Origin of the sequence: Oceanobacillus sp. FSL K6-0251 (genome assembly GCF_038004725.1) — a bacterium.
Taxonomy (GTDB): Bacteria; Bacillota; Bacilli; order Bacillales; family Amphibacillaceae; genus Oceanobacillus; species Oceanobacillus oncorhynchi.
This window is the reverse complement of record NZ_JBBORS010000001.1, coordinates 776373-834043: the sequence shown is the minus strand read 5'-3', so window position 1 is coordinate 834043 and position 57671 is coordinate 776373. Positions and strand designations below refer to the sequence as shown.

The 57671-nt window shown below is 38.6% G+C and carries 60 protein-coding genes and 1 riboswitch (2 of these 61 cut by a window edge); of the genes, 22 read left to right on the top strand and 38 right to left on the bottom strand.

What is annotated here, in order from left to right; genetic code table 11:
* Positions 1–1089: the 5' portion of an ABC transporter permease gene (locus tag MKY45_RS04175; RefSeq protein ID WP_341172560.1), read on the bottom strand. Its footprint begins 504 nt before the window's first position; only the first 1089 of its 1593 coding nucleotides appear in the window; it begins with the start codon at positions 1087–1089; the stop codon falls past the left edge of the window.
* Complete coding sequence (locus tag MKY45_RS04170) at positions 1089–1988, bottom strand: ABC transporter ATP-binding protein (RefSeq protein ID WP_042531953.1); 900 nt, start codon at positions 1986–1988, stop codon at positions 1089–1091. The genes MKY45_RS04175 and MKY45_RS04170 overlap by 1 nt, the downstream gene beginning before the upstream one ends.
* A 273-nt stretch (positions 1989–2261) precedes the next feature.
* Here MKY45_RS04170 and MKY45_RS04165 point away from each other — a divergent pair, with 273 nt between their 5' ends.
* Positions 2262–2849 (top strand): TetR/AcrR family transcriptional regulator, encoded by a 588-nt coding sequence (locus tag MKY45_RS04165; RefSeq protein WP_341172559.1) that lies wholly within the window; start codon positions 2262–2264, stop codon positions 2847–2849.
* A 45-nt stretch (positions 2850–2894) separates the two neighbouring features.
* On the opposite strand, the gene brnQ is transcribed toward MKY45_RS04165, so the two are convergent.
* A complete protein-coding gene (brnQ, locus tag MKY45_RS04160; RefSeq protein ID WP_042531949.1) occupies positions 2895–4232 on the bottom strand; it encodes a branched-chain amino acid transport system II carrier protein in 1338 nt (445 codons plus the stop codon).
* Positions 4233–4489: 257 nt separating this feature from the next.
* On the opposite strand from brnQ, the gene MKY45_RS04155 reads away from it, so the two are divergent.
* The 6 genes from MKY45_RS04155 (at position 4490) to MKY45_RS04130 (ending at position 9914) form a co-directional block, all read left to right on the top strand.
* Positions 4490–5659, top strand: coding sequence for a pyridoxal phosphate-dependent aminotransferase (locus MKY45_RS04155; protein WP_341173469.1), 1170 nt, complete (start codon positions 4490–4492; stop codon positions 5657–5659).
* A 61-nt stretch (positions 5660–5720) separates the two neighbouring features.
* A riboswitch (SAM riboswitch) is annotated at positions 5721–5818 on the top strand.
* A 142-nt stretch (positions 5819–5960) separates the two neighbouring features.
* Positions 5961–6980: a methionine ABC transporter ATP-binding protein gene (locus tag MKY45_RS04150; RefSeq protein WP_193064031.1), complete on the top strand. Its 1020-nt coding sequence runs from the start codon at positions 5961–5963 to the stop codon at positions 6978–6980.
* Positions 6976–7644, top strand: a complete 669-nt coding sequence (locus MKY45_RS04145) for a methionine ABC transporter permease (RefSeq protein ID WP_139089063.1) — start codon at positions 6976–6978, stop codon at positions 7642–7644. Before MKY45_RS04150 ends, MKY45_RS04145 begins: the two co-directional genes overlap by 5 nt.
* Before the next feature lie 14 nt (positions 7645–7658).
* Positions 7659–8804, top strand: a complete 1146-nt coding sequence (locus tag MKY45_RS04140; protein WP_042531940.1) for an alpha-hydroxy-acid oxidizing protein — start codon at positions 7659–7661, stop codon at positions 8802–8804.
* A gap of 92 nt (positions 8805–8896) precedes the next feature.
* Positions 8897–9667: a 2-keto-4-pentenoate hydratase gene (locus MKY45_RS04135; protein ID WP_042531939.1), complete on the top strand. Its 771-nt coding sequence runs from the start codon at positions 8897–8899 to the stop codon at positions 9665–9667.
* Positions 9668–9695: 28 nt separating this feature from the next.
* Positions 9696–9914 (top strand): hypothetical protein, encoded by a 219-nt coding sequence (locus MKY45_RS04130; RefSeq protein ID WP_042531937.1) that lies wholly within the window; start codon positions 9696–9698, stop codon positions 9912–9914.
* A 156-nt stretch (positions 9915–10070) separates the two neighbouring features.
* On the opposite strand, the gene MKY45_RS04125 is transcribed toward MKY45_RS04130, so the two are convergent.
* A complete protein-coding gene (locus MKY45_RS04125; protein ID WP_042531935.1) occupies positions 10071–11195 on the bottom strand; it encodes a tyramine oxidase subunit B in 1125 nt (374 codons plus the stop codon).
* Positions 11192–12538 (bottom strand): sodium/glutamate symporter, encoded by a 1347-nt coding sequence (locus tag MKY45_RS04120; protein ID WP_042531933.1) that lies wholly within the window; start codon positions 12536–12538, stop codon positions 11192–11194. Before MKY45_RS04120 ends, MKY45_RS04125 begins: the two co-directional genes overlap by 4 nt.
* A 147-nt stretch (positions 12539–12685) precedes the next feature.
* Between MKY45_RS04120 and MKY45_RS04115 the strand changes: the two genes are divergently transcribed.
* The 3 genes from MKY45_RS04115 (at position 12686) to MKY45_RS04105 (ending at position 15800) form a co-directional block, all read left to right on the top strand.
* Positions 12686–13531: a MurR/RpiR family transcriptional regulator gene (locus MKY45_RS04115; protein WP_042531931.1), complete on the top strand. Its 846-nt coding sequence runs from the start codon at positions 12686–12688 to the stop codon at positions 13529–13531.
* A 347-nt stretch (positions 13532–13878) separates the two neighbouring features.
* Positions 13879–15135, top strand: a complete 1257-nt coding sequence (locus tag MKY45_RS04110; protein WP_256705703.1) for a phthiocerol/phthiodiolone dimycocerosyl transferase family protein — start codon at positions 13879–13881, stop codon at positions 15133–15135.
* A gap of 5 nt (positions 15136–15140) precedes the next feature.
* Positions 15141–15800 (top strand): DUF6320 domain-containing protein, encoded by a 660-nt coding sequence (locus tag MKY45_RS04105; protein WP_042531926.1) that lies wholly within the window; start codon positions 15141–15143, stop codon positions 15798–15800.
* A 69-nt stretch (positions 15801–15869) separates the two neighbouring features.
* Here the strand turns inward: MKY45_RS04105 and MKY45_RS04100 are convergent, their stop codons facing one another.
* Both MKY45_RS04100 and MKY45_RS04095 read right to left on the bottom strand, forming a co-directional pair.
* Positions 15870–16301: a hypothetical protein gene (locus MKY45_RS04100; protein ID WP_341172558.1), complete on the bottom strand. Its 432-nt coding sequence runs from the start codon at positions 16299–16301 to the stop codon at positions 15870–15872.
* Positions 16302–16349: 48 nt separating this feature from the next.
* Positions 16350–17003, bottom strand: a complete 654-nt coding sequence (locus MKY45_RS04095; protein WP_256705701.1) for an Rpn family recombination-promoting nuclease/putative transposase — start codon at positions 17001–17003, stop codon at positions 16350–16352.
* Positions 17004–17197: 194 nt separating this feature from the next.
* Between MKY45_RS04095 and MKY45_RS04090 the strand changes: the two genes are divergently transcribed.
* The gene (locus MKY45_RS04090) at positions 17198–17563 is read left to right on the top strand and encodes a YugN family protein (RefSeq protein WP_212928643.1); all 366 of its coding nucleotides are present in this window, start codon (positions 17198–17200) and stop codon (positions 17561–17563) included.
* Positions 17564–17621: 58 nt separating this feature from the next.
* Positions 17622–17978: a DnaJ family domain-containing protein gene (locus MKY45_RS04085; RefSeq protein WP_256705700.1), complete on the top strand. Its 357-nt coding sequence runs from the start codon at positions 17622–17624 to the stop codon at positions 17976–17978.
* A 41-nt stretch (positions 17979–18019) separates the two neighbouring features.
* Here the strand turns inward: MKY45_RS04085 and MKY45_RS04080 are convergent, their stop codons facing one another.
* The 7 genes from MKY45_RS04080 to MKY45_RS04050 form a co-directional block, all read right to left on the bottom strand.
* Positions 18020–19042: a serine hydrolase domain-containing protein gene (locus MKY45_RS04080; protein ID WP_256705699.1), complete on the bottom strand. Its 1023-nt coding sequence runs from the start codon at positions 19040–19042 to the stop codon at positions 18020–18022.
* 296 nt (positions 19043–19338) lie between these two features.
* Positions 19339–20190, bottom strand: coding sequence for a DUF72 domain-containing protein (locus MKY45_RS04075; protein ID WP_341172557.1), 852 nt, complete (start codon positions 20188–20190; stop codon positions 19339–19341).
* Positions 20191–20209: 19 nt separating this feature from the next.
* Positions 20210–21247 (bottom strand): AbrB family transcriptional regulator, encoded by a 1038-nt coding sequence (locus tag MKY45_RS04070; protein ID WP_042531916.1) that lies wholly within the window; start codon positions 21245–21247, stop codon positions 20210–20212.
* A 199-nt stretch (positions 21248–21446) separates the two neighbouring features.
* A complete protein-coding gene (locus tag MKY45_RS04065; protein WP_042531914.1) occupies positions 21447–21935 on the bottom strand; it encodes a PTS sugar transporter subunit IIA in 489 nt (162 codons plus the stop codon).
* Positions 21936–21972: 37 nt separating this feature from the next.
* Complete coding sequence (locus tag MKY45_RS04060) at positions 21973–22716, bottom strand: Cof-type HAD-IIB family hydrolase (RefSeq protein ID WP_042531912.1); 744 nt, start codon at positions 22714–22716, stop codon at positions 21973–21975.
* Between the two features lie 42 nt (positions 22717–22758).
* Entirely contained in the window at positions 22759–24141 is a 1383-nt protein-coding gene (locus MKY45_RS04055) for a class-II fumarase/aspartase family protein (protein ID WP_341172556.1), read from the bottom strand.
* A 20-nt stretch (positions 24142–24161) separates the two neighbouring features.
* Positions 24162–25727 carry a PTS transporter subunit EIIC gene (locus MKY45_RS04050; protein WP_042531908.1) on the bottom strand — a complete coding sequence of 522 codons (1566 nt, stop codon included), beginning with the start codon at positions 25725–25727 and terminating at the stop codon, positions 24162–24164.
* A gap of 201 nt (positions 25728–25928) precedes the next feature.
* On the opposite strand from MKY45_RS04050, the gene MKY45_RS04045 reads away from it, so the two are divergent.
* Both MKY45_RS04045 and MKY45_RS04040 read left to right on the top strand, forming a co-directional pair.
* The gene (locus MKY45_RS04045; RefSeq protein ID WP_341172555.1) at positions 25929–27476 is read left to right on the top strand and encodes a helix-turn-helix domain-containing protein; all 1548 of its coding nucleotides are present in this window, start codon (positions 25929–25931) and stop codon (positions 27474–27476) included.
* Positions 27477–27606: 130 nt separating this feature from the next.
* Positions 27607–28269, top strand: coding sequence for a PepSY domain-containing protein (locus tag MKY45_RS04040; protein ID WP_212928648.1), 663 nt, complete (start codon positions 27607–27609; stop codon positions 28267–28269).
* Between the two features lie 89 nt (positions 28270–28358).
* On the opposite strand, the gene MKY45_RS04035 is transcribed toward MKY45_RS04040, so the two are convergent.
* The 13 genes from MKY45_RS04035 to MKY45_RS03975 form a co-directional block, all read right to left on the bottom strand.
* The gene (locus MKY45_RS04035; RefSeq protein ID WP_256705697.1) at positions 28359–28970 is read right to left on the bottom strand and encodes an ABC-2 transporter permease; all 612 of its coding nucleotides are present in this window, start codon (positions 28968–28970) and stop codon (positions 28359–28361) included.
* Positions 28971–29015: 45 nt separating this feature from the next.
* On the bottom strand, positions 29016–29627 hold the full coding sequence (locus MKY45_RS04030; protein ID WP_042531902.1) for an ABC-2 transporter permease: 612 nt from the start codon (positions 29625–29627) through the stop codon (positions 29016–29018).
* The gene (locus MKY45_RS04025; protein WP_341172554.1) at positions 29620–30489 is read right to left on the bottom strand and encodes an ABC transporter ATP-binding protein; all 870 of its coding nucleotides are present in this window, start codon (positions 30487–30489) and stop codon (positions 29620–29622) included. The genes MKY45_RS04030 and MKY45_RS04025 overlap by 8 nt, the downstream gene beginning before the upstream one ends.
* Before the next feature lie 83 nt (positions 30490–30572).
* A complete protein-coding gene (locus MKY45_RS04020) occupies positions 30573–30863 on the bottom strand; it encodes a YfzA family protein (protein WP_256705695.1) in 291 nt (96 codons plus the stop codon).
* Positions 30864–31182: 319 nt separating this feature from the next.
* A complete protein-coding gene (locus MKY45_RS04015; protein WP_256705694.1) occupies positions 31183–31794 on the bottom strand; it encodes an ABC-2 transporter permease in 612 nt (203 codons plus the stop codon).
* Complete coding sequence (locus MKY45_RS04010) at positions 31787–32656, bottom strand: ABC transporter ATP-binding protein (RefSeq protein WP_256705693.1); 870 nt, start codon at positions 32654–32656, stop codon at positions 31787–31789. The genes MKY45_RS04015 and MKY45_RS04010 overlap by 8 nt, the downstream gene beginning before the upstream one ends.
* 5 nt (positions 32657–32661) lie before the next feature.
* Entirely contained in the window at positions 32662–33033 is a 372-nt protein-coding gene (locus tag MKY45_RS04005) for a GntR family transcriptional regulator (RefSeq protein ID WP_042531893.1), read from the bottom strand.
* A 158-nt stretch (positions 33034–33191) separates the two neighbouring features.
* The gene (locus MKY45_RS04000) at positions 33192–33488 is read right to left on the bottom strand and encodes a YfzA family protein (protein WP_042531891.1); all 297 of its coding nucleotides are present in this window, start codon (positions 33486–33488) and stop codon (positions 33192–33194) included.
* Between the two features lie 475 nt (positions 33489–33963).
* Entirely contained in the window at positions 33964–35466 is a 1503-nt protein-coding gene (gene glpK, locus MKY45_RS03995) for a glycerol kinase GlpK (protein ID WP_042531888.1), read from the bottom strand.
* A 103-nt stretch (positions 35467–35569) separates the two neighbouring features.
* Complete coding sequence (locus tag MKY45_RS03990) at positions 35570–36379, bottom strand: MIP/aquaporin family protein (protein WP_212928654.1); 810 nt, start codon at positions 36377–36379, stop codon at positions 35570–35572.
* A 536-nt stretch (positions 36380–36915) separates the two neighbouring features.
* The gene (locus tag MKY45_RS03985) at positions 36916–38106 is read right to left on the bottom strand and encodes an AI-2E family transporter (protein ID WP_341172553.1); all 1191 of its coding nucleotides are present in this window, start codon (positions 38104–38106) and stop codon (positions 36916–36918) included.
* Positions 38107–38318: 212 nt separating this feature from the next.
* Positions 38319–40223, bottom strand: coding sequence for a ribosomal protection-like ABC-F family protein (gene abc-f, locus MKY45_RS03980; RefSeq protein ID WP_341173468.1), 1905 nt, complete (start codon positions 40221–40223; stop codon positions 38319–38321).
* A 107-nt stretch (positions 40224–40330) separates the two neighbouring features.
* Entirely contained in the window at positions 40331–40453 is a 123-nt protein-coding gene (locus MKY45_RS03975) for an RAxF-45 family protein (protein ID WP_281422721.1), read from the bottom strand.
* Between the two features lie 249 nt (positions 40454–40702).
* Between MKY45_RS03975 and MKY45_RS03970 the strand changes: the two genes are divergently transcribed.
* The 6 genes from MKY45_RS03970 (at position 40703) to MKY45_RS03945 (ending at position 44590) form a co-directional block, all read left to right on the top strand.
* Positions 40703–41488, top strand: a complete 786-nt coding sequence (locus MKY45_RS03970) for a helix-turn-helix transcriptional regulator (protein ID WP_042531883.1) — start codon at positions 40703–40705, stop codon at positions 41486–41488.
* A gap of 84 nt (positions 41489–41572) precedes the next feature.
* Positions 41573–41920 (top strand): nuclear transport factor 2 family protein, encoded by a 348-nt coding sequence (locus MKY45_RS03965; RefSeq protein WP_341172552.1) that lies wholly within the window; start codon positions 41573–41575, stop codon positions 41918–41920.
* 12 nt (positions 41921–41932) lie between these two features.
* Positions 41933–42364, top strand: coding sequence for a VOC family protein (locus MKY45_RS03960; protein ID WP_042531879.1), 432 nt, complete (start codon positions 41933–41935; stop codon positions 42362–42364).
* A 202-nt stretch (positions 42365–42566) separates the two neighbouring features.
* Complete coding sequence (locus MKY45_RS03955) at positions 42567–42959, top strand: DUF3592 domain-containing protein (RefSeq protein WP_042531877.1); 393 nt, start codon at positions 42567–42569, stop codon at positions 42957–42959.
* Positions 42960–43075: 116 nt separating this feature from the next.
* Entirely contained in the window at positions 43076–43918 is an 843-nt protein-coding gene (locus MKY45_RS03950) for an aldo/keto reductase (protein ID WP_256705690.1), read from the top strand.
* Positions 43919–44068: 150 nt separating this feature from the next.
* Entirely contained in the window at positions 44069–44590 is a 522-nt protein-coding gene (locus tag MKY45_RS03945; RefSeq protein ID WP_341172551.1) for a VOC family protein, read from the top strand.
* A 205-nt stretch (positions 44591–44795) separates the two neighbouring features.
* Here MKY45_RS03945 and MKY45_RS03940 read toward each other — a convergent pair whose 3' ends face one another.
* From MKY45_RS03940 to MKY45_RS03905, 8 genes are all read right to left on the bottom strand, one after another.
* Entirely contained in the window at positions 44796–45737 is a 942-nt protein-coding gene (locus MKY45_RS03940; protein WP_256705688.1) for an AEC family transporter, read from the bottom strand.
* A gap of 69 nt (positions 45738–45806) precedes the next feature.
* Positions 45807–47318 (bottom strand): xylulokinase, encoded by a 1512-nt coding sequence (gene xylB, locus MKY45_RS03935; protein WP_341173467.1) that lies wholly within the window; start codon positions 47316–47318, stop codon positions 45807–45809.
* A gap of 92 nt (positions 47319–47410) precedes the next feature.
* The gene (gene nadE / locus MKY45_RS03930) at positions 47411–48238 is read right to left on the bottom strand and encodes an ammonia-dependent NAD(+) synthetase (RefSeq protein ID WP_042531870.1); all 828 of its coding nucleotides are present in this window, start codon (positions 48236–48238) and stop codon (positions 47411–47413) included.
* Between the two features lie 135 nt (positions 48239–48373).
* Positions 48374–49825, bottom strand: coding sequence for a nicotinate phosphoribosyltransferase (locus MKY45_RS03925; protein ID WP_042531868.1), 1452 nt, complete (start codon positions 49823–49825; stop codon positions 48374–48376).
* Between the two features lie 146 nt (positions 49826–49971).
* A complete protein-coding gene (locus MKY45_RS03920; RefSeq protein WP_042531866.1) occupies positions 49972–50754 on the bottom strand; it encodes an NUDIX domain-containing protein in 783 nt (260 codons plus the stop codon).
* A gap of 175 nt (positions 50755–50929) precedes the next feature.
* Positions 50930–51577: a hypothetical protein gene (locus MKY45_RS03915; protein ID WP_341172550.1), complete on the bottom strand. Its 648-nt coding sequence runs from the start codon at positions 51575–51577 to the stop codon at positions 50930–50932.
* Positions 51578–51835: 258 nt separating this feature from the next.
* A complete protein-coding gene (locus MKY45_RS03910; protein WP_341172549.1) occupies positions 51836–52597 on the bottom strand; it encodes a MerR family transcriptional regulator in 762 nt (253 codons plus the stop codon).
* Between the two features lie 120 nt (positions 52598–52717).
* Positions 52718–53056, bottom strand: coding sequence for a hypothetical protein (locus MKY45_RS03905; protein ID WP_341172548.1), 339 nt, complete (start codon positions 53054–53056; stop codon positions 52718–52720).
* A 254-nt stretch (positions 53057–53310) separates the two neighbouring features.
* On the opposite strand from MKY45_RS03905, the gene MKY45_RS03900 reads away from it, so the two are divergent.
* The gene (locus MKY45_RS03900) at positions 53311–54627 is read left to right on the top strand and encodes a lysine N(6)-hydroxylase/L-ornithine N(5)-oxygenase family protein (RefSeq protein ID WP_341172547.1); all 1317 of its coding nucleotides are present in this window, start codon (positions 53311–53313) and stop codon (positions 54625–54627) included.
* A 45-nt stretch (positions 54628–54672) separates the two neighbouring features.
* Here MKY45_RS03900 and MKY45_RS03895 read toward each other — a convergent pair whose 3' ends face one another.
* The gene (locus MKY45_RS03895; protein ID WP_212928660.1) at positions 54673–55128 is read right to left on the bottom strand and encodes a GNAT family N-acetyltransferase; all 456 of its coding nucleotides are present in this window, start codon (positions 55126–55128) and stop codon (positions 54673–54675) included.
* 116 nt (positions 55129–55244) lie between these two features.
* On the opposite strand from MKY45_RS03895, the gene MKY45_RS03890 reads away from it, so the two are divergent.
* Positions 55245–56183, top strand: coding sequence for an AEC family transporter (locus tag MKY45_RS03890; protein WP_341172546.1), 939 nt, complete (start codon positions 55245–55247; stop codon positions 56181–56183).
* A gap of 79 nt (positions 56184–56262) precedes the next feature.
* Here the strand turns inward: MKY45_RS03890 and MKY45_RS03885 are convergent, their stop codons facing one another.
* Positions 56263–56628 (bottom strand): hypothetical protein, encoded by a 366-nt coding sequence (locus tag MKY45_RS03885; RefSeq protein WP_052484971.1) that lies wholly within the window; start codon positions 56626–56628, stop codon positions 56263–56265.
* A 177-nt stretch (positions 56629–56805) separates the two neighbouring features.
* Positions 56806–57671: the 3' portion of a cupin domain-containing protein gene (locus tag MKY45_RS03880; protein WP_341172545.1), read on the bottom strand. The gene runs 25 nt beyond the window's last position; the window shows 866 of its 891 coding nt (coding positions 26–891); its start codon lies beyond the right edge, outside the window; it ends in the stop codon at positions 56806–56808.

The following is a 57671-nucleotide window of genomic DNA, read 5'->3' as shown; positions in this document are numbered from 1 at the left end:
AAAACTGATAATTACCGGCGCCGTAATAAATAATGTCATGATAGCCATCAATAAAACAATAAATTGCTCCATGACATTTCCTTCGCCTGTTAAAAAGGCTTGCATCGCTTCATTCTCTAAAAAGAAGGCTTCTAAATCTCCTAATATAAGCGCAAAAACAATATGAAGCAGCAAGATGCCAATCGTCCACATGAAAATCATTGTTTTCTGTAAGCGGATGACCAGCCCGACCTTTGTTTTTAAAAAGGCAGAAGCACGCACTGAACCTGCCCGTTCAGGTAATAACCCATCCCCTATATCACGTTTTGCCTGCAGGATAAATGCTATAATACCTAGTCCCAGACTGCTTACCAGCAATAAACCGATTGGAAAGATGTTATTGTCCACAAAAACATACGCTCTTGATAACCAGCCAAGCGGACTGATCCAAGATAAAAACGCCGCTTCCACATCCCCGACAGCTCGTAAAATATAGAAGAAAAACAACGCACCAAACCCCAAAATACTAGTTCCTCTTGAAGTGACCGAAAAATGAGCAAAGAATGCTGTCATAGTACCAAACAGCAGTCCAAAGCTCCCCAAAAGACTGCTATAAAGGACAACTCCAGAAAATCCAAAGCCGTCTATCTGCATAAAGCCCATTGCTGCCGCAAGCAGGATAACGAATAAAACATTCGCAGACAGCATGACCATAAAGGAAGCCGTTAGATAGCTTAAACGTCCGACAGATCGAGATTGAACAAGCTCTAAGATGCCATTCTCCTCATCATCCCTTGTCAGCTTCGACATGAGTAAAATATTCATAATAGCCACCGCAATGGCAGAAAATAATAGCATCTCCAGCGCAAATAAGCTGCCAATCTTCTGGTAATGATCATACCCTATTCCAAGCATGGCAATCATGGCCGGATTTTCCATCGTCATGGAATAAGCTTCTCTGGATGCCTGATCAGGATACAGGTCTGGGTACGCATAAGCTACAGAGCAGCTTACCAGAACAAGTCCAGACAGCCACAGCAGCAGCCGCAGTCGATGCTGTCTCATTAAAATAGGGAACAATATCCCCGTTCCTTTGATATGTTTTCTCATCACGCATTCTCCTCGCTGCTTCGTCCCTCGTAATGACGCATAAATAAATCTTCCAGCGTCGGCGGAGTGCTTTCTAGTTTCCGTACGCCATATTTATTTAAATAGTTGATAATCTCCTCCATATGATCTGTATCTGCCTGAAAAGTAATTTGTCCTTCTGCTTCTTCTAACTGGTGTACACCGGACAGATTTGCGAATCCTTCTGGAATTTCTCTGGTTTCTACCTGCATCTGCATTCTTGTTAAATGACGCAAATCATCCAGTGTACCTCTTTCAATGATTTTTCCTTTGCGAATAATTGCAACACGATCACAAAGCTTCTCGACCTCCGATAAAATATGACTGGATAAAAGTACTGTCTTCCCTGCTTCTTTCATTTCTCTTACACCCTGCTGAAAAATATGCTCCATCAGAGGGTCAAGTCCCGAGGTCGGCTCATCCAGGATAAATAAATCAGCTTCTGAAGCAAAGGCAGCTATCAGAGCAATTTTTTGCCGGTTTCCCTTCGAATAAGACCTTGCTTTCTTCGTCGGGTCAAACTGAAATCGTTCTACCCATTCATCACGTTTTTTCTCAGAATAGCTCCCGTTCATTTTCAGTAAAACATCAATCACTTCTCCGCCCGTTAAATTGGGCCATACATACACATCTCCCGGTACATAGGCACAGCGTTTATGAATATCTGCAGCGTCCTTCCATGCATCCTTCCCAAATAAGGTTGCGCGCCCCTCTGTTGCCTTTAACATTCCTAATAAAATACGTATCGTTGTTGACTTCCCCGCTCCATTCGGTCCGATAAATCCATAAATTTCTCCTTCTCTTAATTCCATTGACACGTGATCCAGTGCTTGAAAATCACCAAATCGTTTTGATACCCGGTCCAGCTGCAGTACAGTCATAAGAAATCCTCCCCTGAAAGTTTTGAAATATTTAACCTGATATATTTCATAATATAGATAAAATAATTTTACGTCAATAAGTTTTGAAATATTATTATATTTATATTTCATTTCTAAATGTGATATGATAAAGTAAAACCTTATTCAGTGAGGGCTTTTCGACACACAGCTCTATACGATGGGACGAGTAATCGCAATGGTTTTCGGTGGGGCGAGTAACCGCAGTCCCAGTCCCATCCAGTTACACTGTGATAATTACGGGGGTGACAGGCTATGGATGGATTTGAACGCAGAACATCAATCAAAAAAGAAAAGATTTTAAATACAAGCGCAGCATTATTTAAAAAAAATGGCATCAAAAAGGTTTCCATCTCAAAGATTGCAAAGGAAGCAAGTGTGTCGCAGGTAACCATTTATAATTATTTTGATAGCAAGGAAAAATTATTGCATGAAGTGCTTGTCTACTATACGAATCAAATGTGGGAAATATATCATAAACTCATTGAAAAGCCGATATCGTATGAAGAGAAGATGAAGCAGCTTATCTTCTCTGAAGCACAAATCGTAAATGATGTACACGAAGAATTTTCCAATTATATGATGGAGCAATATAAAATACCAGGTAATTTTATCGAGCGTCTCTACCAGGAAAAGGCACTTCCAGCAATGATGCAGCTCGTTCAACAGGGCAGGGATGAAGGTTTTATTGATCCTGCTATCAGCGATACAGCTATCTTCGTCTACCTTCAGATGTTTAGCGATTATTTACAAAAAGGAGATGCCATCGAACAGCTCGTTCCGCTGACAGAAGAATTAATGAAGTTGTTTTTCTACGGAATTGCAGGAAAAAATGATAATTAAAAAACCTGGCTGTTAGATAAAAAAATCCAACAGCCAGGTTTTATTTTATTTTTTTACTTTCGAGACAATAATCATAATGACTGCGACAATAACTGCCGGCAAAAGCCAGCCCAAACCTTCTGCATAAAGCGGAAGAGTATCGCCTAGTGTCTCAATAAGCGTATCTAACCATCCAGGCAGCTCTAATTCTAATGACTGATAAAGCGCTACAAGACCGTCTATGATACTAAATATGAACGTAACTGCAATAGTCGGGATGTAGACAAGACGTGAATGGTTGAAAAACGGTGATACGAACGTCAGCAAAACTAATACCATTGCCAGCGGATATAAGAACATAAGTACCGGCGTAGAAAAAGCAATAATATTTTCTAAACCAAAGTTAGCTATGACAAAAGTTAAAATGGAAAAGAAGAATACCCATGGCTTATAAGCAATCGCCGGAAACAAGGTATGGAAATACTCTGCATTTGCTGTAATCAGACCAATAGCAGTGGTCAAACAAGCTAATATAATAATAGCAGCCAGCAAAATCGTTCCAAATGTACCGAAGTAATACGCTGCAGCACCGCTTAACACAGGCCCTCCATTTTCCAATACACCTAATTCTGTCACACTTGTTGCACCCAGGTAAGAGATTCCTACATAGATGATAACCAGCAGTGCTGTCGAAGTTAAGCCTATCTTCGTCACCGCAGAGAGAATTTGATTATTATCTGTAATTCCAAACCCTTTGATAACATTAATAATAATAATCCCAAATACCAGTGCTGCCAAAGCATCCATCGTATTATAACCTTCTAAAAATCCGATAAAAAAGGCGGAAGTCTGGTATGCTTCCTCTGGAGCCTGAATCGTCCCCATCGGATTAAAGAGGGCAACTGCCAATAAAACAAGCAGTAAAACAACCAACACTGGCGCTAAAAATTTCCCAATATTATCAACAATTTTAGATGGAAATAACGAGACAAGCAGGGCAATTAAGAAAAAGACTCCGGTAAAAATCAAGAGAACCGTTGATTGAGATCCTTCGCTTACATATGGACCAATACCAACCTCATAAGCCACTGTTCCTGTTCTTGGAGCTGCAAAGAATGGTCCGATTGTTAAGTAAAGTAACGCCGTAAACCCAAGACCATAAACAGGATGGACACGGCTGGCAAGCTCCTGCAGATTATTTTTTCCAGAGAAGCCCATTGCCATAATACCCAGAAAAGGCAACCCTACTCCAGTGATTAAAAAGCCAATCGTAGCCGGGGTAATATTATCTCCTGATAATTGTCCGAGCTGTGCCGGGAAAATCAGGTTCCCCGCTCCAAAAAATAAAGCAAATAACATAAATGCAATTGCTAAATAATTTCCTATACGCAGTTTGGTATTCATTTTTATTCCTCCTACCTCCAAACCAAATAATTCTTGGAATTATCTAATTATTTAACATAATTTGACACGATTTCTATCTTACTACTTTCACATATGAAATGCAACGGAAAAAGGGATGAATAAGAGACACGGAAAAAATTCCCATCCTGCCTTGTTTTGCTGTTTTCTCATATTTTTTATAGACAATCGCACTGCAAACTTATACTATTAGATGTAATTATAAAATTCACAAACTAGTATAAAGAGGTCGATAGATGATGAAGTTATCCCGTCGTGTAGAAAAGCTTCCTGCTCAATTTTTTGCATCCCTTGCCGGCAAAGTCGCTGCAGCCCTGGAAGAAGGAAGAGATATTATCAATCTCGGACAAGGCAACCCGGATCAGCCGACACCGCCGCATATTATCCGTACACTTCAGGAAAGCGCCGAAAATCCGGCTGCCCATAAATATTCCCCTTTCCGCGGTACCGATGAATTAAAAGGGGCTGCAGCACAGTTTTATAAAAGAGAATATAATGTCGATTTAGATCCTGCTTCAGAAATTGCTATTTTGTTCGGAAGTAAAATTGGCTTGGTAGAACTCCCTTTAGCTGTTATGGATGAAGGCGAATTAATGCTCTTGCCAGACCCTGGATATCCAGATTATTTGTCCAGTGTTTCATTAGCAGACGTTACTTATGACACGTTTCCATTATTAGAGGAAAACAATTTTTTACCAGATTATGCTGCCCTGACGCCGGAACAAAAGAAACTTGCCAAGCTATTATATCTCAACTATCCAAACAACCCGACCGGAGGTGTCGCAACGAAAGAATTTTTTGAAGATACCGTTGCGTTAGCGAAGGAAAATGATATCGGTGTTGTTCATGATTTCGCTTATGGAGCCATCGGTTTCGACGGCTATCAGCCAATAAGCTTCCTACAGACAAAAGGAGCGAAAGATGTCGGCGTTGAGCTGTACACCCTTTCCAAAACCTATAATATGGCCGGCTGGCGAGTCGGTTTTGCTGCTGGCAACAAAGATATGATCGAAGCGATTAATATTCTGCAGGACCATTTATTTGTCAGTCTTTTCCCAGCTATTCAAAAGGCAGCTGCGGAAGCATTATTAGGGGACCAAAGCTGTGTCACCTCGCTTGTGGAACGCTATGAACAGCGCAGAGATGTTCTCATAGAAGAATGCAGACGTATCGGCTGGGAAGTCACTGCACCGAAAGGCTCTTTCTTTGCCTGGCTCCCTGTACCAGCGGCATTTACAAGTGAAACATTTGCTGATTATTTATTACAAGAGGCGGATGTAGCCGTTGCAGCCGGGAATGGTTTCGGAAAGAATGGAGAAGGTTATATACGCGTCGGATTACTCGTAGAAGAGAATCGTATTCGCGAAGCTATTCGACGTATTGAGAAACTGCAGCTGTTTCAAAAATAAATATTGACGAAACTTGTAAAATAAGATACTTTTAAAGAATACAATTCAATTACTACCACACCTCTTATCCAGAGCAGCTGAGGGACTGGCCCGTTGAAGCTCGGCAACCTTAAAAAAAGGTGCTAATTCCAGCAAGACACCCGTCTTGAAAGATGAGAGCAGAAAATAAGATTACATTTTCGAGCCTCTCTTACCCTAGAGAGGCTCTTTTTTAGAAATTGTATCGATTCTGACAAGACAGCTGCAAACAATATTACCTATCAACTGCAGCATAATGATAGAAAGGCAGGAAAAACAGCAGATGATCAAATTAGAGAATGTCACAAAAGTTTTCCCCTCCAAAAAAGGAAAGGATGTTACTGCACTGGACGATGTGACGATTTCTGTCAATAAAGGAGAAATCCATGGCGTAATCGGCTACAGCGGTGCAGGAAAAAGTACATTAATTCGCTGTGTCAATTTACTGGAGTCTCCTTCGAAAGGAAAGGTTTGGATTGATGGAACCGACTTAACGAAGCTGTCAAAAGAAAAGCTCCGGCAAACAAGACAAAAGGTCGGCATGATTTTTCAGCATTTTAATTTATTAAGGACTGCCAGTGTCTATGATAACATTGCGATTCCATTAAAATTACTCGGCGTACCGAAGGCAGAGGTTAAGGAAAGAGTCATGAAATACTTAGATATTGTCGATTTATCTGAGAAAAAAGATGCTTATCCTTCCCAGCTTTCCGGCGGTCAAAAGCAGCGTGTCGCTATTGCCAGGGCGCTGTCACAGGAGCCACAGGTCCTCCTGAGCGATGAGGCAACCAGCGCACTCGACCCAGAAACGACAAATTCCATTCTCGAACTATTATTAAAAATTAATGCAGAGCTTGGGATCACAATACTATTAATCACGCACGAAATGAACGTTATCCAAAAAATATGCGATTATGTCTATGTTATTGAAAACGGAAACCTCATTGAACAAGGTTCGACGATAGAACTATTTACAAAACCTAAACAGCCGACGACTAAAAAGTTCTTAAATACCATTTCACAACGAAAATTATCGGATCGTTTAATTGATGAATTGAATTTAGAAGGCAAAGTAATTCGTTTAACCTTCCTTGGTGAAAATACAGGTCAGCCGCTGCTGTCTAAGGTAACACAGCAATTTTATGTAGAGCCGAATATTCTGACTGCCAATATTATCGAATTAAAAAATGGCATTGTCGGCAACCTTGTCGTTCATTTGATTGGCAGTGAGCATCAAGTAGAACATTCTCTCTCCTTCTTAAAAGAACAAGGCGTAGAAGTAGAAGAATTGGGGGTGAATTAACATGCAGGCATTTATTGATCAATGGGGTTCAGAGTTTTATGATGCCATAATAGAAACTCTTCAAATGGTTTTAATCTCTTTATTTTTCGCTGTTATTATCGGCGTTATTTTAGCTATTCTATTAGTTTTGACACGTCCGGGACAACCCTTGCAAAATAAGTTTGTTTATCAGTCTTTAAACCTGCTGATTAACGTCATCCGGTCCATTCCATTTATTATTCTTTTATTCTTTATGCTTCCTTTCACCAAATTGATTGTAGGTGTAACCATTGGTGTAAAAGGAGTTATTGTGCCGCTCGTTGTCAATGCAGCTCCTTATATCGCCAGACTGATTGAATCCTCCCTGTTAGAGGTCAACCAAGGTGTTATCGAAGCATATCGAGCGATGGGAGTAAAGACACATCAAATTATTTGGAATGTGATGCTGCGTGAAGCGAGACCAGCCATTGTTCTTGCATTAACCATCGCAACAATCAGCCTTATCGGGGCAACTGCTATGGCCGGATTAGTCGGCGCTGGAGGCCTGGGTGACTTAGCTTACCGATTTGGACACTTGCGTTATGAAACAGACGTCATGTACGTTACGGTTATTATGCTCGTTATTATCGTTCAAGGTCTTCAGTCTCTTGGAAACCGACTCGCCGAACGATTGAAAAAAGATTAATTGGAGGAAAAAATATGACAACCTCATCCAAGAAAGGCTCTTTCTTAGAGCATATAACCATACAAGATTCCTTTCCAATTGGCACTGCACAGCTTGAAGCTGCAGCAAAGCATGCCCTGCCGGCAGAAGTATTTGGCCACATCCGCTCTGGTGCCGGCGGGGAAGAAACGTTAAGAAAAAACAGAGAAGCCTTTGAGAAATATTCGATTATTCCCAGGTTTTTACGTAATGTCTCCGAAGTGGACACATCTATACGTATTTTAGGAAAAGAATATGCTTCCCCATTAATGGTCGCTCCGATAGGACATTTAAAAATGGTTCATGAAGAACCTGACTTTGCCATTGCAAATGTTGCGGCTTCGATGAATATTCCATACATTCAAAGCACTGTTACAGCAAGATCTATCGAAGAAGTCTCGGAAGCTGTTCCTCATGGACCAAAATGGTTTCAATTATACTGGTCCAATAATGATGCTATTTCCTACAGTATGGCAGAACGCGCAGAAAAAGCCGGATATGAAGCGATAGTGGTCACCGTGGATACTATGATTCTCGGGTGGCGTGAAGATGATATGAGGCATCAGTACTCCCCATTGAAAAAAGGGTATGGAAAAGCAAACTATGTCCAGGATCCTGCATTTCAAGAAGGCTTAAAGGATGGACAGGATGAAGTTGAATCAATTATTGAAAACCTTCATCACCCATCCCTTCATTGGGACAATATAACGGCATTACGTCAACGTACGAAGCTGCCAATTTTTCTAAAAGGCATCCTTCATCCTGAAGATGCAAAACAAGCAATAAAAGCCGGAATAGACGGGATTATTGTCTCCAATCATGGCGGCAGACAAATGGACGGAATCATACCAAGTCTGGAAGCATTACCAGCTATACGCGAAGCTGTTGGTCCAGATTTCCCCTTGCTGCTTGATAGCGGCATCCGCCGGGGAGCAGATGTCATCAAAGCCCTGGCGCTTGGCGCAGATGCGATTTTATTTGGGCGTCCGTATACCTACGCGCTTGCACTTCAGGGAGAAGCAGGCGTTCAGAAGATATTCGCTAACCTTGCGCAAGAAGTTGCTGTATCGATGGCATTATCTGGAGCTAAGACAATAGAAGAAGTAAAGCAGCTCACATTGAAAATTGCTGCTGATAACTAAGTATATATACAGAGCGGCCTCTTGACGGAGACGCTCTTTTCTTTCATCATAATCATATAATATTATGAAAAAGCTATAAGGAGATTTTAAGCATGAGCGTTATTCCCGAAATTTTAGCACATATCGAAACAGCTTACGAGGCGCATAAGCCCGTTTCATTTATTCGTGAAAACTATACAATCAGCGAAGACGAAGCATATCAAGTGCAGCATGCGTTTATTAACAAACGTGTTCAGGAGGGTGATTCGGTCGCGGGCTATAAAATCAGTATGACCAGCAAAGAAACACAGGCAATTGCTGATACACACGAGCCTGCCTACGGAACCATTCTGACATCACAAGTGTTACAGGGAGATGCTGAGTATGCCCTATCCCATTTATTCTCTCCCTTGATTGAACCTGAATTGATGTTTTTCATCAATGAAGATATCTCAAACAACGCAGATGTTCAGGAAATCATCGAAAAAACTTCTGTTGCTCCGGGAATTGAAATTCCAGATGCAAGATATATCAACTGGTTCCCGAATTTTTCATTAATGGATTTGCTATCTGACAATACAGCAACAGGCAGAATAGTTACAGGCAGCCCTGTTCCTTCTCCCAGCATAGAAAAGCTCGGTGCAATTGATCTCGATTTAAAATATAATGGAAAAACAACACATACCGGATGCTCTGATGCGGTATTAGATAATCCTGTCAATGCGGTTAAATGGCTTGTGGAGAAATTAGCCAGTCATAACTTGTCTTTGCAAAAAGGCATGGTGGTTTCTTCTGGAACATTTATTTCGCCATTTGAAGCAGAAGCAGGTGAATATCTTGCCAGCTACCGTGATATTGGCAGTGTGAAAATAACCTTGATTTAAGCGTGATATAGAGAATATGGGGTGACTTATGATAAATAGGAAAGAGAATATTATATCAGGGGTTTTATTTATTATTGCAGGGATTTTAATTACTTTTTTCTTAAATACAGCAACTATGATTATTGCACTTTTTTTAATTACTGTACCTGCAATTTACGATTGTTACAAGAAGCCGACACTTGCTAAAATACTTTTTTATATTATTGTATTTGGAGCCTTTTCTGTTTACCTTGTTTTCTATATTTAGAATAAGAAGTAACATCAGGCAGTGGATGGTGTTACTTCTTATTCAAGTCTTAAGTTAAAGATGGGATTGCTATTCATAATCAATCAGAATAGCAATCCATTATTTTTTCTATTATTCAATTTAGCTGCAGAATTCAATGAAAACAGGAAAACTAATTTATTTTGTTAAATAGGAGCTCTCCCATAACGGAAGCGCTGTTCCAATATTGTTCTTTAATGCATTTTGATATACTTTATATGCCCAGGCAACGTCTTCTGTAGGAAGACCTCCAGTCATACAAATAATAACTTCATCTTCTGTATTTCTTCCCGTCTTTTGACCTGAAATAATATCCCCGATATCATCAACCGTGCTGTCATCAAATTCACCGTTATGGATGAGCTCTAATAGTTGACCTGACATCGTCCAATCACGAATGCTGGCTATACCATCAGGATGTGATAATCCATCTTCCAGCCATTTTTTATGCATAGACCATAAATCTGAAACGATTCTTGATTGATTGTAAACTTCTTGAGATAAATCTGCTGCTCCTGTAAGAATGATAAGCGCCCCAGGCTTTATACTTTCCTTCTTTATTTCTGGCTTAATTTTCCCAGATGTAGCAACAGTTACTATATCGGATTGCTGAATACAGTGATCCAAATCATCGACTACTTCAACGAAAAGATTCAATTGCCTTTCCAATTTATCAGCAATTTGTTTTCCTTTTTCTAAATTAATATCAAAAAGGACAATCTTTTCAAGCGTACTAACGGAACTTGCTATTGCTTCGATACAAGACTGATTGATTGCACCGCCTCCAACAGCACCTAAAACTTTTGCGTCTTTCTTAGCAAGATGTTTTGATATAACTCCAGGCACTGCACCCGTTCGCATAGAACTGATTAAGTTCCCCGCCATGATTGCCAGCGGTGCTCCTGTTTCTTTATCATTAAGTGTAAAAGTATGAATGGAACGCGGCAGTTCTTTATCCATATTTTCAACATTAGAGCCATACCATTTATTACCTATTACATCGAATGCTCCTCCGAGATAGGAAATAAGTGACATAAACCTTCGATCTGGACCTGCTTTTGGTATATTTTCAAATGGCTCCTCTTTATTAAACCAAAGCATTAAACCATGATCATTTCTGTTTGGTCCTCCCAGCATATAATCGCCTTTCCCTATAAGATGAAACATTTCCTCAATGGTGCTGACACATTCTTTCATATCAAGAACACCAGCCTCAATTAATTCTTCTTCCTGTAAGTATAAAAATTCTACCTTCTCACTCACTTTGATCTCTCCTTTGAATTTAATATAATCCATTTTTTATAGTAGGATACTGTTAATATCACGAAACTAATAACTATCGTAATCACGACAAAGAGCCAATGATGCCCATTTAATATAAGCAGCGGTGAAAATGTAATAATTGCGATTTCCACTGGTGCTATTGGTATATACGCCAACCCAAATTCATCTAACGTATTGCTTTTTAATTTTGGGTCAACGATTCTTAATAATGCAATTGCTGTTGCAACAGCCCCCGTAATCCACCCGAATGTAAAAATTCCTTTTTCAAACCAATTTTCCTGGAAATAATACCTTGATAAAACTTTATAAAAAATATAGCTGAGAATGATGCCAAATATAATAAGAATGCTAAATGGCACAATATTATCAGCAACTACCGTCAAGTTGATAGATGCAATGCCAAATGCAACTAGAAAATCAGTTGCATTCCCCCCTATACTGCTCATGATTTTATGATCAACATAATCGTCTGCTTTAATCCATTCTAAAAAATATCTCAGTAATAGACCGACTAAAAAAGCAAGAGAAAATGCTGGAATGGATAAACTTGCATAGAGTGATTCGCCCAGTTGGCTTAGATAATACCCAATTGAAGTAGCAATCAAAACAAGAATCAGATGAAATGCAAAAGGATCAATTAAAATACTTGATACTGTATTTTCTCCTAGTGGATCTCGCTTATCTTTCGGTAATAAACCAGATTTCAATTCATTGGGAAGCTTATCAAAACTGCTAATATAATTTGTATTTCCTTTATTTGCATTAGATTTTATTAATAGCAACCCTATTCCAATCGCTAAGATAGCTCCTATGGTTGCTGAAGTCATTGCTAATGTAGTAGCTTCTTCCCATCCCTGACTCTGGAAGGCTTCTCCTATTGCGGCTGCGGTGCCATGCCCTCCGACAAAACCTGCTGCAAGCAGCAAACCAAATCCATTATGCACATCAAATATCGGTACTAATAACGCTAATGCAAATAATAATCCCCCTCCCCACATAAGAAGCATAATAACCTGAGAATAAGACCATAATCTTCCTACTTTATCAAACATATCTGACCATTTAAATTTTGGTGTTGATAAAGGAAGCGCAGCAAATACTACTGCAATCAATAAAGAAGGATACGTGCTGATTAGTTCTGAAAATGGCAATATATTCAATCCATGGCTTCCTAAAAGCAAACCAAGGATTCCGGCAATAATACTTGCAGGCATAAACGACCGTTGAAATATTCCCACTTTTGCTCTCAGAAAAGTTCCAACCAGCAATAGTGCAGAAATGATACCAAAGTCGATTAAAATATCCCAAACATTAAACTCCATATTGTAACCCCTTTCATGTTGTTTTATAACACTATATCATTAATTTAGGAAAAAATAAACCAAAATATTTAAAAAGGAATTATTTTTCCTTAATTATAATATATTCTCCAAACTGGTATAATTATAATTACAAAGGAGGAATGAACTTTGGACTTAAAAGATAGATTAATAGCTATTCAGAATAATTTACCCCGTCAACAGCAAAGTCTGTGTAAATATGTTATTCAGAATATAGATGATGTATCAACAATGACGATTAATGAATTATCAAAAAACAGCCAGGTAGGGACAACAACCATCCTAAGGTTTATTGATAAAATTGGTTATAAAAAATATCCAGATTTTAAAAAGGACATCATCAAATATGCTTTCAATAATAAAAAAAATACATGGTGGCATTTACAAAAATCATTAGAGGAAATAGACGAATCAGAGAACTCCATGATGAAGGTTGGATATAGCAGCATACAAGATATTGAATCCATGTTAAGAGAGCTTGATTTAAAGCAATATACTCAATTTCTAAACATGCTCCTCCAATCAAAAAAGCTGTACTTTCTAGGCATGAGAACCTCGGTATCCATTGCGCTTTATTTTGAATTGATGCTTCGGGGAATCAGGGACAATATAACACAATTAAGCGGCAACAATGATTTCTTATATGATGAATCTTTAAAATTTCACCAAAATGATTTATTAATTGTAATTGCTTTGTCTCCTTACACAAAACAAAGCGTTGATTTTGTTAAATACTGCCGTAACCATAAAGACATCTCTATCGCTCTGATTACCGATATCGAAACATGTCCTATTATTCCTGATAGTGATGCACACTTAGTAGTCGGACAGAGTAAAAATCGCTACAGTATTATTCCTGCTATTGCTTTAATCGAATCACTCATCATTGACTTAGGAAAAAAAGATCCGGATTCTGTTGCTAAAATTTCAGAATTAAATAAGGTGCATCAAGATAATCATATTACTACAATGTAAATGAGCGAGTTGTGAAAACATCTATATAATATTTTTTGTGTTTAAAACTTAACTCCATTTTTTTATATCGATATTTTTCATAGTATAAAAAAAGAGCGTCATCTGTTAAAGTAAAAAATAAAGCTTATAAACACACTTCAAACAGTAGGTATTTTTGTTTTTCTCCCACTGATTGATTAGTTGAGCGGTTCAGGGAGTTAGCGCCTTTATCTCCTGACTAAATAATTTTATTCACTCTCTTTATTTTAAGGCAGAAGTTTTTGGACGCTCTCTGTAATAAAAGAATTGGTTTTTACTCAAATTAACAATATACAAGCAAAGCAGTACGTAACAGGGGTGTGCGTAAGATGAATGAATGGTACAAACTTGATAATGCGGGGAAAATGTTTCACGCTGTGTCTGAACAGACGAATTCTTCCGTCTTTCGGATGGCTGCGGTAATGAAGGAGCCCGTACAACCTGATGAGCTTCAGCACGCACTCGACGATGTTCTTAAGCGTCTGCCTATGTTTGCTGTAAAGCTCAGCAAAGGCGTGTTCTGGGATTTTCTTGTGGAGAATAAAGAAAAGCTTTTTGTGCATTATGAAAATCAATATCCATGCGCTCCCATTGACCCATTGGAAACAAATGGATTTTTAATGCGCGTTACTTATTATAAAAAAAGAATTGCTGTGGAATTTTTTCATTCTGTAACAGATGGCACTGGCGCTTTAGAATTTATTAAAGCACTTGTTTATCAGTATCTCGTTCATTTAGGGAAAGATATAAGCTATGCAAGTACATTAATTGATATTCACGATGAACCCAGCTATTACGAAAGCGATGACAGCTATCAGAATTATGTTACGGATGAAAAACCCGAAAAATTTAAAGAAGCACCTTCCTATCAAATTCGCGGCGGAGCAATTGATCAGACAGTTGCCGTCCACGGAAAAATGAGTGCGGAAAAGGTACACCAGCTTGCTAAAGCGCATGGAACGACTATTACTGCGTTTATTTCAGCACTTCTTATTGCAGCTATTTATAAAGAGAGATTGAAATTCCGTGCTTATCAGGAGGAAATAAAAATCGCCATTCCTGTCAATTTAAGAAATCTTTTTCCTTCAAATACACTTCGTAATTTTTTTGGTGTGGTTAATATCGGGATGGCAGTAACAGAGAAAACAACTTTAGAAGAAATCATTACAGAAATATCAAAGCAATTACGGGAAAAAGTACGGAGAGAAAGCTTACAGCAAAGTATTAATGACCGGGTCAAATGGCAGACTAGACTGACAGCAAGGTTCATTCCGCTTCCGTTAAAATACCATGCCATACGTTATGGATATAGAAGCTTTAGTGAGCGTACCAAAGCAATGACGATGACAAACGTCGGAAAAGTACAGCTTCCAGAATCAATGAAATCACATATTTCACATATGGAACTCATTTTATATCCAACCAAGAAAAGTCCCATTAATGGTGCGATGATTGCAGTTGGCGATGAACTTGTAATCACATTTTCCAGAATGATTAAAGAAGCGGATATTATTCGTACCTTTTTCAGAGAACTTTCTAAGACATATAACCTGGAGATAGAGGTCTATTCCAATGACAGCAGGTGAAAACAATGCAACATTATTGCAATAATTGCAATACCTATACAAAACAGCAATATTGTCCACTCTGCAAGAATAAGCTTTCTCAGAAATCAGGAGACAATGAATATTATCCTATTTATGAAACCAAAGTCAAACGACGCCGTTTTGCGCAGCGGCTTGTCTTATTTGTTGCTATTTTTATTGTCAGTACCAGTATATTAATTAATTTACTGACTAACCCGGATAAATTATGGTTTTTATATGTGTTAAGCCCAGTACTATACAGTCTGTTAACCATAAATCATACCATTCTTTCCAGAGCGCACATTGGGTCCAAGGTGGTTCTTCAAGTTATTGCACTCTCTGTTATGCTATTTATTTTAGATGCAGCTTCCGGAAGCTCTAAATGGTCCATTCACTATGTTATTCCGTTTCTTGTTACGCTGGCAACGTTACTTGTAACAATCATTGTGCTGCGGAAACCTATGAAGTGGCGTGAATACATCGGTTATATGACTACGATGGTTATTCTCGGCTTCCTTCCTGTTATTCTGTTCTTAAGTTCGTGGTCCACTGTATTATGGCCAAGTGCTGCAACAGCTCTCTATGCTTTGATGACACTGATTGGTATGGTACTGTTTTCGGAAAAAACGATGAAAAATGAAATTGTTCGGCGATTTCATTTTTAGCATAAAGGCACATGCTGTCTCTTCATTTATCAGCATGTGCCTTGTTGTTTTATACTAGTACGTTACAATCTATTTATTCTTATTTCCCAATTCCTGCTGAATAACCTCAAATTGCTGTAGAGTTAAACCCGTCACCTGTAAAATAGCCGTTTGGCTTATCCCCTGCTCTAACATTTTGAGTGCCATTTGTTTTGCAGATTCCTTTAGTGCGGACTCCGCTTCAAGCCTTTTGCGTTCTGCTTCTTCTTTCTCCGCTTTCATTGTTTTCCTCTGTTCTTTTATTTCTTCATTCTCTGCTTTCAGCTCTTCTTTCTCCATTTTCATTTCTTCTCTTTGCTCTTTCATTTCTTCCATTTCCTGCTCTAACAACTCTCTATCCCGCTTCTTAGATTGCTCATCTAAAATTTGCTTCAAACGGATTTCATATTCCCGCCGTTCTTCTTCTGTACGGCTTAAATCTTCCCAGACCCGTATCGCAACATTTAACGTTTTATCGACCATCGCAATCTCCTCCAGTGGGAAGATGTCTTAACGCGCTGGCTGCTGCTGTTAGGAACGGTAGACCGACGAAAGAATCACTTCTATAATGATATCTATCAAGAAATGAAATTCAACCATATCGGTTAATGGATATTTCTGTTTCATCTCATATAAACGGAAGATATTATGAAAGGCGTCCGTTTCATTCAGCAGGTTAAAATGCATGATATTAATACTAATAACAGGGTACAATTCTTTATAGCTTTGCCCTTCTTTCAGCTGTTCCGAAAAAAGTCTCGACCAATAATACAGCGATCTTTTAATCATATTATACGCATTATTGATTTGAATTTCTATGTTGACCCATTCTTTATTCTCCGTCCTAATTAAGAGGTCTAAACTGGACTTTTTGTCCTCTTCATATTCGCCGCCGATTTCGATATTTTGAAAGTAAAGCTGCTGAATCGGGCTTCTTCCTGATTTGGCTAAAATGGCATTGAGAAAGACGACAGTGATATCCTTATTCTTTTCGTTTCCAAATAGTTGTTTAAAAGCATAGTCTACTTTTAAATCCATTAATTGAATATCCGGTATTCGATGCAGTGCTTTGTTAGTCCGCTCTTTTCTTCTTTGATATTTGTTGTATGACCTGGATTCTTCCTGTACATGCAGAGAGGGTGTTTCTGATGAGAAGTTTACTTTTCGGAGACATATTCGGGGCATAAAAAACACATCCTTTTATTTTGATAAGGTGAGTTTCTGAGATGGCTATCTAAATAAAGTGTACAGAACAAACGTTCCTCAATCAAGTCCTTATTTATTTAATTTCCACAGATGGAATAGTCTCTTATTAACGTATGTTTCGCTTTCCCAAAGGCAAAACTAGTCATAACAGAATGGAAAAGGAGAAACTAAAAATGATCGCATTGCATACGAATTTGCCGGGTAAGCAAGGAGTTTTCCTAAAATTAAAGCTGTATTTAAAAGAGCTTGGATTTACGATAGCAGAAAATAGTAACTACCACGGATATTTTAATGGGTTGCTTTCCAGTCAGGCAGAGAGAAAACTATATTTGTATCTTCCCTACCGGGTGCTGCAAGAAGAACATAACCAGCCACCTGTTCAAATTGAATTTGGAAATCCTCAAATTATCCATCACGCTGACATTCGGTATTTCGATTCATTTCAAGCTTATCTTCATAAACCAGATTTATATGATTGGAAACTTAAGGGGGAACAGGCTGTGCAGCAGATTATCAACCATATCGATAACAATCTTTAGTTGAACTTTTCTTTTTCATCCAGCATACTTAAAGATAGATTGTATAAGGAGGAGCTTTATGTATCACTTTGTAGAAGAGCAAATTAAAAAGGCAGTGGATGATGGAGAATTCAATAATTTGCCGGGCAAAGGAGAGCGTCTAGATTTGCGGGATGAATTTGCAGGATTGCCCGAAGAAGTGAAACAATCTTTCCGTATTTTAAAACGGGCAGGCTATCTTTCTGACGAGCAGGAAAATCAGAAGCAGTATATATCGCATCACGACTTAATGAAAATAGCAACAGAAGATAAAATGCAGGCGGATTATACAGAGAAGCAGGCTGCATTTCAAACTTTAACCAAAGAACGAAAACTTGATAAAAGCCGTATTTTTCATAGATATGCAAAAATGATCAGAAATAAACTGTTTCGCTAGAAGAGGGATCAACCTGCTGTGGTTAATCCCTCTTTCTTTGTTTATATGATGCGCTCCATCTCTTTTAAAAGCTCATAAGCTCCCTCGGATTCGTTTGAACAAACAATCATCGTCTTCTTCTCATATGGATAATGAACCGCCCGGAAATTGACTCCCGGATCATAGCCCATTTGAATATGCTTTATAATGTTTTTATTGTCGTCTAATTCCATATAACCAACGTAGCCGTAGAAGATGTTTTCTTCTGCATACACACATTCATGCGGCTGACACACCTGCTTCGTCATTTCTTCAGATAACAGCTGAAAGCTCTTCAAAGCCTTCCAGAACTTAGCCATATCAGCTACAGTAACATATGCGCCCCCATCCGGGCCGCCCTTAGCCGGAAGGGAATACATATTTGTTTTCCATTTGCCCTCTGAGTCTTCCATATAACCTAATGCTGTCCGTTCCGGCAAATCATCCATTTCAAAATATCCTGAATCGCTCATGTCTGCCGCTTTAAAAATATGTTCCTCTACAAAAGAAGAAAAACTGCAGCCAGCAACCTGTTCTACAATCAAGCCTAATAAAATATAGCCTGAATTATTATATTGAAAGGAATCACCTGGATGTTTCTGCATCCTTTTATGTTGAAAAAGCGGGAGAAAATCTTTTGGCGACCTGACTTTATACATTGGCAGAGACTCCCACAGCTGCTCATAATCATCCATCTCTTCCTCATCAAAATAATCCGGCACACCAGAAGTATGCGTCAGTAAATGGTGAATGGTAATATTCTTATCAAAATAAGGAAACTCCTCCATTACACAATCATGCAGCTTTGTCGCAAAAGTTATTTTTCCCATTTCCACCAGCTTAGCTACAGCAACTGCAGTAAACAATTTGCACCCCGAGGCAATACCAAATCGTGTATCTGTCTGATTCTTTAGTTTCTCAGCTCGATTTCTATAGCCGCTGCTTCCTGTGATGACTTCAGCCTGTTTTTTAGCATAGAACGCTCCTGAAAAATGATATTTCTTTTGCGCTTCCATCAGTTTGTTCCGCTTATTTTCTATATTCATTTTTTGTCCCTCCTGAAACCTTTGTTTAATTATGATTTTAAAAGAGAGTCCGCTAAGATGTTCATACCATATAACGAATCATATGAGTTTCCTCCGTTCGTCTTAAGGTTAAGGTTATTATATACTTATTTTCTGAAAATTTAAAGAGGCGGCTGATTCTGTTAACTTAACCAGAAGCATTTCTTTCTTGTTAATTCTTGTTTCGTAATAAAGTACAATATGTTGCAGCTCAAAAAATAACCAAATCTATGGTGGTTGAAACCTCATAAATTTGGTTATCTCTTTCATACATGTAATTAAAACAGCCCCAGCTGCTGTGAAGCCAGTCCATCAAATTCAATTCCTAACATCTGCTGCAGCTGCTTCGCGTTTCCAGCAGCATGTCTTCCTGAATTGTTGTTAAACAATACTATAACCTCTTCACATTGCTTTTCTAACCTTTTTACCTCTTCAGCTATCGTTGTTAATTCCTGCTCGTTATATTCATATAAATAACGGACCTTCCGCCAATTCGCATTTCCCGAGTAATTCCAGCCGTGGACGTTTCTTCCGTGCAGCCGGATAATGACTTTATCTTTTACTGTCACAACAGGCACAAAAGGAACCGACTTTTCACCAGCCTGCGGTTCATCTGCAACAGTATGAATCCAGCCTTCTTGTTTCATAAATTGCAAGGTTTGCTGCTGAAATCTTTCCTCATACCAGGATTGCTGTCTGAACTCCAAAGCAACAGGAATATCCTTCATTTCTTTTTTACAATAACGTAAATATTGCACATGTTCTTGTGTACAGTCAAACCACGGCGGGAATTGAAACAGCACAGCTCCCAATTTTCCTGCTTTTTGCAGCGGTACAATCGACTCCCTGAATGCTTGGAACATTTCTGCCTTCGTTTCAAAAGGGTTATCCTTTTCCTCCCGATCATGCCCGGTCATTCCCTGATAGGCTTTCACGATAAATTGAAAATTCTCCGGCGTCTCCCTCGCCCATTTTTCCATATTACGAATCGGCTGTACCGCATAGAAGGAGGAGTCTAATTCTACCGCCGGAAAATGACTGCTGTATTCCTGTAATTTTTCATGCGCTTTTGTATCATCTGCATAAATAGAATCGTGGTCTCCCCATCCCGTTAAGCCAATTTGAATCACTTTAAACACCTCTCTTACATTACTCTCTTACCTTCTTCATTTGATCCCGCCGCACCATATATTTAACAAATGGAATGATGATAATGGATAAAAATAAAATCCGAAACAGCTGAAACGAGGTCACCACCGTTACTTCCGCCTGAATCGAAGCAGCGATAATCCCCATTTGATCTACACCGCCTGGAACTACGCTCAGAAAGCTGGTCGCAAAATCCATAAAATAATGGGCCATCCATTCACTAATTAAAAAAGCCACGCTAATTAATATGACACACGAACCCACCGCATACACAATATGTGATTTCATTTTCCTCAGCTTATCCCGTTCTAATAATAAGCCTACATAAATCCCAATAAACAGCTGGGCAACATGCAGTAAATTTTCAGGCATCCTTGGGACCTGAATAGACAACAGATTGCATATCATGATAAAGAAAACAGGTCCTAATAAGTAGGCGGTAGGTACTTTGATCAGCTTGCAGGCCATTCCCACTATGTAGCATAGAATCAATAAACCAAATAAAATCAATGAATAGCTTTCTGTTGTGTTATCGGGGGCCGCACCACCATTATTACTGGAAACAATAAACGGAACCAATGTAATAATCGCCAGCAGCCGAATGACTTGATAAAATGTCACTACGGTTATATTCAAGGTTTTCTGCTCTTCCGCAAAGACGATTACCTGCTGCAATCCCCCCGGAGCACAACAAGCCATTGCTGTTCCAATATCCAGCCTCGCCCACTTTGAAACTGCAAAACTGACACCAATAAATAAAAGTAAAAAGATAATGTTAATAATAATCATCATTGGAAAATAGTTTACCATATCCTGCAGCGCTTCTAATGTAAAAGCATAACCAATCGTATATCCGGCAATAACCAGTCCGATATTACGAAAAGTTGAATCCCAAACGATTTTCCAGGATGATTTTAATTGGAATAATAGTGTCACGATCATAGATCCAAGCAGCCAAGGCAGGGGCAGGCCAATTACGGTAAAGATAACAGCTCCAAAGAGACCAATTGCAATCGTTCTCAGGAATAAAAATATCATATAATTCCCTTCCTTCTTTCTCTATTATAACGTTTCCACACAAATACGAAAATCGATTATTTCGAATTTGGAAGTAAAATTGAAAAGAAATATAAAAAAGCAGCAGCTTTCCACTTCAAAGCGAAAAGCCGCTACTTTTTCCGGTTATATGCTCTTGTCTTTTTTTGTACTAACAAAATCAACTTATTAGTATATCCGTTTATTTAATAGTAATAACTACATCCTCACTAGCTCGAACTTGCTTCACATCTTGTTTATCTAAAGTTTCGATATCATTCATATTTGTAATTAGCATTGGTGTAACAGTACTTGAAGCTTTTTCGCTTACAACTGCTAAATCTATATCAACAAGGGGATCTCCTTTTTTCACTTTATCTCCTTCCTTCACGCGAACGGTAAATCCTTCTCCATCCAATGCCACTGTTTCTAAGCCAATATGGATTAAAATTTCTGCTCCATTTCCAGCCTTAACTCCTACCGCATGCTTCGTCGGGAATACTTGTACAATGTCTCCGTCAACTGGCGATACCACCTTGCCATTAGATGGTTTAATAGCAATTCCATCGCCCATCATTTGTTCAGAAAACACCGGATCAGGTACTTCCTCTAAAGGAACTATTTCTCCATCAACAGGCGCAAATAATTCTATTTCGTTACTTCCTTTCTTTTTAAAAAGCTTTCCAAGCATAATCTCACCCACCTAAGTTTATATTGATTTTATTTCTTTAAAACAATTTATTATCATGTAAAATATATTTATTCAACGCAAATGCTACACCGTCATTGTTATGATCTTTTGTTACAAAGTCTGCTATTTCTCTAACACTTGGTTGAGCATTCCCCATCGCAATACCCAGCTTAGCCTTTTTAATAAGTTTGACATCATTGAGTGCATCTCCTATTGCCATGACTTCATTCATCTCAATTCCAATTTGTTTACCAACAAATTCAATACCAGTTGCTTTATTTATACCTAAAGGATTTAACTCAATATTCGTTGGCAGTGTATTTGAGACCTCATATAGATTCGTTTCTGTTAAATATTTGCGAAGACGATCGGCTTCTTTCTCTGTGTCCAGCCGAATCCCAAATTTCAACCAGTTTTTATCCATATAATTGACTGGAAACTGATTTTTAAAGAGTTCTTTCGTAGTTAATGCCCAATACCTTAATTTTTTTGTTTCACAAAAGTGAGTAAGTCTTAATAAATGATTGGCAGAAAGAAAGTGCTGGGAAATCACTTCTTTTTCCATATTTAATATTTGTCCCCCATTTGCTGTAACAAAAAAATTATTCAGTTTTAATTCATCCGCGTATGGTTCTACATGGCTAAAAGGCCTGCCTGTGCTCAGAACGATTCTAATTCCCTGGTCTATACAAGCTTTAATAGCGCCTTTATTTGCACTGGATATTTGTTTATTCGTATCTAAAAGTGTTCCATCCATATCAACAGCAACAAGTTTAATCATACTGCATACACTCCTAAAAAGGGACAGTCTTATCTTTCTTCATCAAGCATCCTGTTCTGGTAAATCTTTTTTAATTTTTTCAGAGATACGGAATGCTCTTTTAGCTTGTTCTTCAGCAATAATGTTTCCTGCACCTACATACCTTTCCGGAAGCAGCATACCTTTGATTTCATCCTTAGAAAACATTTGGTTTACATCCTTATCTTCTAATAAAGCATCTACAAATGAACTTCCCTCTGTCTGCACTTGTATCGCTTTGTTGTAAACAACCGTATGTGCTTTATCCTTTCCAAGCTTCTTTGCTAATTCCATCATAATAAATTCACTATTATCTAACCCTTTATTCAGAGAAGCATTTTCCTTCATTTTATTTACATGAACAGAAATCCCTTTCATCAATTCTTCTGTCCGTAAAACCACTTCTGTAATTAATTCTATTGCTTCTTCCAGTGCAGCATCAAACACCATATACTGGCTGCTATCAGCTTCATAGGGCCTTGCAGCAGCATTTAAACAAAGCTGTGGAAGCGTATAGAGTTTTTGGGCGTTAGCGATAATCCCTTTTGACAGCTTGGGATTAATTTTATGCGGCATCGTGCTGGAACCAATCGTACCACTTTCAAAGCTTTCGGAAACTTCTCCGATTTCTTCAATAGATGTAGAATATACTTCTTCAGCAATTTTATGAAAACCATTTGCTAATAAAGCAAGCGCATGAATATACTCCGTTTTATGACTCGTTATATTTCTTGACGGTACCGGCATGGTATTCATATTTAACAGTTTAGCCACTTCTGATTGCAGTGTTATCCCCTTTTCTCCAAAGGTATTAAATGAACCGACAGCTCCACCCATCATTACTTGAAACGTCCGTTTGGCCGCTTCGGATAATCTCTCTATCGAATCAATCGTCTCACTAATCCACACAGAAACTTTGTATCCGTACGTAATGGGAATGGCATGTCTTCCATGTGTACGTCCAGACATTACTGTATTTTTATGTTTTTCTGCCAATTCTCCTAAATGAGATAAAATATCAGCAAGTACGTTCATTACGCGATCATGTATTTTTGATGTAACTAATAGCTGTGCAGTTTGTTGAATATTTTGCGTTGTAACCCCATAATGCACGTACTTCCCGCTTTCTTCATGACATGCTTTAATGAAAACTTTTAAAAAGGGTACAAAGCCATGTCCAACACTTTCTTTTAATCGTTCCATCTCTTCTAAATCTATATTTTCTATTCGCGCTGCTTCATTAATATTTTTTGCTGCTCTTTGAGGAATGATGCCCAATTCTCCTTGAGCAGTTGCTAAAGCTGCTTCAACGTCCAGCCACGATTGATACTTTTGGTTGGAATCTAATAATTCTCTTATCCCGTAATCATACATTGTTTTTGTTTTGGAATCATATAACGCTCTCATACTTCCTGCTCCCTTATGCTTTATTTTGAATATAGTTTTTCATCCACTGCATTTCTGACAAATTCAACGTGTGGTCCAAATACGACATGAATATGATTTTTTTGAGCCATAAAGGAGCCGGATGAACCAGAATCTTTTAATCTTTCCAGGTCAACTTTTTCATCGTCATATAAGTCTACTCTTAATCGGGTAACACAATTGTCTACATTCTTAATATTTTCTTTTCCGCCAAGTCCTTCAATAACAATTCCCGCAATTTCAGGGTATCGTTTTTCTTTTAATAGACTCACATTTTTAATTTCTGCTTCACGTCCAGGTGTTTTTAAATTCCATTTTGTAATCGCAAACCGGAAAACAAAATAGAATACAATAAAGTTTACGATACCTAAAAGAACAAGCTGGTACCAATTCGTTCCTTCATACAATAAGCCAAATATACCAAAGTCAAATATCGTACCCCGGATGTAGCCGATTGAAATATCTAGAAAGTTTAATGGTAACGCCATAATACCACTTAATATGATATAAACAACAAACAACAAAGGAGCAATAAATAAGAATGAGAACTCAAGCGGTTCCGTTACATTCCCTAAGAATGCTGTTAATACGACTGTCAGAATAGTTCCTTTAGCAATTGTTTTATTTGATGCAAAAGAGGTATGATACATTGCTAAACCGATGGCCGGAATCCTAAACAAGGTAATCAACATCTGACCAGACGCCAAATACTTTACTAAATCAGGCATTAAGCGATCCCATGCTTCATGCGATGGACCTAAATCAAATAAAATCTTATTTGTAGCATTTAAAATACCAATATAATTTTGACCGTCAATCAGGTAAACGCCTCCCGCTTCCGAAAAACGAACAACAGAAGCAAGTACGTGATGGAGTCCAAAAGGAATTAATGCACGATGCGCAAACCAATAAGCGCCGACGCCAAAATGCTGGTTCATAAATATAAATGAAATACTTAATAAAAATTGAGTAAATAATCCCCAGATAACAGGGATAATCAATCCGACTGGAATCATCACCAAAAATGTAATGATTGGAACAGATTTTTTTCCGCCAAAGAAAGCAAATGCCAGCGGTAATTCTAATCTATAGAAGCGATCCGCAATTTTGGCAGCTATTAAACCAGCGATTATCCCTCCAAAAGCATCAATTCGCAAGGTTTGAATTCCTAATACGACGCCTTGTCCTACTTGCGACATCGTTTCGGGATCTTCAGCTAGTGTGCCTGTCACTGTCAGATATACATTCATTACAACAAGCATGGTTAAATAACCTAATACAGAGGCAAATACAGCGATTCCTTTTTCATTCTTCGACATCCCGTATGCGACACCCATAGCAAAGAGAAGCGGTATATTTTCAAAAATAATTGCTGTAATATCCTGCAAACTATGAATAGCTGTTTGGACCACCGTATTATCTAAAAAAGGTAATCTCTCAATCATATAATCCTGTCCTAAAGCTCCACAAATCCCCATAAGCATCCCAACAGGTGCCATTACACCAATCGGTAATAACAAAGATCTTCCAAACTTTTGAATTGTATCTTTAACGTTATTTAATTTCATACCTTCTCTTCCTTCCTTATTTCTTAAACTAAGTGTAGAATTATATCAGGGGTATAACAAGGAAGTTTTTCAATAGAAATCTATTCAAAAAATTACCCCTCATTTTAAAATGGACAGGCCTAATTAACTTTCACCTGTGCTTTTAAAAGAAGAAAGAACCAATATACTTTTTGAAGATACTTCATGAGGAGGAAAGGAACTATGGACTCACTTGATTTAAAATTACTTAATCATCTTCAAGAGCATGGTGAGATTGATTTATCAAATACAAAAGCTTTCAAGCGAAGCGAGGGAAGTATTTATAGAAGAATTGATTTAATTAATGCCTATTTAGCCAAGCATCAGCAGCTTGTCCCTAAAAACCACAAGATTCAAAGTAAGATGACGTATAAAGAATATATCCAAATCGTTCAAAATATTCCTTTTTATGAATATGTCCCATCACAAAAGGAGCGATTATCTTTTATTATTGTGCAATCCCTTTTAAAAGAAGTTGTCAATACCTCCAGATTATATCAGCATTTGGGATTAAGTATGAGCACCAAGAAAAAAGATAACCGTCATTTGACAAATCAACTAAAACAAGCAGGGCTTTCCAAAGAAATTGTTCGTAAAAAAGGGATTCGTATTACTGGTCAAGAAACCCTAATTCGTATAGAAGGCACAAAAATTTTAGTCAAACTATTTGAGCTGGATGAGAATAATACGTTATATCTTCGGCAAGCTAATAATCCAATGGAAGTATTAATTTCAGAATACGTTTTAACCGAAACAAATTTTATTCACAGCCAAGTTAAAAATATGATTGAAAATATAATCCATCAACAGAATATAGAATTATCTTATCCTTCTAAGAAGTTTATTTTTCTATATGTAATGATTGCACTTTATAGAAATCATCTAGGTTACTATGAAAATAAAAAAGTTCATACAAGCCTGACCTTCTCGTCACCATTTAAATTGGTTGAGCATTCAACGGAGAATCAGGTTATGAATCATATATTATTCTCTTTGGATACCATGAACAGGGAAAATAACGTATCTATTCAAATCCGGTGGCTGGAAGAAAAAATAATACAATTTGTTTCCGGCATTCAATCAACTATTATTACAGATATATATTCGTACCATGAATTATTCCAAGAAATATACCAGTTCATCTTTAAATGTATACTGCGTTCCGATTATCACTTTGATTTTTATGATAATAAGCTGGATCAAACTGCAGAGAAATTTCCAAATTTATATCATTTAATTGAACAAGATTCATTTATTTCCAATGAGCTTCAATTATCTTCAGATCAGATAGCAACACTCACGCTTATTTTCCGAAAACATATTAATGAAAATAAAATCTTGGGTAGAAACACAAAAAGAATTATCGTTGTTACGAATTCTTCCATCGAAAAAGCAGATTTTTTTGGAGCTTCCCTAAACCATTTTTTAGATATTAAAATTGTTAAAATACTACACATTAACGAATTACATGAATTAGCTAAACTTGATTATGACTACGTTCTTACTTTTTCCAACCGGATTGCTACGCTTATTGAGGAACAAGGATATACATGCCTAAAAGTAAAATTCTATATGAATGATGAGGATATTAATAAGCTGTTGGACATCGGTTTTTCCAGCAGTTCACGCAGAAAAATACTAGCTGATGATATTGTGCCTGCTTTGCAAAAGAAAACAGCTGAGGAAATGAAAGAGTTCTTGATTAAAAACTATCCTTCTCACTTTCTGTAAGAGTAACCTGCATCGCTTATAGAAAAATATTTATACATACTTTTTTATATTTGTGGTTTGATTATTTTTAAAATGGGTATTATGATTTTAAATAAATTTCTTTTACAGAGATTGGAAAGGGTGAATATTCATGAAAAAAATGTTACTTCTATGCCTGACACTGCTTCTTTCCATTACTTTAGCAGCCTGCGGGACAAGTGATGACAGCAACACAGAAGATAATGCAGCAAATGATTCAAACTCAAATGAGACCGCAGAAGATAATAATGAGGATACAAATTCAGAAGGGGAAAACGAAAACACAGATACGAATGACAACACTGACACAACAGAGAATAAGGATGATTTAGACTTAACAAGTGTGTCGTTAAGCGCGGAAGATGCTATGGACGCCTTTCTTGAACATTTCCCTGGTTCAAGTCTTTCTTCTATTCAGTTGGATGAAGAAAATGGAGAGCTTGTTTATGATATAGATGGTTATGATGATTCGATGGAATACTCTGCTGAAATCGATCAAAGTGGTGATGTTATAGCAGAAGAAAGGGAACAAATAGAATCAGATGAACAGTATAACGAATTAGTACTCGGCGATTATATCACTGCTGAAGAAGCACTATCTATAGCTTCCGAAGCTTCCGAAACAGAAGGCATAACCGCAAGAGGCTGGTCCTTAGAATTTGAAAACGGCAGCCCGGTATATGAAATCAATTTTGAAGATATGGGGTCCCAAGAAGTAGATGTTTATATTGACGCAGAGTCAGGAGAACAGCTGCACGTAGAAGTAGATGATTAATGGTTTTAGAAAGCAGGCTAAGCCTTGGGCTTGAGCCTGCTTTTTCACGTCCATCCTGAACCCTACAAACATCATCTTAAATACATTCGTTAAAATACTTTTCGCTGGTAAATAAATTGGCTGACTGTCCATGACAAGATATATAAACTGATGGCGATAATTGCACCGCTAAGATAAAGTGTTAATGTTGAAAAGCCTGCTAGAAATTGAATGATTACTGTGAAATTTTCGGTCACAAAGGGTACAATAAAGGATAAGGCAAATGAAAATACGAGAAATCCAATCATAATTGCGGTTCCTATATAACCAGGCCTCAGTATATAAAATAACGGAAAAGTGAAAGCAGCAAAAATGAAGAATAACCCCGCACCAATCGCCATATCCCTTATTGTATAGTTATAATTAAAGATATATAGAATGATACCAGCTGCTCCGATTGATAAAATCATAAATAGCACTGCTCCAAGATATTTTGCAGTAACAATCTCTTTTCTTGTGTATGGAAGCGAGTTCCATAATATATTTATTTTTGTCTTTTCTTCATTTATATAAGCATTGAGCGGCAAAAAAATACTCGCCACCAAAAAAATAAAAAATGGACTGAGCTGTCTGGCAAAGATGGCATAAAAAACAACTATAGCAACAGATACAAGCAGCTCCCATTTTTGTATAATTAAATCCTTTTTTATCAAATTAAGCATATTCATGACTCCATTCTTTCAAGTTTATTGATAATGTACAAGGTATCAGAATACTTTTCGCTGATAAATAAATTGGCTGACTACCCAGGATATCAGATATAAACTAATGGCAATAGCTGCACCGCTAAGATAAAGTGTAGAGGTTGATAAACTTGTTATAAAATCCGTAATGGTTGTAAGGTGTTCTGCTAAAAACCGAAAAACTGGCGGTAACATAATGGTTGAAGCAATAAATCCAATAAAAGCCGCTATAAAAATATACTCTGCCTTTAAGAAATAAAATAATGGAAAAGCAAAGGCCGCAATGAGACAGAATAACCCAGCAGCAATTGCCATATCTCTCATGGTATAGTCAAACTGAAGTACATATAGAATAACTCCTGCCAGAATAATGGATAGAATCATATATACAATTGCCCCAATATATCTGGCAGCAACGATTTCTTTTCTTGTGTATGGCAAAGAGTTAAGAAGAATATTTGTTTTAGATTGATGATCAAAGATATATGCATTCAAAGGAATAAAAACAGCCGCCATCAGGAAAATAAACGATGGGTGTATATCCTTAATGAAAATAGCAAAGATCATAATAAGGGGAACAAGAAAGCCTATTTGCGTTTTCTGTATAAAAACATCTTTTTTTATCAGGTTAAACATTTTGCTTCTCCGCTCCTTTTGCATAGAACATAATATCTTCTACAGTAGCAGGTTCCATAGCAACACGATCTCCAAGTACCGCCTTCACTCCAGCTACATCATTTGTTAAAGCTGTGAATCCATAGGAGGAACGCTCTATCTTGATAAACATTTTTTCTACATCCCGATTGATGACATCCATACTTCCTTTAACTAAAGCATAACGATTCTGTACATCTTCTATGGAATCATTAAACAGAATTTTTCCCTTTTGAATAAACGTAATATAATCGGCAATCCGCTCTAAATCACTCGTGATATGCGTAGAAAAGAATAATGTTCTTCTTCCATCTTCCATGATCTCCTGCAAGATATCCAAAAGCTCTCTCCGGAAAACGGGATCTAACCCTGCAGTCGGCTCATCCATCATAATAAATTCGGCATCATGCGATAATGCCATTGCCAACGAAGCTTTCATCTGCATCCCTTTGGAGAAGGTTTTCATTCCTTTATTTAAAGGCAATTCAAACTTCTTGATATAATCGAAAAACTGCTTATCATTCCAATTTTTATAAGCTGGTGCAACAATCCGCCGGATATCTTTTAAATTTAAACTTTCGTAAAACACACTGCTGTCATAGACAAAGCCCATCCGCTCCTTGATTTCTTTTTCGTTGCTGGCATAATCCAGTCCAAATACATTGATGTCTCCTGCATCAGCCTTTAACAAATTCATCATCAGCTTCATCGTTGTTGACTTCCCAGCTCCGTTGGCTCCGATAAAACCAGTTACACAACCTTGTCTGATTTGCAAATGAACATCTTCTAAAGAAAAATCTTTAAAGTGTTTGGTTACCCCTTTGAATTCTACTACATTTTTCATATTTTTCACCCCTTCATTAAAATTCGTAATAACTTAATCCGATTCATTCCTATCCATGAACTTCTGCTTTCAGGATCATTTCTTTATTTACTTTTCTTAAAAATAAAACTCCAGATATCCGCAAACACACATAAAATTACCGAAATCAAACACAGAAAAGTGGCGAAATTAAAAAATGGATAATCATAAAAATGGAAATACTCCGTAAATAACTTCGCGTTTAAGATTCGGTTGATGAAATCTGTATCACGAACCTTCGGCTCCCAGCCAGTTCCATCCAAAAGCATAAAAATAATTTGGGCAAGGAGAGAACCTCCTATAGTTATTAACGTTTGTTTCCCTATTCCCTTTGTTTTTTCAGCCTTCTCCGTCATTCGAATTCCCCTTTAGATAATTCTTATATGATAACTAAATATTGTGTATATACTATATTTACACTATATACAATATTAAACCATCTTTTTATTATCTTTTCAACTGTTAAAATGATTTTTCCATAAAGAAAACTTGGCAAGCCAAGCCTAAAAGGCGTAAGATTGCCTTAGTTACGCTTATACTTGGTACCTAAAAATTTTTACTACGTCGAAATTCTTCTTCGCTAAAATTTTATACTTTTCTAAAGTGCAAAAAAAAAGACCTCAGCTTTATGCTTAAGATCTCTAATCCGTATCTCTTCAAGATTTACTATAATTTTTAAAAAGCTTTCCGCTGATAAATCATTTGGCTAAATAGCCAAGAAGCTGCATATAACATGATAATGATACCCGCACTGCTTATATAAAGCGCAGGGGTGGACGCACTGGAGAGAAATTGAACAATGGAAGTCAGATGCTCTTCTAAAAATGTCATTGTCACCTGGCTTAAAACAACCACCAAAACAAATCCTATCACAATCGCCGTTCCAATATGTCCCGGCTTCAATAGATAGAACAACGGAAACGCAATTGCAAACAAAGTAAGTGTAATCCCTATCCCAATTCCAATATCCGCCCATGTAAAAGCACGATTAAACAATGAAAAAAGGACAATTGCTATGCCGATAGATACTGCCATATAAAAAATCGCACCAATATACCTAGAAGCAATAATTTGCGTGCGTGTATACGGTAATGAATTCAACAAAATGTTGGTTTCTACCTTTTCATCATATGAGTAGGCATTTATCGGAATGAAAAATCCCGCAAATACAAAAATGAAAAAGGCAGGTAAATGGGTTCCTGCAAAAATAAAGAAAAGAATACATGGAATAAATAAATATAGCTGAGATTTCTGTATAATCAAATCTCTTCTAATTAAATTAGTCATACGGGTGGTCTGCTCCTTTCATATAGAACATGATTTCTTCTAAGGATGCTTCTTCAATCACAACATGCTTGCCAAACACTTCTTTTACAGTTGCTACGTCCTTTGTCAACGCCTGAAAACCGTTTGGAGAACGTTCTATTTTTATAAAATAAGCTTCCGTATCTGCGTCTAGCAATTCGGTGCTTCCCTTCACTACCGCATATTGTTCTTGCAGCTCATAAACTGGTTTATCAAAAAGAATTTCTCCTTCATCAATCAAAACTATATAATCAGCAATCCGGTCCAGATCGCTGGTGATATGTGTCGAGAAGAGAATCGTTCTTTTCCCGTCTATCATTACTTCCTGAAAAATATCTAATAGCTCCCTGCGAGATGTCGGATCCAGTCCTGCTGTCGGCTCGTCCATAACAATCAACTCCGCATCATGCGAAAGAGCCATTGCAATGGAAGCTTTCATCTGCATTCCTTTGGAGAATTTCTTCATTGGCTTATTTAAAGGAAGTTCAAACTGGTTCACGTACGCTTTAAATTGCTTTTGGTTCCAATGCTTGTATGCAGGTGCCACAATCCTGCTGATATCCTTCAGGTTCAAGGATTCATAAAAGATATTGCTGTCGTAAACAAAACCGATGCGATCTTTTATTTCTTTTTCATGGCTGGCATAATCCAGTCCAAATACGCTCACTTCCCCATTATCCGGCTGCAGCAGATTCATAATGAGCTTCATTGTCGTTGATTTGCCGGCGCCATTTGCCCCAATAAATCCAGTTACATATCCTTGCTTTATTTGTAAATCCATATGATCTATCGTAAATGCTTTCAACGATTTAGAAACATCATGGAGCTCTATCACATTTTCCATCCCCATCACTCCTCATACAACAGCTTTAATAATTCCTGCAGTTCTTCATAAGGCAATCCGATTTCCTTACTATTCGAAATAACCGCACTCAGCTGCTCTTCAATCACTCTTAATTTCTTCTCCCGGATAACATCTAAATTTTGCTCCGCTACAAACGAACCTTTTCCGACAATGGAATAGATGAACCCTGACTTCTCCAACTCTTCATAAGCCCGCTTTGTTGTAATAACACTTATTTTTAAATCCTTAGCCAGCTGTCTGATGGAGGGCAATGCATCGCCTTCTGCCAGTTCACCTGAAAGAATTGCTGTTTGAATTTGCTTTAATATCTGCTCATAAATCGGCTCTTTAGAGCTGTTTGATATGATAATTTGCATGTCTATACCTCATTTTTCTGATTGTATATCTTCATTATACACAATACAAAAAGTATTGGATAATCTCGTAATGCTAAGCTCCAAGAACGTCGTTTCATTTAGAAAATTTGGGAGAGAGTAATTTTATTCGCTGCAGGATAAGTAAAAATGATGATGAATCAGTCTCTTTTCAACACACTTGAAAAAAGCAGAAAAACCGTCTGCATCACTATGATAACTATACTAAGAAGGGTAATAAAATTATAGATATCAGATGTGTAAAAGTTGAAAATATCGGTAAACCATGCTGACTCCATGATACTGTCCCGAATTCGCATCAAAAGCGAATTATCATCACGCAAATTCGGGCTCCATCCTGCCCCATCAAAAATAACAAGCAAGATTTGTATTCCAATCAAAACACCTACAGTATTTAACCAGTCGCCCAGTGCTTTATGTTTTGACGTTTTTTTCATTAGAACACTTCCTCTATCAGTGTATATATACGATATAAACAATATACACGTATTAAACCATCTTTTTATACTTTTTTCAACCATAGAAAAAGACCAGGAATTCTCCTGGCCCTCACATTTCTTTTTTTCAAGCTGTAAAAAAATGAAACACCATTACAAGCAAAACGATTCCTGAAACCTCGTGGTCTCAAATTAATGATTATATCTCGTGTTAAATACTTAAGTTTTCGGGGATTTTTACAGGAGAGTTAGTCATTCCGGCGTTTGTTACGAATTATACAATAGTGGGAATACGGTGATTCCATCCTTCTGATTTAGACGATGAAATAAAGGTTTCATGTTCTTATTGATTGAACTTTTGTGGGGAAGTTAATGTGATTACGGTTATATCCGTATAATCTCGCAAGGCCGCAGCTCAGCAGTATATTCTGCTGAGCTGATTAGCACTTACGCTTACTTTTGCCTGCATCAGCAACTATTCTTCCAGCTTAAACACTCTTGTCGCCTCGACAGCTTTTTGCCATCCTTTATATAATTTTTCACTTTCATTATTATCCATTTTATCCTCGAATGTTTTCTCTACTTTCCATTGCTTCGCGATTTCCTCTTGGCTTTCCCAGAAGCCGACAGCTAACCCAGCCAGATAAGCGGAGCCAAGCGCGGTTGTCTCCTGAATTTCAGGGCGTTCTACAGTGACGTCCAAAATATCGCTTTGGAACTGCATTAAGAAATCATTTTTCACGGCTCCTCCGTCTACGCGCAGGGTTTTTAATTCAATATCTGAATCTGTCGCCATCGCTTCCATCACATCTCTGGTCTGATAAGCCAGTGACTCTAATGTCGCGCGGATAAAGTGCTCTTTTTTTGTTCCTCTTGTCAAGCCAAATACGGATCCGCGAGCTTCACTATCCCAATATGGCGTTCCTAAACCAACAAAAGCAGGTACGACATAAACACCATCTGTTGTTTTGACCCGTGTTGCAAAATCTTCACTTTCCGGACTTGATTCAATCATTCTTAAACCGTCCCGCAGCCATTGAATAGCAGAGCCAGCTACAAAAATACTTCCTTCTAACGCATAGGTTACTTTTCCATCAACGCCCCAGGCAATGGTTGTTAATAATCCATTTTTTGATTCAACTGGTTTTTCTCCTGTATTCATTAGCAAGAAGCCGCCGGTCCCATACGTATTTTTTGCCATTCCCTGTTCAAAACAAGCCTGTCCAAATAAAGCAGCCTGCTGATCACCGGCAATGCCGGCAATCGGAACTTCCTCACCAAAGAAATGATAGGATACGGTTTTTGTATATTCCTCAGAAGATGGACGTACTTCTGGAAGCATCGATTTCGGTACATCTAAAATGTCTAGCAGTTCTTCGTCCCATTCTAAATCATGGATATTAAACATCAGTGTTCTGGCAGCATTAGAATAGTCTGTCACATGAGTTTGTCCGCCTGAAAACTTATAAATAAGCCACGAATCAACTGTTCCAAATAACAAGTCTCCTGCCTCCGCTTTTTCTCTTGCACCTTCTACATTATCCAGAATCCATTTAACCTTGGTTCCTGAAAAATACGGATCAATCAGGAGTCCTGTCTTCTCCCGGAATGTGTCCTCATAGCCTTGTTCTCTTAACTCCTTACATATAGGCTCTGTCTGACGGGATTGCCAGACAATCGCTTTATAAATTGGACGTTTCGTGTTTTTGTCCCACACGATTGCGGTCTCACGCTGATTGGTAATTCCAATCCCCTCTATTTGATTCGCTTCAACACCTGTTTTATTTAAGACTTCTGCGATACAGCCTAATACAGATGTCCAAATCTCATTGGCATCATGCTCTACCCAGCCTGGTTTTTCAAAGTACTGTTCAAATTCTTTTTGTGCGGTATCGATAATTGCCCCTTTATTATCAAATAAGATCGCACGCGAACTCGTTGTTCCTTGATCAATTGAAAGAATATATTTCTCTGCCATCCCTGTTTCCTCCGTTTATTCATTTAAAATTCACCTGTTCCAAAAGTTCAGGCGTAGTGATTCCATTTATTGCATACCCTAAAATGCTATCTTCTATTCTTATTTATGAGACAGCATGCTTATCTCGATGCTGTTCAGTTACAAAAGCTGTTGCCAGAATAATGGCTACTACAGCAGACATGATCCAAAAGCTTGCACCCATATTTCCATCAAAAAAAGCATGATAGAAAATGGCACCGTATACACCGCCGATAATCGGACCAATCACAGGTATCGGTGAATAACTCCAATCCGATCCGCCTTTGCCTGTAATCGGTAAAATAGCATGTGCAATTCTTGGACCCAAATCTCTGGCCGGGTTGATTGCATAACCGGTCGGTCCTCCCAGAGACATCCCAATCGCAACAATTAGTAAACCAACAACTGCCGGATTTAATCCTTCTGTGAATTCGTTTGCACCAATAAATAATAAGCCCATAACCAAAACAAATGTCCCGATTATCTCACTTACTAAATTGGATGGATAGCTTCTCACAGCTGGACCTGTCGCAAATACTCCCAGCTTCGCCCCTTTATCTTCCGTTTCTCTCCAATGTGGAAGATACTGAAAGTAAACAATCATTGCGCCGATAATAGCTCCGAGTATTTGACCAGATATATATGCCGGCACCTTTGCCCAAGGAAATTCGCCAATTGCAGCAAATCCTAATGTTACCGCAGGATTTAAATGGGCATCGGAAATATTCCCTGCCGCATAGACTCCCATCGTCACACCTAAACCCCAGCCTATTGTAACCAATACCCAGCCGGCGCCTGCAGCTTTCGATTTTTTTAATTCTGTGCCAGCGACAACTCCTGCCCCTAAAATGATTAGAATCATTGTCCCAAGCAACTCAGCTGCAAATTCAGACATGTTTATATCCCCCTTGTTAAATAGAATGTTCTATTGATTTTCAACAAGTATGAAGTAAAAATGACAAATAAAAAAGTCCACACAGATACAACCGTCCCTTCTCTCACGAAAAAAACGATTTACTGTGTGAACTTTATCTCCGACACAATTCTTAACTTGTCATCCAATACCTTATAACAAAATTAAAACGCTGTCAATAATTTCAATTTTTATATTTGGCAGGCATCATCATTATGTTAATTAAACGCTATCGTCATTTGTCCCAAGTAAATCGCTTTTGATTGGTCTTTTCCGTCTTCCTATCATACATTTCTGTATAATATCTTATTTCATAAGGATTCCCTATAATTTAATAACCATTCACATTTTATGAAACCTTTAAGCAACAGACTTGTATTCCTTTTCATTTTACCCTAATTCAATAAATTAAAAACGCTCCTGCTTTCCTTGAAGAAAGGCAAGAACGTTTTTTACTTTTATTTCTATATTCATCAATACCTGTAGATTTCTTAATTGACGCAAATTACTGCCTTCAGCTACTCTTTTTCATCCCGATTGGCTGACTCCAAATCAGCTTCATATAAATGACTGCGGATTTTAAAGAACTCAAAGGCATGCGTCACAAATACTTTAAGAAGTGCGTAGCCGGGGACAGCTAACAGAATACCAACGACACCAAATAAATTCCCAGCCGTCAGAATAATAAAGATAATCGTAATCGGATGCACACGGAGATTTCTTCCCATAATCTGCGGGGAAATAAATTTCCCTTCAATAAGCTGTACAATGGTCCATACAATAATCAGCTTGATTACCATAAATGGAGAAGTCACAACTGCAACAATCAATGCTGGAGTAATCGCAATTGCTGGTCCGAGGTAAGGAACAACATTTGTAAAAGCAGCAATTAACGCCAACACCGGCGCGTATTCCAATCCAATGATGGTAAATCCGATATACATCAGTACACCTATACAGAAAGCAACAATAATTTGTCCGCGAATAAAACTGCTGATTTGATGATTCATTTCTTTCAAAATCACGTAGGTCGGTTTTCTCATGGAGACTGGTAAAAATTTAAGAAAATAGTGTGGCAGCTTTTCCCCGTCCTTCAATAGATAAAATAAGATGAATGGCAGCGTGACAATTGCTAAAACAATCTCTGTGACGGCACCGATTACACTGCCAATATTGGAAAAGGCGCTGTTCACTAAATCAAGTGAACGGTCAGATAACTGTGTAGCAAATCCTTGCAGATCAATATATTCTACTAATTGAAATTGATTAATGAAATTCCCGCCAATAAAATTATTTACCATTTTTTCAATATCTGAAATAAACGGCGGCAGGCTTGTTATGAAACTTGTAATCTGCTCTCTTAAAAAAGGAAAGACAGAAATGATTAAAATCGTTAAAATTCCAGTAATAACCAGATACAGCATAAAGATAGAATAAATCCGCTTCACATTTTTCTTTTCTAAATAATTAACGATTGGATTTAATAAATAATATAAAATTGCTGATAAAATAATCGGCAGCAATACGGTTTTTAAAAGTACAACAAATGGTGTGAATACAAAGGAAATATGCGTGAAAATAAGTATGTTTAAGCCAATCAACAATAAAATGACTAAAAACACAACGAAGCGGTTATTTAAGAAAAAACGTTTAAATAAATCTATTTTATCGTTAACGGATTTCAATGCAGCACCTTCTCTTTTCCCCATATTTCTAAGTTACTCCTATTATATCGCAAAAACTGACAGGAATCTCTACCCAGCTCACCATTTTTTGCATATTTAGATACGTTAAAATTTTAGTAAACGTTTTTCATGGAGGCGAATAAAACGCAAAAGTTTTTTTATGGGCGAGTAATCCCAGTCCCATCCTCATCTTATCAAAGGCATTCACCGAATTGGTTGATGAATGCCATCATGCCTTAATCCCCATTCTCTAAAACTACCAGCTTTTCATAGGCGTGTTGTCTTTCACTATCTTTATTTTCCTTCTGCTCTTGTAACCTTTGCAGTTCTTCTGCATCAGCTATTCCTGCCATACGCAGCTCTATCGCATAAATTTCCGCTTCTAACGCTTCAATATGCTGTTCCAGCTTCTCTATCATTATTGACGGGTCTTCTATGGTTCTATACGATTTTTTCATTTTTTTATCTGTTTTTTTGTCAGAGGAAAAGAGCGTTTCTTGCTTTTCCGATAATTGTTCTTTCCGCTTTTTCTTTGCCCAAGAATAATTCCCCAGATACGTTGATATTTGTTTGTTTTCTATCCAATACAGATAATCAAATTGTTTATCTAAAAAGTAGCGGTCATGGCTGACAGCAATCAGACTTCCTCCAAACCCTTCCAACGTCTCCTCTAATACTTCTCTGGAATCAATATCTAAATGGTTCGTCGGTTCATCCAGTATAAGCGTATTGATGTCCTGATGCATCAGCTGTGCTAAGCGCAGACGCATTTTTTCACCTCCGCTCAATTGTGTAACTTTACGAAAAACATGCTCTCCGTAAAAAAGAAACTTTGCCAGAATATGTCTTGCCTTTCCCTCCGTAACGGAAATTGCTTCACGAAAGGTTTCAAGCACCGTCTGATTCGGGTCAATATCATGAAATACATGCTGTGACAAGTAACCAAATTTCACATTGCTGCCCATCATGACTTCTCCACTATCTGGAGATATATTGCCGAGCATCAGCTGAATCAGCGTTGATTTTCCTGCTCCATTTTCCCCAATAATGGCAACACGATCCTGATAACGAATATGCATAGATACATGATTAAAAAGCAGTTTTTCTCCAAATTGCTTCCGCACATCGGTCATCACAACTACATCTTTACCGCTTCGATCCGAGGTGTCTAATTCCATTTGCATCTTTTTTCGGTTTAGCCCCGGCTTATCTATTTTTTCCATTCGCTCCAGCGCGCGTTCCATATTTTTTGCCCGCTTATGCAGTCCTTCATTGGGCGGATTGGCCCGGTTCGCCCACTCCTTCAAACGCTTAATAGCTTCCTTCATTTTCTTGATTTTCTTCTGTTGTTCTTCATAGGCCTGAAACTCCCGGAGCAGGCGCTCTTCCTTTTCCTTCACATAACCGGAGAAATTCGTATGATACACAGCCAGCTCTCCATCCTCTAAATCTAAAATCCGCTCCACGACTTCATCGAGAAAATAGCGGTCATGGGAGATGACAACCACAGTTCCCTTATAGTTATTTAAAAATTCACCAAGCCATTCCACTGCCTGCAGGTCTAAATGGTTTGTCGGTTCATCCAGTAATAGTAAATCTGGATTCTGAAGAAGAATCTTCGCTAAGCCAACCTTTGTTTTTTCTCCGCCGCTGATTTGGTCAAAAGGCATTTGTAATAAATCATGAATGTGCAAGCCCGTCGTAATCCGATCAATATTTGCTTCTAATTCATATCCGCCAAGCACAGTGAATCGTTCCTGCGCTTCACCATATGCCTTAATAGCTGCAGTCATATCCTGTTCTGATTCCGGGCTCTGCATCGCCTGCTCCAGATGCTTCATTTGTTTTTCCAAAGCTACTATTTCCTCATTAGACTGTTTTAGCACTTCAAATACACTGATGCCTTCCCCCGGATGAGGTATCTGTTCTAAATAACCGATGGTCATCGCTTTTTTCCAATGGATATTTCCTTCGTCCTGCTTTGTAATTCCTGCCATTAACCGTAACAGTGTCGTCTTGCCGCCTCCATTCCTGCCGACAATTCCGATTCGCTCCTTTTCTTTTACTTCCAATGTTAAATCTTCAAATATGATATTTCCGCCGTACATTTTCTTAACCTGATTCATTTGACAAATCATTATTTATTCCCCTTTACCTTCTCTGCCGAAGATAAAGACAGCAAAAAGCACACAAAGAGCGTACCTCTCTGTGTGCTTTCAGACGTCACTTTATTTCACATAACCGTACTTTATCCGATGCAGAGATGCTTTTTTGCTTTCGTATTTGCTATTAAATTGCTAAAAAAGGACAGACGTATCCCGCAGGCAGCAAATAGCGCAAATTTCGCACGGCAGTAATATAAGAATTCCATCCAGTCTCCGCACGATTTCTCAAGCCCTAAAAACATCTCTACACCTCCATTTCTCTCATAAATTATATTCATTATATAGAATTTTTGTGCTCCATGCAAACTTTTCCCAGTGTATTGTTTCACAGTTCAGGATCCATTGTGAAATTTATTAAATTTAGATTAACCATTTAAAATAATTTAAAATTCTAATATTAGTATAGATATTCTCTTATTTTCAGCTATACTCAGAATAGAAGGAGGCTTTTAAAAATGCTGACACCAAATAAGACCATTCAGGATTCCATTGTATTTATTCAGCAGAATTTAGATCAGGACCTCTCACTCAACGTTCTTGCTGATGAAGCAGCTTACAGTCCATTTCATTTTTCCCGTATGTTTAAACGGCAGATCGGCGTATCACCGATGTACTTTATTTCCAGTTTACGCTTGCAGCTTGCCAAGACATTATTATTAGACACCGCTTTTCCTATCCGGGATATCGGTCTTGAAATCGGCCAGCAAAGCCTCGGTACCTTTACAACACGCTTTACCAAAAGTATTGGAATGACACCTGCCTCCTTTCGTGCTTCTCTTCAGCACCCGGAAGCATATATGACTGATTTAAAGCAAAATAAATGGCAGCCTCCATCCATGCATACTGCTTCTACCCGCCAATTATCTGGATCGATTCAGACAGATGAACCATTCAACGGTATTATTCTGGCGGGGCTATTTCCAAAGCCGATTCCAGAAGGACTGCCAGTCCGCGGCACCTTATTAATACATTCTCATTCTTTTCATTTAACGAATATTCCTGTTGGCACCTATTTTCTGATGGCAACGGCTATTTCATGGGAAATGGATTCCAAAAAGATTCTTATCCCGCAAGAAACATTACGTGCACGCCATCCCTATCCCATCAGTATTGATGGAAAACGTTCACTGCCCGAAACCCGCCTGATTATGAGAAAACCGGAAATTACAGACCCGCCCATCCTTATTTCGTTACCATTACTCATGAAACATTTCCTGCAGCAGTCACCGATTTCACATTAAATTATTTTAAATGGAGCAATCGAGAAGAAATCAGTGTAAACAACTGCTGCTATACTAAAAAAAAGAGAAAAGGAGTGAAGAAAATTGACCGTTACTAGGCAATTAATGGAAAAGTTTAACACTGCTTTCGCCAACGGAGAAGTTGATTTTATTTTTGAAGCAGCCGCAGACGATATTATCATGAATGAAGTTGGTCAAGGTATTAGTGAAGGAAAAGCAGCTTTTATTGAAAAAATGGAGCCGATGCGCGGTTATAAGGCAGATGTCTATAAGGTTTACCGAACACTCATTGAAGGAAATACAGCTGTTGTGGAGGGTGAAATGCAGTTTACAGATGAAGATGGGTCTGTCACTTATTATTTTAATGACTGGTATACGTTTGAGTATGAAAAATTAAAAAACCTTACTGCCTATATGATTAAACAGACCTAGGAGGAGAATACGATGCCTGCAGGAGTATACGCTTATATAACAATGGATGGTACCGGAAAAGAAGCAATCGATTTTTATAAAGAAGCACTGGATGCTGAAGTATTAGGGGTACAAACATTTGGCGACCTGCCTGAGAATCCGGAATTTGCTCTTCCGGTTGAAGCAAAGAACCGTATCCTGCATGCCCAGATACAAATAGGAAATACGTATTTTATGCTGTCTGATACTTTTCCAGGGCAGCCCCTTGAGACGGGTTCACAGGTCCACGTTTGTGTTACATTAGAAGACGCCGGCAAATCTAAAGATACATTTGAGAAATTGCAGCAAGGAGGCAAGGTGCTTATGCCGCTTCAAGAGACACATTGGAGCCCTGCTTATGGACAGGTGCAAGATAAATTCGGGATTACCTGGCAAATATCAACGAATCTGCAGGAATGCATGTAAGTTAGATTCTAAAGCAGATGAAATGTATCTCCACCTTCTCTTACCTTTATCAGGTAGGAGTTTTTTCTTTAAGGAGAAATTTTAAAAACAACGGATAAAAAGTGGTTACCGGATAAAATTTTATATTGTTCAAAACAGGTGAAAAATGCAATAATACCAGATAAATACTATTTATAATAAACGAAAAAAGGATGGGAAATCGTTGGCTTTTATTGGTTTATTGCTTTGCATTGCAGCTTTGTTTGTTATTTTCTTAAAATTAAAGAGTGTTTTAACTGGTGAATTAGTAGAAGGAAAAATTGTAGGATATAACCGCGGTGCGAAAGGCCGCTATAGCATCGTCGCCTACAATTATAGAGTTTTACTGGAATATAATGACGAACTGTATTATGTTACCTCTATTGATACTTTTACTGCAACAGACGGTGTAATACCCAGAAAGTATTTGGGAATGTATTGCTGGGCTTATTTTAACCCGAAGGCACCAGATAAAAGAGTGGCTTTAAAAGGTTTTCATCGTTTAGAATGGATGGCCTTCTCTCTATTTTTGCTGGGAGCTTTGATTATTATCATCGATTTGGCCAGGATGCTTTAAACCAAACGCCGCCGAATACATAGATGGAAACGATTGAACGGTAAAGACAAATTGTTTGAATTTTCCGGAGCAGACAGGTAGGATTTTAAGTATAAGCGAAGGGAGAGTATATACAGATGACATATCAAATTCCAGAAATCACATTACATGACGGTGTTCAAATTCCTGCTGTCGGCTTTGGTACGTACAAGCTGAAAGGACAGCAAGGCGCACAAGCAATCAATACGGCAATCACAAATGGCTACCGCTTGATCGATACAGCGTACAACTATGAAAATGAAGCTACCGTTGGAGAAGCCGTACGTCGTAGCTCCGTACCACGTGAAGAATTAGTTATCACATCAAAGCTTCCCGGACGTTATCATCATTATGATGATGCCATTGTTACGATTCAAGAATCCTTATTCCGCGCTAATCTGGATTATTATGATTTATACTTGATTCACTGGCCAAATCCCATTCAGGATAACTATGTGGAAGCCTGGCAAGCGTTAATTGATGCACAGAAATTTGGTTATATCCGTTCCATCGGTGTGTGCAACTTCTTACCAGAACATTTAGAGCGGCTTGAAAAAGAAACAGGGATTTTGCCGACTGTGAACCAAATTGAATTACATCCGCGATTCAATCAGGCAGAGCAGTTGAAATGGGATACGGACCATCAGATTGTAACAGAATCCTGGAGCCCTTTATCCAGAGCAAGCGACCTCCTGCAGGATGAAACCTTACAAAAAATTGCTGAAAAGCATCACAAAACAATCTCACAAATTATTCTCCGCTGGCACTATCAGCTGGGAGCGGTGGCAATCCCTAAATCAGCGTCACCAGTCCGCCAGAAGGAAAATATTTCTATATTTGACTTTGAATTAAGTAATGAAGAGATGACGATAATCAACAGTTTTACCAAGACAGATGGGCGTTTGAAGGATCAAGACCCGGCTGTTTATGAAGAGTTTTAAAAGATTAAAAAATAGAAGACAAGTTTCACCTGTAAATAAAGAAATCACTTATACGAAAGGAGGCTGTTGTGCAATGAGGTAATCGATTGTACGGCAGCTCTTTTTATTTCTTACTTCCATTTATTCATTTCATAAAGGAGTGGCTAACTCATGGCAAATTTGACACGCGGTATTGACCATATAGGAATTACAGTACCAGATATTGAAGAAGCAACAACATTTTTCAAAAAAGCTTTCCATGCAAAAATTGCTTACGATAATAAGAAATTAGGCGACGAACCGCAGCAGGGAGAAGCTGTTGAAAAAACGTTAGGTCTGAAAAATGGGGCGAAGGTGATCCATATACGGATTCTTTCTTTTGACAATGGTTCCAACATAGAGCTTTTTCATTTTAAAGATACCGAACAAAGAGAACCTGTTATTGCCTCTGATTTTGGAGTCCAGCACGTTGCATTCTATGTTGATGATATCCAGCAGTCAGCTGACGCTTTTGTGGAAGCAGGCGGCGAATTATTAACAGAACCTGGCGAGCTATTAGGGGATGTAGAAAACGAATCTGGAGAATTTGTTTATGGCCGTGCACCATGGGGCATGCTGATTGAGTTAATAAGCTATAATCCGAATCAATTAAATTATCCTGAAGATAGTGAAGCAAAAAGATTTACACCGTGAAAATCTTTTTACATGTCCAGTCTTTTGTAGCAGCTTAACTGGACCATGCCCGGTATAAAACAACATAAAAAGTTCCAGTCATCAAAAAGAAGGATTGGAACTTTTTTATGTTAGGTGATAAAATCTCTGGGCTGTATTATTCATCAAATTCATAGCCATAAACACAAACTTTAATAGTAAACCATAACTTTTCTATTCACCACCACTAAATCAACAGCAAAAACACCAAATAAACAATCGGAATACTGACAACCGAAAGAAGTGTAGAGAAAAAGACAACTACCGCCGAAAATTCCATATCTCCCCCATATACTTGTGCGTACATACTTATTGTTGCCGGACTCGGCGTCGCGGAAAGCAAACATGCTATCATAAATAATTCAAATGGAAGCTTAAATAACAGCAATGGCAAAAAAAAGACAATGGGATAAATAAACAATCGAATCATTACAGCAATATAAACAAAAATATCCTTCATATAGGCAAGGACTTTGGCATACGTTACGGTGGAAATCATCATGCCAATCATAATCATGGATAAAGGTACTGTCATTTGCCCAATAGTAGCTATAGGATCCATGATAAAAGCCGGAAACTGAACAGGGAAAATAAATAAGATAAAACCAGCTATCGTTGCTAAAAAGCCGGGATTTTTTAAGATAAACATCGTTTTGGAAACAGGAAGTCCTTCTGGATTCATAATATAAATCGCATACGTCCACATCAGGACATAATAAATCAAATTAAATACCGAAGCGAACAGGACTCCCTCCTGCCCAAATAGCTGCAGGATAATCACCATGCCGATAAACCCTTGATTCCCAAATAAAATTACATTTTCGAATACAGCGCTTCGGTTCACCGGCAGCGTTAGTTTTTTCGTGATAAACCTGCTTACAAAAAGGGTCCCTCCCATGATATAGATGGAAAGGACGAACATAATAAGGGCGCCATAAGCTTGTTCATATTGGAAGGGCATATGCATAGAACTAATTATTAGACAAGGTAAAGCAATATATAATAATAAGGTCGTGAATGAACGCTGACCCTGTTCAGAAATCAGTCCCTTACGTCTGATTATCCACCCGATGGCGACAATAATATAAAGCGAACCAATTTCATACGCTAGTGTAAATAAAGTATCCATGCCCCTCCGCCTTCCTCTTTAACGTATCGTTACAGATTATTCATCTAGAGAGGAAGGTGTGATAGGTGACTATGCTTTACCGCTATTCCGGTATTGCATTAAATCCTTATTTACTTGTCTCGTAGAACCATAAACAGACTTATACAGTTTAAACAATTCCTTATACTTCTCTACATTTTCCGGAATAGGCTCCACCCTTTTTGCATCCTCCAGAAAAACAGAAGCACATTCCTGCAGTGTTTCAAACCACCCTGCTCCATAAGCTGCCAGCATTGCCGCTCCCATTCCCGGTCCTTGCTCACTGCTTGGCTTTATTACTGCAGCATCGAATACATCTGCCTGAATTTGCAGCCATAGCTCACTTTTGGCTCCGCCGCCAATGGCGATAACCTTATCAATCACTTTTCCATGCTCCCGGAAAATTTCTACCGATTCATTTAAAGAAAATGTAATTCCTTCAATTACTGCTCTGGTAAAATGCTTGCGCTCATGTGAGCTGTCCATGCCAATAAAGCTGCCGCGTATGGAGGCGTCCACATGAGGTGTACGTTCTCCAGCAAGATAAGGTGTGAATAAAAGTCCGTTTGCTCCTGCCGGTACATCCTTTGCTTCCTTTATAAGGTCGTCAAACGTCCGTTCTTTTGCAAAGGTGTTCTTAAACCAGGATAAACTGTGACCTGCAGAAAGTGTCACCCCCATCGTATAATAAGCATCTGGAGCAGCATGGTTCATGTAATGCACTTTTCCTTCAAACGATTTATCTCCATTCGCTTCATAGGAGACAACAACACCGGAAGTACCGATACTGACCATCGTTTTTCCTTCTTCCAATATACCGGAACCAATCGCTCCACAAGCATTATCAGCTCCTCCTGCAAACACTTTCATTTCTTCTGACAAACCGGTTTTTTCTGCTATTTCTCTCTTGAAGCTCCCAACCATTTCATGAGAAGGAACCAGCGGCGGACACAAATCAGGATGAATATCTAAGGCTTCACAGATTTCCTTGCTCCATGAGCGCTTCTTTATATCTAATAAAAGGGTGCCTGCAGCATCTGAATAATCCATATGTAATTGACCAGTCAGGCGAAAACGCAAATAATCCTTCGGCAATAAAAACAGCTTTGCTTTTGCGTAATTTTCAGGCTCATGCTTTCTAACCCATAAAATTTTAGTTAATGTAAAACCTTCTAAAGCCATATTTTTTGGTATTTCTAAAAGCGTATCCTCTCCAACACACGTTGTAATTTCCCGGCATTCTGCAGTAGTGCGCGTATCGTTCCATAAAATAGCCGGGCGGATTACCTCGTGACTATCATCCACTAAAACAAGACCATGCATTTGCCCGGAAAAGCTGATTCCTTCAATATCAGATAAATTCCCAGAAAATCGATCTGTCAGCTCCGTCAGGCCGGCTATTGCCTGCTCTACCCAGTCTTCCGGATTTTGTTCACTATACCCTGCTTTTTCCTGCATCAATGGATATTCCTTCGATACCTCTTGAACTACTTTTCCCTTCTGATTGACCAAAAGCAACTTTACCGCACTGGTCCCTAAATCCACACCGATAACATACTTCACTGCTTCATCACCCTTCCTCTCTCTTATAACAAAAGCCACTTCTTTATTAAAAAAGAAAAAAGGACGAATCATTCATCCGCCCTCTGCAATTCTTATTTCCACCAATCATTATAAATAGAAGCAATCGGCTCCCGCTTATGCATGGTTTTGATATAGTGCCCTTCAATAACTTCTCTTGCTTCTTGAGATATTTCTTTTCCTTCTAAATAATCATCGACTTCTTCATACGTGACGCCTAACGCTTCTTCATCAGCTAAGGCCGGACGGTCATCCTCTAAATCTGCAGTCGGTTTTTTCAAATAGAGATGCTCCGGACAGCCTAACGCTTTCAGCAGTTGTTTTCCCTGACGCTTATTTAACCCTTCCAAGGGTGCCAGATCACAAGCTCCGTCTCCATGCTTGGTGAAGAACCCGGTAATTGCTTCTGCGGCGTGATCGGTTCCTAATACAAAGCAGTTATGCACCCCTGCGATGCTATATTGCGCCTTCATGCGTTCTCTTGCTTTTTCATTCCCTTTTAGAAAATCGCTGATAACGACTCCTCCAGCACGCAATGCTTTTTCACTTGCATCTACTGCTTCCTTAATATTAACTGTCAGCACTTTCGAAGGCTGAATAAATTCAATCGCATCTGCTACATCATCTGCATCGCCTTGCTTTCCATATGGAAGCTCCACACCAATAAATTGATACGTTTCTCCTTCCTCTTCCTGATTCAATTCATCTATTGCCAATTGAGCCAGTTTCGAAAGCAAGGTAGAATCCTGTCCCCCCGATATTCCAAGGACAAAGCCATTGGCAAAACTAAATTTCTGCAAATATTCCTTCATAAAATCAATACGGAGGCGAATTTCTTCCTTCGGGTCGATTTCTGGCTTTACATGTAATGCGTTGATAACGGATTGCTGTAATTCACTCATTCCTAAACACTCCTTTATTCGAAAACGTCGAATTCACTTATTCTTAGCAAACCAGCAGCTTTCACTTGGCATACAAACATTTCACTGCGGTAAAAAAACAGAAAGTTTATCCGTATCCCGATAAAATCAATGATTCTAATCTTGTTTTAGCTGTTTCTTCACATTTTCAATATGCTCCATCTTACTATTCCATAGTTTGATACTTAAATCGACTGGATATTCAGCCGGATAGTTTGTCCGCTTATATTCATCCCAGAAAAGCTGAAGCTGGCTCTTTGCGTAATTCTGTACTTGGAGAAGACTTGGGCATTCATAGACAAGGTCACCGTCGACAGCAATATCAAGATGCAGGTTTACTGCGTCAAAATTAGAAACCATTTTTTTATAATACGTATGAATCGGGTGGAAAAGCATAATTTCCTCTTCCTGATTCGGATCTTCATCCTCTAATGTCAGGTAGTCCCCTTCTGTATGGTGGTTTCCCTTATTAATAATCCGATACACTTTTTTCTTGCCTGGTGTGGTCATCTTTTCCGGGTTTCCGGACAATTTAATGGTATCTACCATTTCTCCATGCTCATCCTCAATCGATACAAGTTTATAAACCGCTCCCAGCGCAGGTTGGTCATATGCCGTAATCAATTTTGTGCCGATTCCCCATACATCGATTTTCGCATGCTGAGCTTGCAGACTGGCGATGGTATATTCATCTAAGTCATTGGAGACGTAAATTTTCGCATCCTTGAAGCCAGCCTCATCCATCATTCTTCTGGCTTCCTTCGACAAATAAGCTAGGTCGCCGCTGTCAATCCGGATCCCTTTAAAATCAATAGTATCCTCTAATTCTTGAGCAACTTTAATCGCATTCGGCACGCCCGAATTGAGTGTATCGTATGTATCTACTAAAAAGACACATTCACGATGACGCTCTGCATATTTTTTAAAGGCGGTATATTCATCTCGATAAGCCTGAACCATCGAATGGGCATGTGTTCCGGATACAGGGATTCCAAATAGCTTGCCTGCCCGGACATTACTGGTTGCATTGAATCCGCCAATATACGCCGCTCGCGTTCCCCACACGGCTGCATCCATCTCCTGAGCTCTGCGTGTTCCAAATTCCATCACCGGGTTATCTCTGACCAGCTGCCTGATGCGCGAAGCTTTCGTCGCAATCAGTGTTTGGTAGTTCACAATGTTTAATAAAGCAGTCTCTAATAATTGTGCTTCTGCTAACGGCGCCTCCACACGGATAATCGGCTCATTCGCAAAAACAACCTCTCCTTCATGCATGGATTTCAACGATCCGGTAAAACGAAGCTGACGCAAATAATCGAGAAAATCTTCTTTATAGCCGAGTTCCTGTAAATAGGTTAAATCCGATTCACTGAAGCGGAAATTATGTAAATACTCGATAATTCTTTCTAAACCGGCATATACGCCATAGCCGTTTCCAAAAGGGAGCTTGCGAAAGTATAAATCAAACACAGCATTACGCTGATGTACATCATCATACCAATACGTTTCAGCCATGTTTATTTGATAAAGATCTGTATGCAGCATTAAGCTGTCATCTATATAATTCATTTCCGATTTCCTCCTGTGGTTTATCACGGATGACTGTCCGTAAATCTCCCTCCTCCAAGTAGAAGGGGAAAAATCAATTCTGTTTATGCGAGAGAAAAGCAATGCTCTCACGGAATGAAGTTTCGTTTTATACGTCTTCTATTTTATTACCAAATAGTTGAGAAAACAACATAATCGTTAAATTGATATAACTGGGACGGCCTGAATGAATTCCGTTCCGTTTTCTTTAAGTTTCCATGCTGATCGACAACTTTTTCTAAAAAAGGTAATTTGGGAGCTTTTCCAAAAAATACAGATGTGTTTGTGATTCTGGAATGATTGGATACCGTCATCAGTACACGCTGTAATTCAGATAAAGTAAATTCATTAGGCAGAAAGTTTTTAGCAATGGTGGAATGAAGCATATCCCATTCAATTAAGGATACAGCATCTGCAATTATTTGTTCGTGATCGAACGCTAATGCAAGCTCACCTATCTCATCCAATGAGAACAACCCAACTTCCGCTGCATCATCCGCCGCTTCTCGTTTTTCAAGCTGAAATTCCGGTACAATGGCATAATGCGCATTGGATATAATCCAGCCGCGCGGGTCTCTTCCCCATGCATCGTACGTGCCGAAATGCTTTAAGAATACATTTTCTACGCCTGTTTCTTCCTTTAATTCTCTCGTTGCTGCCTGTAAAGCAGTTTCCCTTTTTTCCGCATCCACAAACCCTCCGGGCAACGCCCATTTGTCGGCTTCAATATTAGGTTTTCCCTCTGCATTCATTTTAGCCCGTTTGATTAATAAAAGCTTTAATCTTTTTTGAGGCGGCTCTTTTTTGCGTTGTTCCCTGGGTTCAGCATTCTCTGAAACAATGGTAAATACGGCAATATCACTCGTATAACCGTCTGGTGTAATATACTTTGATTTCTCCTCCACCATCATTTTTCACCTCCAATGGATATCATTATCAGTAATTTGTAATTTTATAATTACTAAATATTATAGCTAAAAGAATACCGATGTCAACTGTTGAAGCTCCAGACTTATTTTCCATAACAAAAGCTGAAAAGAATGGCCCCTTCATAAGATCCTGCTTCATTCTCTCCAGCTTTTTTAATTATGCTTTCGTTTTTTTCGGGAAAAAGGTATACGACCAGGAATAAATAAAATCAACGATAAAGATAAGCCCCCAAAGCTTGGACATGCTAAACGCTGTTTCACTGGCATACGGGGACTGCCGATAATCATCCACTTCCACCCAGGTCAAATCCGTTAAATAATCCACAATTCCTGCTGTCCCACCCAGTCCATAAATCCACAACCCTGCTTGTACAATGATAAAAATAACCAGATGAATCATTGCACTCATACGATTTTTACGGGCAATATATTTTGTATCCTGCTGGCGCTCCATTACCTGCATATCTTTTTCCGTTAATAAGGAAACACCGCGCCACTTACCAATCGTTTGCCGCATCCAGCGGTCAAGACGTTTAAAATCTGCGATACCAAAAGTACAGGCATAGAGCACAAAAAGCATAACGATAATCTGGAAAGTGCTGATTTCTCTGGTGATTTGGTAAATGTAGAGAGCCAGCCCTGCTTCAAAAATAAACAAAGCTAAAAATAAACTGATGAAGATGGCGCTTAACTTTTTCTGATTCAGCAAGTATCTCGTTACTCCAAATAATAAGAGCATAACAACAGAAAGAATCTCCGCTGCGATAAATAATTCCCACTGGTAGGTTAAAAGTGCTTCTTGCATGGCTTATCTCCTTTTTGTAAATACCTTTTATCACGAGGAATCGTCCGTAAAATTCCCGCCTCAAAATACAGAGTAGAAATCAATTTATTCTGACGGGAGATGAACAGCCTCTGAATCACTCATCTACTTTCTGTGAGAAAAAACCAAAAATTCTCACAGAATAACGTTTCGTTTTATAGTATTTACGCAAGAGCACCAGAAAAGATTCATGTATATAAAAAAATCGGGAAAACGCTTCCCCGATTTTTTTCAGCAGAATCAATCCGCTGCATATTTAATTACTGCATCATGCAAGAGAGAAACAACCTCTTTTTTCGCACGATTATTATAATATTTCGCAAATCGTTCATCTGCCATATACATTTGTACCAAGCCTTTATGAGCCTCGACGGAATAATTCGGCCAAGAATACAGCAGCCATTCTTTATGAAGTTCATACACTTCCTTTGCTTCTGGTGTATCTAAATCCTTCGTCTCTGCCAGCTGCTCCAGCTTCCTAAATAATTCATCTTCTATCCGCTGCATTTCCTGAAAATCTTTCTCACTGAGGTTCATAAATTTTTTATTCGATTTTTCTATTGTTTCCTCTCCATATTTTTCTCTGATTTCTTCGCCATATAACCGTTCATTCTCTTCCAGGCGTTCTTTCTTAAATCCTTCAAATTTTTCTTCCGCTGTCATCGTAATCTCTCCCTTTGTATGTTGAATTGTTTTTTTCACGGTAGCTAACAATCGGTTTATCTTTTCTTTTTCATCCTCTAATTTTTGCTGATGCTCTTCCAAGGCAGTGAGCGTATGAAATGCAGGATTATCTAATACAGATTGAATCTGCTCCAGCTTCATCCCTAAGGAACGATAAAGAAGAATCTGCTGCAACCGATTTAATTCCTTGTCTTCATAGAGACGATATCCTGCATCCGAATGCTCCGCCGGCTTTAATAAATCAATTTGATCATAATACCGGAGTGTGCGTGTGCTGATACCAGACATGTCAGCTACTTGTTTGATGGTGTATTTCATCTCGTTTGCCCTCCTTTCATTTTTTAGTATAGAGATTTACGCAGCGTCAAGGTCAATACCTTTTTTACTTATTTAAAAACCCATCTCGATTAATTTGAGATGGGTTTATCTTACCTTATTTTAGATGATTTCATTAAAAATTTGTCCGCCATTTAAGTCAATAATCTTTAAACGGCTTGTTTCTTTGATAAAAATTGTTTTGTATTTTTTCTGATTAGCGTCATCACCAATAAATAGAATACGCTTATGCGGGTTATCCTCCACTACTTGGACAGATTCATTTCCAGATGGAATTTGATCCTGGATAATATCCATTTCTTCCTGCGTATTTGCAACTGTTTGCTCTTCCATAGTCACTGCTTCCTTATCTGCTGTGACTTCTTCCGCTTCTCCGGTATTAGCGTAGATTCCACTAAACAGTAATGCTCCTGCTGCCGTTGATAGTAAAATTGTCTTCATTGGTAAAAACCTCCTTAATTTCTTAACAATTACCAGTTTACTTGATGACTGCTTATAATGTCCTTAGAGAAAAATGAGAATTTGATGAGAAGCCTCAGCGTTTATTTTCATGGGGATAGGGGAAAAAAGATAGTAAGCTGCTTTTCTTTAACAAGCTTTTTATGTAACAGTCCTCTCAACAAAGCATAATTATTTCTTACGTACCAAAGCGATATAAATCATTCAAATTAAAAAATACAATCGGAGGAACGACAATGAACAAAGTATACGATGCAGTCGGTATTGGAATTGGTCCATTTAACTTAAGTCTTGCTGCTTTAACAAATGATCTTCAGGATGCAGACATCTTATTTTTGGAACAGGAAGCTTCTTTTGACTGGCATCCTGGAATGTTGATTGAGGGGATGGACCTGCAGACACCTTTTATTGCAGATCTGGTAACTTTAGCAGACCCGACCAATCGTTTTTCTTATTTAAATTATCTCCATGAGCATAATCGGATATATCAATTTTACTTTTTTAACCGTTTCACCATCCCAAGAGAAGAGTACAATACTTATTGTAAATGGGTCTCTTTCAGACTAGATAACTGTCAGTTCGGACAGCGTGTAACGGATGTATCAGCTATGACGGATGAATCTTGTTATAAGGTTACAGCCCGATCTACAGAAGATGAAAGTGAACGAAGCTATTATGCAAAACATATTATTTTAGGGACGGGCAGCATCCCGAATATTCCAGAAGCGCTGCAGGGCTTTCCAGAAGAGGATATCACACATACCAGCCGTTACATGTATCTTAAAAACACCTTAAAGCAGGGGAATTCCATTACGGTCGTCGGTTCTGGTCAAAGCGCTTCAGAGGTGTTCTATGATTTGTTACAAGACCAAAAAGAAGGGGCTTATGATTTAACCTGGTTTACCCGTTCCAGCGGAATTTTTCAAAAAGAGGATACAGGACTCGGAAAGGAGGTATTCTCTCCAGAGTATGTTGATTACTTTTATAACCTGCCGTTAAGAGACAGGATGGAGTCGCTTGAAAATTTAAGCACTATCCGAAACGGCGTCGATCCTAAACTCTTAGAAAAAATTTATGAGCTGCTTTATAACCGTTCCATCGAATCGCCTTTACAGCAAATCACGATTCAAACAAACACAGCAGTAAACACGATGGAGCCCGGCGACAATTCTCAAAACAGAGCCTATAGCCTACAATGTGAACAATGGCAAAAAGGAGAAAAATTTACTTACCCGGCGGATAAAGTAATTCTGGCAACTGGATATAAGCCGCATCTTCCTGATTGGCTCGAGAACTTCTATGAATACATAGAGTGGGAGGATGAAAAAAGATTTCGTGTAACTGCGGATTATCGGCTTGTTTTTAAAGACTCCCGTAAAAATCAAATATATACGTTGACCAATATTGAACATTCTCATGGTTCCAGTGCAACAAACTTAGGTTTATCGGTATTGCGAAATCAAAAAATCATTAATTCGATTGCCGGCAAAGAAATCTATCCTATACCGCAGCAAGCAGTCTTTCAGCAATTCGAAATGAAAAAATTATACTAATATCAAAAGATGCCAAACGCGTTGGAACAGCGTTTGGCATCTTTTTCACTGCTCCAAGTCCATTTCCAGACGTACCATATCGATGACCTGTATCCCATTTTCAAAAATCGGCTCTTCATAATGCCGCAAAAAGAAATTACGGTCAATGGAAACCATCCGGAATCCGCATTTTTGATATAGTGCCAGCTGCGCAACTCCTGAGTTCCCTGTTCCAATTTCTATCGTACGGTACCCTTGCTGTTTCGCTGTCTGAATCGCATGCAAGACCAGTTTCTTTCCCAAACCTTGTCCATGACAAGCTTCCTCCACAGCAACATTGACTAGCTCCGCGGTATCTGGTCTGGTCGGCAGAAGAACGTATACACCAACCACCTTTTCCTCTTTCTCCAGCACATAGCAAGCTCCTCTGGTAGTATAATCACGGATCAGCCTTTCTGATGGATCCGCAAGCAATAATAAGTTCATAGGCAATGCTTCCCCGCTATGCAATAGACGAATCATATTTTCACTTCCTCTTTTGATAAAATAAGCTTGTTTCTTTCTTGTGATTCTTCTAGTATTAAGAATTATACACTGAATTTAAGTATACCAACTTTTCAGATTCAAAGGAGATTAAAATGGATGTCACCACTGTCATATTGACCGTCATAATGATGGGGCTTATTTTATTTATTGGAGCCTTGGTAGCTCTTAAAAACACGATTACATATGAAGCAAAACAGCTGTTCATGAGCGTAATTATCAATGTCGCCGTTCCATTTATTATTTTAAACGGCGTCTTCAATACCGATTTAACAGACGATGTATTGCATCAGGTTATTCTGATGTTTATTTGCAGTGTCAGTTTTAACGTTTTGGCTGTCGGTATTTGCTTTTTGTTTGGAAAAATTATCGGCTTTTCCATGACAAAATCAAAGCAGCTTGCTTTACTTGCGGCTATTGGAAATTCCGGTTTTATCGGCATTCCGTTATGTGCTGCCATCTTCGGTCCAACCGGCGGGCTGCTTGCTGCTATTTTTGATGCAGGACTGGACGTTGTTGTCTTTTCGCTGGGAATCTATCTATTGCAAAACAATAATCATTTTGAATGGAGACACTTAAAGGCGCTCGTGAATATGCCGTTAATAGCTATCAGCTTCGGGCTTATTTTTGCCTTCAACGGCTGGGGATCCCCTGTTTTATTTAAAGATTTAGCCAGCATGCTCTCTGCACTGGCGGCTCCCATGGCGATGCTCTATGTCGGTTTTAGTCTGCCAGACCTTTTCCGCAGCAAGCAGCCGTTATTTTTTCGTGAATTATGGATGCCTTTGGTGTGGAAATTGCTTATTCTTCCAATCATGGTGATGATTATTCTGTCCTTCTTGCCACTGGAGACATTACTCAAAAATATCTTAGTCATCCTTGCTTGCATGCCAACCTTTATGCTTTCTGCGGTTCTCTTTTCCCGCTATACGGATAAAGAGCAGGAAGCTGTCGTTACATCGGTATTTTCTACCATACTCGCTTTAGGAACAATTCCGTTTATCGCCTGGCTGTCCGCCTTTTGGATTGGTTGATACGCAGGCTAATATATACTGCAGCACCTAAAATAAATGAAAGCAGACGAATATGCCTCCATGGACGTCTGCTTTCATTCTATTTTTTCGTCATGATAAACCAATTGGAAGACACGATGAGGATGATGAAAATACAAATCAATCCAACCACATGAAAACCGGGAACCTTCGATATTATGCCCAGTATAATAGCAAAGATTCCAACGATATAAATAGGAACACATTTCGGATTTGCAGTCACTTCTACGTTATCTCCATCACTTACCGTCAGAGGTTTGCTCCGGAGAAAGGATTGATTAACAGCAATTTCCGCTGTATCTCCCTCGAAGATGGCAACAGTAATATCATTGTTTTTTAGTTTGCCCTGAAATTCCCCATTCACTTTTACCTTTACACTGGACAGTCCGCCCAATAAACCGGTACTTCTACTTATGTAAACCTCCATTCATGTACTCCTTCCACTATTTTTGAATATACTGGGAATTCTAACACGGAATACATGTCGTCAACAGGTACAATAGAACTAAGCTCTTTCTCTAGAATGCAAAAAATAGAAAGCCGCTCTTTGAAAAGAACGACCTTCTAAGTTTAAAAAATTAGCAGGCTTACGAAGACACCAGCTCTAACCTTCCGACTGCATCGCCTCTTCTTTTGTAGCTTCCACCGTGCCAAACGGATGATGAGGCGGGGCATAAATCGTATAAAGCTTTATAGCTTCATCCCCTGTATTCGTAATATTATGCCATGTGCCAGCAGGAACCATTATCGCACTGTCTTCTTCCACCTGCTGTCTAATTGTCAGATTATCCTGCCGATTTCCCATCTGTACCGTTCCGCTTCCTTCTTCAATCCGTATAAATTGATCGGTATCCGGATGGACCTCTAAGCCAATATCTCCTCCTGCCGGGATGCTCATTAATGTAACCTGCAGATGTTCTCCTGTCCACAAAGCAGTCCGGTAATTCGTATTGTCTTCCGCTGCGTTTTCAATATCAATCACGAAAGGATTTCCGCCATGATCAGTAACTCTGGAAGCTATTGTATTCCCTTGATTATTTTCTAAATATCCGGCTAAACGGCTTGCAATTTGGTAATCTGTCATCGCGAGCTGATAAAGCAGCTGCCGGGAATACGGTTCATTTACTTGCCCGCTTTTATGATAGTTTTCTTCATAGCCCTGCCTGGCATGATCATACACGTCCTCGATATGATTATTTCTCTCCTGATGATGCTCTGACTGTCTCCTATCTAGCTGTTTCCCGGTAAAATAGTGATAAACCTGCTCCAGACCTGCAGCGATTTGATTTCTGGATTGGACAGCATACACAAGTCCTTGTGCCGATGCGTCATTTCTAAACTGATCTGCTATTTGAAAATACATTGGTAGTGCTGATGCCTCTCGCTGTAAGGTTTCCTCTATGATATTAGCTGTCTGTTCATCATACGGATGTCCTTGGTTTCCATTCGAATCCATTCGATCCATTTGCT

Excerpts from the sequence above, each read along its gene's own strand:
- MKY45_RS04010 (WP_256705693.1), bottom strand. The coding sequence starts at position 32,656 with ATGGAAAATGTGATAGAGCTCCATGATGTTTCTAAATCGTTGAAAGCA.
- MKY45_RS04070 (WP_042531916.1), bottom strand. The coding sequence starts at position 21,247 with ATGATATTTTTATTCCTGAGAACGATTGCAATTGGTCTCTTTGGAGCT.
- MKY45_RS03905 (WP_341172548.1), bottom strand. The coding sequence starts at position 53,056 with ATGAAGACAATTTTACTATCAACGGCAGCAGGAGCATTACTGTTTAGT.
- MKY45_RS04080 (WP_256705699.1), bottom strand. The coding sequence starts at position 19,042 with ATGAATATAGAAAATAAGCGGAACAAACTGATGGAAGCGCAAAAGAAA.
- MKY45_RS03950 (WP_256705690.1), top strand. The coding sequence starts at position 43,076 with ATGACATATCAAATTCCAGAAATCACATTACATGACGGTGTTCAAATT.
- MKY45_RS03895 (WP_212928660.1), bottom strand. The coding sequence starts at position 55,128 with ATGATTCGTCTATTGCATAGCGGGGAAGCATTGCCTATGAACTTATTA.
- MKY45_RS04045 (WP_341172555.1), top strand. The coding sequence starts at position 25,929 with ATGGACTCACTTGATTTAAAATTACTTAATCATCTTCAAGAGCATGGT.
- MKY45_RS03915 (WP_341172550.1), bottom strand. The coding sequence starts at position 51,577 with ATGCAAGAAGCACTTTTAACCTACCAGTGGGAATTATTTATCGCAGCG.
- MKY45_RS03885 (WP_052484971.1), bottom strand. The coding sequence starts at position 56,628 with ATGGAGGTTTACATAAGTAGAAGTACCGGTTTATTGGGCGGACTGTCC.
- MKY45_RS03940 (WP_256705688.1), bottom strand. The coding sequence starts at position 45,737 with ATGGATACTTTATTTACACTAGCGTATGAAATTGGTTCGCTTTATATT.
- MKY45_RS04170 (WP_042531953.1), bottom strand. The coding sequence starts at position 1,988 with ATGACTGTACTGCAGCTGGACCGGGTATCAAAACGATTTGGTGATTTT.
- MKY45_RS04000 (WP_042531891.1), bottom strand. The coding sequence starts at position 33,488 with ATGAAAAAAACGTCAAAACATAAAGCACTGGGCGACTGGTTAAATACT.
- nadE (WP_042531870.1), bottom strand. The coding sequence starts at position 48,238 with ATGAGTGAATTACAGCAATCCGTTATCAACGCATTACATGTAAAGCCA.
- MKY45_RS03960 (WP_042531879.1), top strand. The coding sequence starts at position 41,933 with ATGCCTGCAGGAGTATACGCTTATATAACAATGGATGGTACCGGAAAA.
- MKY45_RS04155 (WP_341173469.1), top strand. The coding sequence starts at position 4,490 with ATGAAGTTATCCCGTCGTGTAGAAAAGCTTCCTGCTCAATTTTTTGCA.
- MKY45_RS03945 (WP_341172551.1), top strand. The coding sequence starts at position 44,069 with ATGGCAAATTTGACACGCGGTATTGACCATATAGGAATTACAGTACCA.
- MKY45_RS04165 (WP_341172559.1), top strand. The coding sequence starts at position 2,262 with ATGGATGGATTTGAACGCAGAACATCAATCAAAAAAGAAAAGATTTTA.
- MKY45_RS03910 (WP_341172549.1), bottom strand. The coding sequence starts at position 52,597 with ATGAAATACACCATCAAACAAGTAGCTGACATGTCTGGTATCAGCACA.
- MKY45_RS03920 (WP_042531866.1), bottom strand. The coding sequence starts at position 50,754 with ATGATGGTGGAGGAGAAATCAAAGTATATTACACCAGACGGTTATACG.
- MKY45_RS04020 (WP_256705695.1), bottom strand. The coding sequence starts at position 30,863 with ATGACGGAGAAGGCTGAAAAAACAAAGGGAATAGGGAAACAAACGTTA.
- MKY45_RS04050 (WP_042531908.1), bottom strand. The coding sequence starts at position 25,727 with ATGAAATTAAATAACGTTAAAGATACAATTCAAAAGTTTGGAAGATCT.
- MKY45_RS04035 (WP_256705697.1), bottom strand. The coding sequence starts at position 28,970 with ATGCTTAATTTGATAAAAAAGGATTTAATTATACAAAAATGGGAGCTG.
- MKY45_RS04100 (WP_341172558.1), bottom strand. The coding sequence starts at position 16,301 with ATGGTCGATAAAACGTTAAATGTTGCGATACGGGTCTGGGAAGATTTA.
- MKY45_RS04120 (WP_042531933.1), bottom strand. The coding sequence starts at position 12,538 with ATGGAGTTTAATGTTTGGGATATTTTAATCGACTTTGGTATCATTTCT.
- MKY45_RS03985 (WP_341172553.1), bottom strand. The coding sequence starts at position 38,106 with ATGGGGAAAAGAGAAGGTGCTGCATTGAAATCCGTTAACGATAAAATA.
- MKY45_RS04095 (WP_256705701.1), bottom strand. The coding sequence starts at position 17,003 with ATGCCCCGAATATGTCTCCGAAAAGTAAACTTCTCATCAGAAACACCC.
- MKY45_RS03970 (WP_042531883.1), top strand. The coding sequence starts at position 40,703 with ATGCTGACACCAAATAAGACCATTCAGGATTCCATTGTATTTATTCAG.
- MKY45_RS03900 (WP_341172547.1), top strand. The coding sequence starts at position 53,311 with ATGAACAAAGTATACGATGCAGTCGGTATTGGAATTGGTCCATTTAAC.
- MKY45_RS04140 (WP_042531940.1), top strand. The coding sequence starts at position 7,659 with ATGACAACCTCATCCAAGAAAGGCTCTTTCTTAGAGCATATAACCATA.
- MKY45_RS04135 (WP_042531939.1), top strand. The coding sequence starts at position 8,897 with ATGAGCGTTATTCCCGAAATTTTAGCACATATCGAAACAGCTTACGAG.
- MKY45_RS04040 (WP_212928648.1), top strand. The coding sequence starts at position 27,607 with ATGAAAAAAATGTTACTTCTATGCCTGACACTGCTTCTTTCCATTACT.
- MKY45_RS04030 (WP_042531902.1), bottom strand. The coding sequence starts at position 29,627 with ATGTTTAACCTGATAAAAAAAGATGTTTTTATACAGAAAACGCAAATA.
- MKY45_RS04065 (WP_042531914.1), bottom strand. The coding sequence starts at position 21,935 with ATGCTTGGAAAGCTTTTTAAAAAGAAAGGAAGTAACGAAATAGAATTA.
- MKY45_RS04105 (WP_042531926.1), top strand. The coding sequence starts at position 15,141 with ATGCAACATTATTGCAATAATTGCAATACCTATACAAAACAGCAATAT.
- MKY45_RS04085 (WP_256705700.1), top strand. The coding sequence starts at position 17,622 with ATGTATCACTTTGTAGAAGAGCAAATTAAAAAGGCAGTGGATGATGGA.
- MKY45_RS03975 (WP_281422721.1), bottom strand. The coding sequence starts at position 40,453 with ATGGAATTCTTATATTACTGCCGTGCGAAATTTGCGCTATTTGCTGCC.
- MKY45_RS04090 (WP_212928643.1), top strand. The coding sequence starts at position 17,198 with ATGATCGCATTGCATACGAATTTGCCGGGTAAGCAAGGAGTTTTCCTA.
- MKY45_RS04055 (WP_341172556.1), bottom strand. The coding sequence starts at position 24,141 with ATGAGAGCGTTATATGATTCCAAAACAAAAACAATGTATGATTACGGG.
- MKY45_RS04025 (WP_341172554.1), bottom strand. The coding sequence starts at position 30,489 with ATGAAAAATGTAGTAGAATTCAAAGGGGTAACCAAACACTTTAAAGAT.
- MKY45_RS03890 (WP_341172546.1), top strand. The coding sequence starts at position 55,245 with ATGGATGTCACCACTGTCATATTGACCGTCATAATGATGGGGCTTATT.
- MKY45_RS03990 (WP_212928654.1), bottom strand. The coding sequence starts at position 36,379 with ATGTCTGAATTTGCAGCTGAGTTGCTTGGGACAATGATTCTAATCATT.
- MKY45_RS04060 (WP_042531912.1), bottom strand. The coding sequence starts at position 22,716 with ATGATTAAACTTGTTGCTGTTGATATGGATGGAACACTTTTAGATACG.
- MKY45_RS03925 (WP_042531868.1), bottom strand. The coding sequence starts at position 49,825 with ATGAATTATATAGATGACAGCTTAATGCTGCATACAGATCTTTATCAA.
- MKY45_RS04005 (WP_042531893.1), bottom strand. The coding sequence starts at position 33,033 with ATGCAAATTATCATATCAAACAGCTCTAAAGAGCCGATTTATGAGCAG.
- glpK (WP_042531888.1), bottom strand. The coding sequence starts at position 35,466 with ATGGCAGAGAAATATATTCTTTCAATTGATCAAGGAACAACGAGTTCG.
- MKY45_RS04130 (WP_042531937.1), top strand. The coding sequence starts at position 9,696 with ATGATAAATAGGAAAGAGAATATTATATCAGGGGTTTTATTTATTATT.
- MKY45_RS04150 (WP_193064031.1), top strand. The coding sequence starts at position 5,961 with ATGATCAAATTAGAGAATGTCACAAAAGTTTTCCCCTCCAAAAAAGGA.
- brnQ (WP_042531949.1), bottom strand. The coding sequence starts at position 4,232 with ATGAATACCAAACTGCGTATAGGAAATTATTTAGCAATTGCATTTATG.
- MKY45_RS04110 (WP_256705703.1), top strand. The coding sequence starts at position 13,879 with ATGAATGAATGGTACAAACTTGATAATGCGGGGAAAATGTTTCACGCT.
- MKY45_RS04015 (WP_256705694.1), bottom strand. The coding sequence starts at position 31,794 with ATGACTAATTTAATTAGAAGAGATTTGATTATACAGAAATCTCAGCTA.